This window comes from Candidatus Allofournierella excrementigallinarum, assembly GCF_944388085.1.
In the GTDB taxonomy this organism is placed as follows: Bacteria; Bacillota; Clostridia; order Oscillospirales; family Ruminococcaceae; genus Allofournierella_A; species Allofournierella_A excrementigallinarum.
On sequence record NZ_CALXHK010000009.1, the window covers coordinates 1 to 54271 of the forward strand.

At 61.4% G+C, this 54271-nt stretch carries 56 protein-coding genes, 2 tRNA genes and 1 pseudogene; 12 read left to right on the forward strand and 47 right to left on the reverse strand.

From position 1 onward, the window contains the following. Window position 1: 1 nt before the first annotated feature. The 5 genes from ACH2AT_RS02815 (at window position 2) to ACH2AT_RS02835 (ending at window position 3514) form a co-directional block, all read left to right on the forward strand. Window positions 2-77: transfer RNA gene (locus ACH2AT_RS02815), tRNA-Gly, on the forward strand. Between the two features lie 35 nt (window positions 78-112). Then, a tRNA-Cys gene (locus ACH2AT_RS02820) sits at window positions 113-187 on the forward strand. Between the two features lie 114 nt (window positions 188-301). Then, a complete protein-coding gene (locus ACH2AT_RS02825) occupies window positions 302-790 on the forward strand; it encodes a deoxycytidylate deaminase (RefSeq protein WP_394963426.1) in 489 nt (162 codons plus the stop codon). Between the two features lie 21 nt (window positions 791-811). Continuing rightward, on the forward strand, window positions 812-2200 hold the full coding sequence (gene radA / locus ACH2AT_RS02830) for a DNA repair protein RadA (RefSeq protein ID WP_394963428.1): 1389 nt from the start codon (window positions 812-814) through the stop codon (window positions 2198-2200). A 240-nt stretch (window positions 2201-2440) separates the two neighbouring features. Beyond that, a complete protein-coding gene (locus ACH2AT_RS02835) occupies window positions 2441-3514 on the forward strand; it encodes a tyrosine recombinase XerC (protein WP_394963430.1) in 1074 nt (357 codons plus the stop codon). Here the strand turns inward: ACH2AT_RS02835 and ACH2AT_RS02840 are convergent. The 5 genes from ACH2AT_RS02840 to queA form a co-directional block, all read right to left on the reverse strand. Next, window positions 3476-4096, reverse strand: a complete 621-nt coding sequence (locus tag ACH2AT_RS02840) for a hypothetical protein (RefSeq protein WP_394963432.1) — start codon at window positions 4094-4096, stop codon at window positions 3476-3478. The two genes, ACH2AT_RS02835 and ACH2AT_RS02840, sit on opposite strands and share 39 nt — an antisense overlap. A gap of 325 nt (window positions 4097-4421) precedes the next feature. Beyond that, window positions 4422-4859: a TIGR04086 family membrane protein gene (locus tag ACH2AT_RS02845; protein WP_394963434.1), complete on the reverse strand. Its 438-nt coding sequence runs from the start codon at window positions 4857-4859 to the stop codon at window positions 4422-4424. A 62-nt stretch (window positions 4860-4921) separates the two neighbouring features. After that, on the reverse strand, window positions 4922-5251 hold the full coding sequence (yajC, locus tag ACH2AT_RS02850; protein ID WP_394963436.1) for a preprotein translocase subunit YajC: 330 nt from the start codon (window positions 5249-5251) through the stop codon (window positions 4922-4924). 86 nt (window positions 5252-5337) lie between these two features. Next, window positions 5338-6471 (reverse strand): tRNA guanosine(34) transglycosylase Tgt, encoded by a 1134-nt coding sequence (gene tgt, locus ACH2AT_RS02855; RefSeq protein ID WP_394963438.1) that lies wholly within the window; start codon window positions 6469-6471, stop codon window positions 5338-5340. Window positions 6472-6489: 18 nt separating this feature from the next. Then, a complete protein-coding gene (gene queA / locus ACH2AT_RS02860; protein WP_394963440.1) occupies window positions 6490-7518 on the reverse strand; it encodes a tRNA preQ1(34) S-adenosylmethionine ribosyltransferase-isomerase QueA in 1029 nt (342 codons plus the stop codon). 200 nt (window positions 7519-7718) lie between these two features. Between queA and asd the strand changes: the two genes are divergently transcribed. From asd to ACH2AT_RS02885, 5 genes are all read left to right on the forward strand, one after another. Next, a complete protein-coding gene (gene asd / locus ACH2AT_RS02865; protein ID WP_394963442.1) occupies window positions 7719-8798 on the forward strand; it encodes an aspartate-semialdehyde dehydrogenase in 1080 nt (359 codons plus the stop codon). Window positions 8799-8815: 17 nt separating this feature from the next. Further along, window positions 8816-9703, forward strand: coding sequence for a 4-hydroxy-tetrahydrodipicolinate synthase (gene dapA, locus ACH2AT_RS02870; RefSeq protein WP_394963444.1), 888 nt, complete (start codon window positions 8816-8818; stop codon window positions 9701-9703). A 68-nt stretch (window positions 9704-9771) separates the two neighbouring features. Beyond that, window positions 9772-10530 carry a 4-hydroxy-tetrahydrodipicolinate reductase gene (gene dapB, locus ACH2AT_RS02875; RefSeq protein WP_394963446.1) on the forward strand — a complete coding sequence of 253 codons (759 nt, stop codon included), beginning with the start codon at window positions 9772-9774 and terminating at the stop codon, window positions 10528-10530. 10 nt (window positions 10531-10540) lie between these two features. Continuing rightward, a complete protein-coding gene (locus ACH2AT_RS02880) occupies window positions 10541-11761 on the forward strand; it encodes a CapA family protein (protein WP_394963448.1) in 1221 nt (406 codons plus the stop codon). 18 nt (window positions 11762-11779) lie between these two features. After that, the gene (locus tag ACH2AT_RS02885) at window positions 11780-12244 is read left to right on the forward strand and encodes an ACT domain-containing protein (RefSeq protein ID WP_394963450.1); all 465 of its coding nucleotides are present in this window, start codon (window positions 11780-11782) and stop codon (window positions 12242-12244) included. A 64-nt stretch (window positions 12245-12308) separates the two neighbouring features. On the opposite strand, the gene tyrS is transcribed toward ACH2AT_RS02885, so the two are convergent. The 35 genes from tyrS to ACH2AT_RS03060 form a co-directional block, all read right to left on the reverse strand. Then, complete coding sequence (tyrS, locus tag ACH2AT_RS02890) at window positions 12309-13529, reverse strand: tyrosine--tRNA ligase (RefSeq protein WP_394963452.1); 1221 nt, start codon at window positions 13527-13529, stop codon at window positions 12309-12311. Between the two features lie 350 nt (window positions 13530-13879). Further along, on the reverse strand, window positions 13880-15541 hold the full coding sequence (recN, locus tag ACH2AT_RS02895; protein ID WP_394963454.1) for a DNA repair protein RecN: 1662 nt from the start codon (window positions 15539-15541) through the stop codon (window positions 13880-13882). A gap of 41 nt (window positions 15542-15582) precedes the next feature. Further along, window positions 15583-16047: an arginine repressor gene (locus tag ACH2AT_RS02900; RefSeq protein WP_394963456.1), complete on the reverse strand. Its 465-nt coding sequence runs from the start codon at window positions 16045-16047 to the stop codon at window positions 15583-15585. 5 nt (window positions 16048-16052) lie between these two features. After that, the gene (locus ACH2AT_RS02905) at window positions 16053-16892 is read right to left on the reverse strand and encodes an NAD(+)/NADH kinase (RefSeq protein ID WP_394963458.1); all 840 of its coding nucleotides are present in this window, start codon (window positions 16890-16892) and stop codon (window positions 16053-16055) included. Between the two features lie 22 nt (window positions 16893-16914). After that, window positions 16915-17712: a TlyA family RNA methyltransferase gene (locus ACH2AT_RS02910; protein WP_394963460.1), complete on the reverse strand. Its 798-nt coding sequence runs from the start codon at window positions 17710-17712 to the stop codon at window positions 16915-16917. Beyond that, window positions 17696-19576, reverse strand: coding sequence for a 1-deoxy-D-xylulose-5-phosphate synthase (gene dxs, locus ACH2AT_RS02915; RefSeq protein ID WP_394963462.1), 1881 nt, complete (start codon window positions 19574-19576; stop codon window positions 17696-17698). Before dxs ends, ACH2AT_RS02910 begins: the two co-directional genes overlap by 17 nt. A 16-nt stretch (window positions 19577-19592) precedes the next feature. Then, window positions 19593-20060 (reverse strand): divergent PAP2 family protein, encoded by a 468-nt coding sequence (locus ACH2AT_RS02920; protein ID WP_394963464.1) that lies wholly within the window; start codon window positions 20058-20060, stop codon window positions 19593-19595. 15 nt (window positions 20061-20075) lie between these two features. Next, complete coding sequence (locus ACH2AT_RS02925; protein ID WP_394963466.1) at window positions 20076-20957, reverse strand: polyprenyl synthetase family protein; 882 nt, start codon at window positions 20955-20957, stop codon at window positions 20076-20078. Then, a complete protein-coding gene (xseB, locus tag ACH2AT_RS02930; RefSeq protein WP_394963468.1) occupies window positions 20954-21181 on the reverse strand; it encodes an exodeoxyribonuclease VII small subunit in 228 nt (75 codons plus the stop codon). Before xseB ends, ACH2AT_RS02925 begins: the two co-directional genes overlap by 4 nt. Further along, window positions 21159-22394, reverse strand: a complete 1236-nt coding sequence (xseA, locus tag ACH2AT_RS02935; protein WP_394963470.1) for an exodeoxyribonuclease VII large subunit — start codon at window positions 22392-22394, stop codon at window positions 21159-21161. Before xseA ends, xseB begins: the two co-directional genes overlap by 23 nt. After that, a complete protein-coding gene (locus ACH2AT_RS02940; protein WP_394963472.1) occupies window positions 22387-23319 on the reverse strand; it encodes a glycoprotease in 933 nt (310 codons plus the stop codon). Before ACH2AT_RS02940 ends, xseA begins: the two co-directional genes overlap by 8 nt. 3 nt (window positions 23320-23322) lie before the next feature. Further along, window positions 23323-23754 carry a transcription antitermination factor NusB gene (gene nusB / locus ACH2AT_RS02945; protein WP_394963474.1) on the reverse strand — a complete coding sequence of 144 codons (432 nt, stop codon included), beginning with the start codon at window positions 23752-23754 and terminating at the stop codon, window positions 23323-23325. Between the two features lie 75 nt (window positions 23755-23829). After that, window positions 23830-24189, reverse strand: a complete 360-nt coding sequence (locus ACH2AT_RS02950; protein WP_177521521.1) for an Asp23/Gls24 family envelope stress response protein — start codon at window positions 24187-24189, stop codon at window positions 23830-23832. Window positions 24190-24283: 94 nt separating this feature from the next. Further along, a complete protein-coding gene (locus ACH2AT_RS02955; protein ID WP_394963476.1) occupies window positions 24284-24883 on the reverse strand; it encodes a SpoIIIAH-like family protein in 600 nt (199 codons plus the stop codon). A 15-nt stretch (window positions 24884-24898) separates the two neighbouring features. After that, window positions 24899-25426 carry a stage III sporulation protein AG gene (locus ACH2AT_RS02960; protein ID WP_394963478.1) on the reverse strand — a complete coding sequence of 176 codons (528 nt, stop codon included), beginning with the start codon at window positions 25424-25426 and terminating at the stop codon, window positions 24899-24901. A gap of 11 nt (window positions 25427-25437) precedes the next feature. Next, window positions 25438-25875, reverse strand: a complete 438-nt coding sequence (locus tag ACH2AT_RS02965; protein WP_394963480.1) for a hypothetical protein — start codon at window positions 25873-25875, stop codon at window positions 25438-25440. Further along, window positions 25872-26927 carry a hypothetical protein gene (locus tag ACH2AT_RS02970; RefSeq protein ID WP_394963482.1) on the reverse strand — a complete coding sequence of 352 codons (1056 nt, stop codon included), beginning with the start codon at window positions 26925-26927 and terminating at the stop codon, window positions 25872-25874. Before ACH2AT_RS02970 ends, ACH2AT_RS02965 begins: the two co-directional genes overlap by 4 nt. Next, window positions 26924-27304, reverse strand: a complete 381-nt coding sequence (locus ACH2AT_RS02975; RefSeq protein WP_394963484.1) for a SpoIIIAC/SpoIIIAD family protein — start codon at window positions 27302-27304, stop codon at window positions 26924-26926. The genes ACH2AT_RS02970 and ACH2AT_RS02975 overlap by 4 nt, the downstream gene beginning before the upstream one ends. A 5-nt stretch (window positions 27305-27309) precedes the next feature. Continuing rightward, entirely contained in the window at window positions 27310-27504 is a 195-nt protein-coding gene (gene spoIIIAC / locus ACH2AT_RS02980) for a stage III sporulation protein AC (protein WP_177521527.1), read from the reverse strand. 20 nt (window positions 27505-27524) lie between these two features. Then, window positions 27525-27998: a stage III sporulation protein AB gene (locus ACH2AT_RS02985; RefSeq protein WP_394963486.1), complete on the reverse strand. Its 474-nt coding sequence runs from the start codon at window positions 27996-27998 to the stop codon at window positions 27525-27527. Beyond that, entirely contained in the window at window positions 27995-28894 is a 900-nt protein-coding gene (locus ACH2AT_RS02990) for an ATPase, T2SS/T4P/T4SS family (protein WP_394963488.1), read from the reverse strand. The genes ACH2AT_RS02985 and ACH2AT_RS02990 overlap by 4 nt, the downstream gene beginning before the upstream one ends. Before the next feature lie 123 nt (window positions 28895-29017). Further along, on the reverse strand, window positions 29018-31006 hold the full coding sequence (ligA, locus tag ACH2AT_RS02995; protein WP_394963490.1) for an NAD-dependent DNA ligase LigA: 1989 nt from the start codon (window positions 31004-31006) through the stop codon (window positions 29018-29020). 63 nt (window positions 31007-31069) lie between these two features. Beyond that, window positions 31070-31720: a sporulation protein YunB gene (locus tag ACH2AT_RS03000; RefSeq protein WP_394963492.1), complete on the reverse strand. Its 651-nt coding sequence runs from the start codon at window positions 31718-31720 to the stop codon at window positions 31070-31072. 69 nt (window positions 31721-31789) lie between these two features. Further along, on the reverse strand, window positions 31790-32782 hold the full coding sequence (locus tag ACH2AT_RS03005; protein ID WP_394963494.1) for a helix-turn-helix domain-containing protein: 993 nt from the start codon (window positions 32780-32782) through the stop codon (window positions 31790-31792). Window positions 32783-33003: 221 nt separating this feature from the next. Continuing rightward, window positions 33004-33978, reverse strand: a complete 975-nt coding sequence (pfkA, locus tag ACH2AT_RS03010; RefSeq protein ID WP_394963496.1) for a 6-phosphofructokinase — start codon at window positions 33976-33978, stop codon at window positions 33004-33006. A gap of 205 nt (window positions 33979-34183) precedes the next feature. Continuing rightward, a complete protein-coding gene (locus tag ACH2AT_RS03015) occupies window positions 34184-37639 on the reverse strand; it encodes a DNA polymerase III subunit alpha (RefSeq protein WP_394963498.1) in 3456 nt (1151 codons plus the stop codon). Further along, window positions 37632-38549 (reverse strand): DNA-binding protein WhiA, encoded by a 918-nt coding sequence (whiA, locus tag ACH2AT_RS03020; RefSeq protein ID WP_394963500.1) that lies wholly within the window; start codon window positions 38547-38549, stop codon window positions 37632-37634. The genes ACH2AT_RS03015 and whiA overlap by 8 nt, the downstream gene beginning before the upstream one ends. 36 nt (window positions 38550-38585) lie before the next feature. Then, complete coding sequence (rapZ, locus tag ACH2AT_RS03025; protein WP_394963502.1) at window positions 38586-39449, reverse strand: RNase adapter RapZ; 864 nt, start codon at window positions 39447-39449, stop codon at window positions 38586-38588. Between the two features lie 28 nt (window positions 39450-39477). After that, window positions 39478-40383 (reverse strand): UDP-N-acetylmuramate dehydrogenase, encoded by a 906-nt coding sequence (gene murB, locus ACH2AT_RS03030; protein WP_394963504.1) that lies wholly within the window; start codon window positions 40381-40383, stop codon window positions 39478-39480. A gap of 36 nt (window positions 40384-40419) precedes the next feature. Then, complete coding sequence (locus ACH2AT_RS03035; RefSeq protein ID WP_394963506.1) at window positions 40420-41385, reverse strand: ROK family protein; 966 nt, start codon at window positions 41383-41385, stop codon at window positions 40420-40422. Continuing rightward, window positions 41382-42131, reverse strand: a complete 750-nt coding sequence (locus tag ACH2AT_RS03040) for a phosphatase (protein WP_394963508.1) — start codon at window positions 42129-42131, stop codon at window positions 41382-41384. The genes ACH2AT_RS03035 and ACH2AT_RS03040 overlap by 4 nt, the downstream gene beginning before the upstream one ends. A gap of 21 nt (window positions 42132-42152) precedes the next feature. After that, on the reverse strand, window positions 42153-43085 hold the full coding sequence (gene hprK / locus ACH2AT_RS03045; protein ID WP_177521538.1) for an HPr(Ser) kinase/phosphatase: 933 nt from the start codon (window positions 43083-43085) through the stop codon (window positions 42153-42155). Between the two features lie 225 nt (window positions 43086-43310). Next, a complete protein-coding gene (locus ACH2AT_RS03050; protein WP_394963510.1) occupies window positions 43311-44339 on the reverse strand; it encodes a hypothetical protein in 1029 nt (342 codons plus the stop codon). After that, on the reverse strand, window positions 44336-45343 hold the full coding sequence (locus ACH2AT_RS03055) for a GerAB/ArcD/ProY family transporter (RefSeq protein ID WP_394963512.1): 1008 nt from the start codon (window positions 45341-45343) through the stop codon (window positions 44336-44338). Before ACH2AT_RS03055 ends, ACH2AT_RS03050 begins: the two co-directional genes overlap by 4 nt. After that, window positions 45333-46796 (reverse strand): spore germination protein, encoded by a 1464-nt coding sequence (locus tag ACH2AT_RS03060; protein WP_394963514.1) that lies wholly within the window; start codon window positions 46794-46796, stop codon window positions 45333-45335. The genes ACH2AT_RS03055 and ACH2AT_RS03060 overlap by 11 nt, the downstream gene beginning before the upstream one ends. A 71-nt stretch (window positions 46797-46867) precedes the next feature. On the opposite strand from ACH2AT_RS03060, the gene ACH2AT_RS03065 reads away from it, so the two are divergent. Both ACH2AT_RS03065 and ACH2AT_RS03070 read left to right on the forward strand, forming a co-directional pair. Then, window positions 46868-47545, forward strand: coding sequence for a DUF421 domain-containing protein (locus ACH2AT_RS03065; protein ID WP_394963516.1), 678 nt, complete (start codon window positions 46868-46870; stop codon window positions 47543-47545). Between the two features lie 33 nt (window positions 47546-47578). After that, window positions 47579-47947, forward strand: coding sequence for a DUF4363 family protein (locus tag ACH2AT_RS03070; protein WP_394963518.1), 369 nt, complete (start codon window positions 47579-47581; stop codon window positions 47945-47947). Here ACH2AT_RS03070 and nrdR read toward each other — a convergent pair. The 7 genes and pseudogenes from nrdR to ACH2AT_RS03105 form a co-directional block, all read right to left on the reverse strand. Further along, a complete protein-coding gene (gene nrdR / locus ACH2AT_RS03075) occupies window positions 47927-48403 on the reverse strand; it encodes a transcriptional regulator NrdR (protein ID WP_394963520.1) in 477 nt (158 codons plus the stop codon). The genes ACH2AT_RS03070 and nrdR overlap by 21 nt on opposite strands. Before the next feature lie 97 nt (window positions 48404-48500). Continuing rightward, complete coding sequence (locus ACH2AT_RS03080) at window positions 48501-49550, reverse strand: SdpI family protein (RefSeq protein ID WP_394963522.1); 1050 nt, start codon at window positions 49548-49550, stop codon at window positions 48501-48503. Next, window positions 49534-49818 carry an autorepressor SdpR family transcription factor gene (locus ACH2AT_RS03085; RefSeq protein WP_394963524.1) on the reverse strand — a complete coding sequence of 95 codons (285 nt, stop codon included), beginning with the start codon at window positions 49816-49818 and terminating at the stop codon, window positions 49534-49536. The genes ACH2AT_RS03080 and ACH2AT_RS03085 overlap by 17 nt, the downstream gene beginning before the upstream one ends. Window positions 49819-49945: 127 nt before the next feature. Next, window positions 49946-51223, reverse strand: a complete 1278-nt coding sequence (locus ACH2AT_RS03090; RefSeq protein ID WP_394963526.1) for an aminotransferase class I/II-fold pyridoxal phosphate-dependent enzyme — start codon at window positions 51221-51223, stop codon at window positions 49946-49948. 247 nt (window positions 51224-51470) lie between these two features. Next, a complete protein-coding gene (locus tag ACH2AT_RS03095; RefSeq protein WP_394963528.1) occupies window positions 51471-52790 on the reverse strand; it encodes a uracil-xanthine permease family protein in 1320 nt (439 codons plus the stop codon). Window positions 52791-53169: 379 nt separating this feature from the next. Continuing rightward, on the reverse strand, window positions 53170-53427 hold the full coding sequence (locus ACH2AT_RS03100; RefSeq protein ID WP_394963530.1) for a helix-turn-helix domain-containing protein: 258 nt from the start codon (window positions 53425-53427) through the stop codon (window positions 53170-53172). 667 nt (window positions 53428-54094) lie between these two features. Next, a pseudogene (locus ACH2AT_RS03105) lies at window positions 54095-54271 on the reverse strand (IS256 family transposase); the annotation flags it as partial.

Genomic DNA, 54271 nt, shown 5'->3' on the forward strand with positions numbered 1-54271 from the left:
TGCGGCTTTAGCTCATCTGGTAGAGCGCCACCTTGCCAAGGTGGAGGTAGCGAGTTCGAGCCTCGTAAGCCGCTCCAAAAAACAGAACCGGCTTTCTCCTCGGTTCTCATCTGGTGCCGTGGCCAAGTGGTAAGGCAAAGGTCTGCAAAACCTTCATTCACCGGTTCAAATCCGGTCGGCACCTCCAGCTTCGCCGCAAACGCGTTTCGCGTTTGCGGCGCTTTTTGTTGTCGGGGCAAGGCTTCTGTGTTATACTGAATCTTATGCAAGAACCTTTTTTTGAAAGGGGAGAAGCGTATCAATGGAACGTCGGGACAAAATAAACTATTACCTGGATCTGGCCGAGAGCGTTTCCCAGCGCGGGACCTGCATGCGCAGGCACTATGGCGCGGTGATCGTGAAAAACGACGAGGTCATCTCCACCGGCTATGTGGGCGCGCCCCGCGGCCGCAAAAACTGCGATGACATGAAAGTCTGCATCCGCGAGAAGCTGAAGATCCCCCGCGGCGAGCGGTACGAGCTGTGCCGCAGCGTCCACGCCGAGGCCAACGCCATCATCAGCGCCTCCCGGGACAAGATGCTGGGCAGTTCTCTGTATCTGGTGGGCATCGACATGTCCACCGGCGGCTATGTCAAGGATGCTAGCAGCTGCTCCATGTGCAAACGCATGATCATCAATGCGGGCATTGAAAAGGTGTACGTCCGGGACACCCGGAACGAATACCGAATGGTGCTGGTGCAGGACTGGATCGACAACGACGAATCCCTCGAGGGTGTGTTCGGATACTGATTGTGAAGGCGGTTTAGGGCTTTGAAGGATAACAAACTGAAAACGATTTTTGTGTGCTCCAACTGCGGCGAGAGCAGCCCCCGCTGGATGGGGCGCTGCCCCAGCTGCGGCGCCTGGAACACGATGGTGGAGGACGTGGTGGTTCCGGAACCCAAAGCAGCGGCCCGTAGCGCCTCTGCACGACCTTCCGACGTTACGGGCATCACGGCGCGGCGTTTGTCGGAAGTGAGCACCACCGAGGAGAAAAGCCGCATCGTCACCGGCATCTCCGAACTGGACCGGGTGCTGGGCGGCGGCGTGGTGCTGGGCAGCGTGGTGCTGCTGGGCGGCGAGCCCGGCGCGGGCAAATCCACGCTGCTTCTGCAGCTGTGCGGGGCCATCAGCGGCCGCTGCCAGGTGCTCTACATCACTGGTGAGGAATCGGTGCGCCAGATCAAGCTGCGGGCGGACCGATTGCAGGTGCCTCAGCAGAACATCCACCTTGCCGCCGAGACCGACATCGGCGAAATCTGCGGCCTTATTGAGCAGACGAAGCCAGACCTTGTTGTCATCGACTCCATTCAGACCATGCACTGCAACGATGTGTCCAGTTCCGCCGGCAGTGTGTCCCAGGTGAAGGAGTGCTCCGCGCGCCTTCTGACGGTGGCCAAAAACTGCGAGATACCCACCTTCATCGTGGGCCACGTGAACAAGGACGGCGCCATCGCAGGCCCCAAGGTGATGGAGCACATCGTGGATACGGTGCTCTATTTTGAAGGGGACAAGACCCTGCCATACCGGGTGCTGCGGGCAGCCAAAAACCGGTACGGCTCCACCAATGAGATAGGCATGTTCGACATGACCGGCCACGGCCTGACCGAGATCGAGAATCCATCGCAGGTGCTGCTGGAAGGCCGCCCTCTGGGCACCAGCGGCAACTGCGTGGCCTGCACCATGGAGGGCACGCGGCCTATTCTGAGCGAAGTGCAGGCGCTTGTGACCAAGAGCAGCTTCAACGTGCCGCGGCGCACCGCCAGCGGTTTCGACTTCAACCGCGCCAATCTGCTGGTGGCGGTCCTGGAGAAGCGCGCGGGTTATTTCTTCGGCAGCCTGGACGTTTATCTGAACATCGTGGGCGGCCTGGAGCTGGACGAAACGGCCTGCGACCTGGCTGTCTGCCTTGCGATGGTCTCGTCCATGCTGGACAAGCCCATCGACGATAAAACGGTGGCCATCGGGGAAGTGGGCCTCGGCGGGGAAGTGCGCAATGTGACCTTTTTGGAGCTGCGCCTGCGGGAAGCCCAGCGCATCGGCTTCACCAAAGCCATCGTTCCGCGCCACAGCCTCAAACAGCTGGACCCGAAAGAGTTTTCCGACATTGAACTGGTGGGCGTGAGCTACCTGCGTGACGCCATCCAGGCCGTCAAATAAGATCTGCAAGAGCATCCGCCGCACAGAGAGACCTGCGGGGCCGGTGCTCTTTCTTATAAATATGAAAACTGCCGGAACGGCACATCCGCCGCCCGCGTACGGAAAATGTTTCTGACGGCCCGGCCTTGACAAATTCTGCCGGGGAAGGTATACTGATTTCACTGGATGCAATTTCGCTAAATGAAAATTTAGCGAAATTGAGGGGAGGGCAAATCAGGGGCATCCACCGCAAATCTGCTTATGAGCACCTACATCGACACCATGCACCCGGAGCGCCACGCGCCTTATGAGGACATCCCACGGGACGTGCGCGACTTTTTGAATTACCTGGGCGCCATTCTCAACCGCTCGCCTCGCACGGTCAACGCCTATTACATCGACCTTCGCCTGTTCTTCAAGTTTCTTCTTCGTGAGCGCGGCGCTGTGGCCGCGAACTGCGAATTTGACGATATCGATATCCGAGGCATCGACACCGCCGCCATTGGCAGCGTGACTCAATCGGAAATCTATGAATATCTGTATTTTTTGAAGAACGAGCGTCAGAACGAGCCGGCGGCCCGGGCCCGAAAACTTACCAGCATCAAAAGCTTCTATCGTTTTATGACCGTGAAATCCAATCGCCTTTCAGAGGACCCCGCAAAGGACATCTCCGTTCCCAGCCTCAAAAAGGCCCTGCCCAAGTACCTCTCGCTGGAAGAAAGCATCGACTTGTTAAAAAATATACAAAGCGACTTTTATGAGCGGGACTTCTGCATCCTGACCTTGTTTTTGAACTGCGGCATGCGTCTGAGCGAACTGGTGGCCATTGATTTGAAGGATTTCCAGGAAGACACGGTCCGCATCGTGGGCAAAGGCAATAAAGAGCGGCTGGTCTACCTCAATGCCGCCTGCCTGGACGCGCTGAAGCACTACCGCGCGGCCCGTGCGGCCCTTGGAAACCTGCAGGAGCCGCAGGCGCTGTTTGTGTCCAAAAAGACCGGCCGGCGGCTGAGCGCGCGGCGTGTGCAGCAGATCGTGGACCGCTGCTTGCAGTCTGCCGGGCTTTCCGGCAAAGGCTATTCGCCCCACAAGCTGCGCCATACCGCGGCAACGCTGATGTACCGCCACGGAAACGTGGATATGCTGGAACTGAAAGAAATTCTGGGACACGCGCATGTGTCCACCACCGAGATATACACCCACATCAACACGGAAAAGCTGCGCAAGGCAGCCAAGTCCACTCCCCTGTCCAAGATCTCTTATACGGAGATGGAGCCAGAAAAGCCTTTTCTGGGATCAGAGGAGGCCGCCGAAGACCAGCGTCAGCAGAACTGAAAGACCGCATACCAGCATGGAAGCAAAGCAGATGGTCAGATAGCGGTGGACCAGGCGGCGGGAGGCGGCGCCAAGTCCGCCGCCTCCCTGCCCCAGGCAGCAGCGCAGAAGACCGCAGGAAACATGTAAGGCGGAAGCACTTAACAGGATTACGAACAGGCTGCCAAGTGTTTCCGGAAGCCAAAAGACCAGCGCTTGCAGTACAAGGCCTTTTGCCGCGCCCAACTGTTGGTACAAAAGCGCGGTGAAAATGCCCGCTCCGGCGCCTTTGAGCACCATGGTGATGGGGATGAGCCCGATGCCGAGGACGCAGAAGCCGGCGATAAGCACCAGAGACAGCTGACAAAACAGCGACAAAAAGCCCACGCTGAACACCATCGCGGCGTTTCCGGCGGTCCGCAGGCCCAGGTCGATGGAGGCAAAATAGCGGGCGTAGGTCAGCAGCGGTTCGCTCAGCACCCGGCTGCACAGCGAACCTGCCCCAAGGCCGGCCAGATAGAGACAGCCCATCACGCAGGCGGTGCGCAGTGTCCGGGAGGGTCTTGGCTGGGCGACGATGCGCGCTTTATGCGAGGCTGGCACAGCAGACGTCTCATAGGCTGTTTGGAACATGATTTCAGGCCGTCTGCGGTCCCGCTCCGCACCGGCGCGCTGTTCCTGCTCAAACGTGGGCTGACGATGCTGTGCAGAGCCGCTCTGGGGCTGGAGAGGCGCTGCGGAAGGCTTCGGCTGGGCCGTTGGATAAGGCATGAAACCCCGTGATCCCTTTTCCCGCGGCATGGGGGGATTATCTGCTGGTCGATACGTCCACATAGCTTGTACCTCTTTTTGAACGGTGATAGAACATGATATGCGGCTTGGCCGCCATCTATGAAAAACGCTCCGCATCAATGCGGAGCGTTTTTTGTCAGCAGGCCGGGCGGCGGGCGCGCTTTCGCTCAGCCAGCAGGATGCCCAGATAGCCGCCAAAGCAGCCCGCCAGGATGTAGCACACCAGTTTGATGCCGGCCATGGCGGTAAAGCCGAACTGCCCGTTCAGCAGTGCGGCGGCCAGATAGAGAAGGAAAAAGGCCGTTCCGGTGCACAGCCCGCAGAACAGGCCGTTTTTTTTAAAGCTGCGCGCCAGCATCATCCCACAGACAAAACAGCCCAGGCACACGGCGCAGGTGGCCATGGGAACGGCAGACCAGGCGGGCAGCTGGGTCCTGGTGTAGAGCCAGCTGCACAAGAGCAGAACGAGAAATGTAACGGCCGTTCCGGTGACGCCTGCGGCCAAAATTTTCTTCAAAGGCTCCTTGCCGGCACGCTGCCCGGCTTTGCGGCCCGTTTTTTGCTGTTTCGGCATAAAAAAGCACCTCCCTGCACACTAAACAGTATGCAGGGAGGCGTTGTTTTAGTCCGAAGCGATCACTTCTGGGCGGGAGTTTCCATATCCAGCTTGGTCACGGCCTGCACGGCGGCGCGGCGGAAACGGATCTTGGTGCGGTCGCTGCCGGTCTCCAGCACGAAGGTGTCCTCTTTCAGGGCGATCACGCGGCCCACGATGCCGCCGATGGTGGTCACCTCGTCGCCAATCTCCAGCGAATTGCGCATCTCGGCGTCCTTCTTCTGCTGCTTCTTCTGGGGACGGTACAGCAAAAAGTACATCACCGCGAACATGATGACCAGCATTGCGATCATGCTGACGTTGCTCATGGTGGTGGGGTCCATCGTGCTGCTCAGAAACTGAATGTTCATCGTTTTGTTTAACTCCTCTCGAAATCCGGGATCGTATTGAAACCAATTATAACGGATATGCACGCATTTTGCAAGTGAAACCGGCGTTAAATGCGGGTATCCAGCAGGCTGACATACCGGTCATGGAACGCTCCATAGGTGCCGGCGTCCAGTTCAGCCCGGATGCGCTCCATGAGATGGTTGTAGAAATAGAGGTTGTGCATCACGGCAAGACGCATGCCAAGCATCTCGTCGGCCTTGAACAGGTGCCGCAGATAGGCGCGGCTGAAATTGCGGCAGACGGGGCAATCGCACTCCGGGTCGATGGGGCGCTCGTCCTTCTCGTACTTGAGGTTCTTGATATTGATGATGCCGCTCCAGGTGTTGAGATGGCCGTGGCGGGCGTTGCGGCTGGGCATGACGCAGTCGAACAGGTCCACGCCGCGCCACACGCCCTCAATGATGTTGCCGGGCGTGCCCACGCCCATCAGGTAGCGTATCTTGTCTTTGGGCGCAAAGGGCTCCACGGCGGTGATGATGCGGTACATCTCCTCCGCGGGCTCCCCCACTGCCAGGCCGCCGATGGCGTAGCCATCCAGGTCCATGTCCGCAATGGTTTTCATGTGCTCCACACGCAAATCGTCAAAGGTGCAGCCCTGGTTGATTCCGAACAGCAGCTGATGCGGGTTTGTGGCGAGCCCTTCATTTTTCAGCCGGGCCATCTCCGCTTTGCAGCGGGCCAGCCAGCGCACGGTGCGCTGGCAGCTGGCTTTTGCATAGTCGTACTGGGCAGGGTTCTCCACGCACTCGTCAAAGGCCATGGCGATGGTGGAACCGAGATTTGCCTGGATCTGCATGCTTTCCTCGGGCCCCATGAAAATTTTATGGCCGTCCAGATGGGAGTGGAAGGTCACGCCCTCTTCGGTGATGTTGCGCAGCTTGGCCAGGCTGAACACCTGAAAACCGCCGCTGTCGGTGAGGATGGGGCCGTCCCAGCGGGTGAACTTGTGCAGGCCGCCCAGTTCGGCCACCAGCTTGTCCCCCGGACGCAGGTGCAGGTGATAGGTGTTGCACAGCATCACCTGGCAGCCGATGTCTTTCAGGTCAAAGGCGGACAGGCCGCCCTTGATGGCGGCGGCGGTGGCTACGTTCATAAAGGCCGGCGTCTGCACCGTGCCGTGCACTGTCTCAAACTGCCCGCGGCGTGCGGCGTGCTCGGTTTTGATCAAGCGGTAAGACATGTGTAAAGTCCCTTTCTTTTACAGGATAAGCATGGCGTCGCCAAAGCTGAAAAAGCGGTATTTCTTGGCCACAGCCTCTTTGTAGGCGGCCATGGTGCGCTCATAGCCGTAAAAGGCGCTGACCAGCATGATGAGCGTGCTTTCGGGAAGATGAAAGTTGGTGATGAGGCCGTCCATACAGCGGAACTCGCAGCCGGGATACAGAAAAATATCGGTGTCGCCGCTGCAGGCGCGGATCTCTCCGTATTTGGCCGCCACAGATTCCAGCGTGCGGCAGCTGGTGGTGCCCACGCAGATCACCCGGCCGCCCCGGGCCTTGGTCTCGTTGATCTTGTGGGCGGCATCTTCGCTGACGCAGTACCACTCGGAGTGCATCTGGTGGTCGGCGATGTCGTCCTCCTTCACCGGGCGGAAGGTGCCGAGGCCTACGTGCAGGGTCACTTCGGCAAAATCCACGCCTTTCTGGCGCAGGCGGTCCATCAGTTCCGGCGTGAAGTGCAGTCCGGCGGTGGGAGCGGCGGCACTGCCCAGCTCCTTGGCGTAGACAGTCTGGTACTGGCTCTGGTCCTCCAGTTGGCGGGTGATGTAGGGCGGCAGGGGCATTTTGCCGAACTCGTCCAGCTTTTCATAGAGTGTCTGGGTGTCGTAGAAAAACTCCACCAGCTTGTTGCCGTCTTCCATCGTTTCCCGAATGACCGCCCGCAGGCTGCCATCGCCAAAGATGACCTCGGCGCCGGCCTTCAGGCGCTTACCGGGTTTTGCCAGGCACTCCCAGACATCGCCCTTCGCCTGCCGCAGAAGCAGAATTTCGCTCACCGCGCCGGTCCCGGCCTTTTCGCCCACCAAACGGGCGGGCAGAACCTTGGAATCGTTCACAACAAGAAGATCGCCGGCATTTAATAGGTCAGGCAGATCGTGAAACACCTGATGGCAGATCTCATCGCTGCCGCGCTTCACGCACAGCAGGCGGGCGGAGTCCCGCGGATCGGCGGGTTCCTGCGCAATCAGTTCATGGGGCAGGTCAAACCAAAAATCTTTTTTCAGCATGAAGTATTGCCTTCCTTGATAATTGACATTGCTTCACGGCAATGCTATAGTAAAGACATGTTTTAAGGCGTTGGTGCGCTGTGCACGCTATGCAATCTAATTTATTATATTGCATGCATTGCCGGTTTTCAAGCCGGTTTTTTTTATACGCCCGGCACCGGCGGACACAAGAGGCCTTTGCGGAAAGGAACGAGTGAACAATGAAACAGTATCAAGTGGGCGTTGTGGGCGCCACCGGCATGGTCGGCCAGCGTTTCGTGTCTCTGCTGGCGCAGCATCCCTGGTTCCATCTGGCCGTTGTGGCGGCCTCTCCCCGTTCGGCGGGCAAGACCTACCAAGAGGCCGTTGGCAGCCGCTGGGCCATGCCTGCCCCCATGCCGGAGCAGGTCAAAAACATGGTGGTGCTGGATGCCTCCCATGTGGAAGAAGTGGCCTCCAAAGTCGATTTCGTGTTCTGCGCGGTGGATATGAAGAAAGAGGAGATCCGCACGCTGGAAGAGAGCTACGCCAAGGCGGAATGCCCGGTGGTCTCCAACAACAGCGCCCACCGCTTCACTCCCGACGTGCCTATGGTGGTGCCGGAGATCAACCCCGAGCATCTGGACGTCATTGCAGCCCAGCGCGCGCGCCTGGGCACCAAAAAGGGGTTTGTGGCGGTGAAGTCCAACTGCTCCCTGCAGAGCTATGTGCCCGCCCTGCACCCGCTGAAAGACGAATTCGGCCTTTCCAAAGTGCTGGTGTGCACCTATCAGGCGATTTCCGGCGCCGGCAAGACCTTTGCCACCTGGCCGGAGATGGTGGATAACTGCATCCCCTACATCGGCGGCGAAGAGGAAAAGAGCGAACAGGAGCCGCTGAAACTGTGGGGCAAGGTGGAGAACGGCGCCATCGTGCCGGCTGTCTCCCCTTCCATCACCGCCCAGTGCCTGCGCATCCCCGTGACCGACGGGCACATGGCCGCCGTGTTCATGAGCTTTGACAAAAAGCCCACCAAGGAAGAGATTCTGGGCCGCTGGGCAAGCTTTGAGGGCGAAGCACAGCGCCTGGCGCTGCCCAGCGCCCCCAAGCGCTTCCTGCATTACTTTGAAGAGGACGACCGGCCGCAGACCAGGCTGGACCGCAACCTGGAGAACGGCATGGCTGTTTCCATTGGCCGCCTGCGCCCGGACACCCAGTATGACTACAAATTCGTCTGCCTGTCCCACAACACCCTGCGGGGCGCTGCGGGCGGCGGCGTGCTGCTGGCGGAACTGCTTGCCGCCAAGGGCTATTTTGACTGACAAAGGAGCTGAACGCAATGAAAACGCCGATTTTCACCGGGGCCGCTGTGGCCATCATCACCCCTATGCTGACGGACGGCAGCGTGGACTATAAAGGCCTGGCTGATCTGGTCGAGTTCCAGATCAAAGGCGGCACCGACGCCATCGTGATCTGCGGCACCACCGGCGAGTCCGCCACCCTGAAGGATGACGAGCATCTGGAGTGCATCCGTGTGGCGGTGGAGACCGCTGCCGGGCGCGTTCCCGTCATTGCGGGCACCGGCTCCAACTACACGGAGCATGCGGTAGAGATGTCCAAGGAGGCCAAGGCCCGGGGCGCGGATGCGCTGCTGCTGGTGACTCCTTATTATAACAAAACCACCCAGCGGGGCCTCGTGGCCAGCTTCAACACCATCGTGGACGCCGCCGGCCTGCCGGCCATCCTCTACAATGTTCCCTCCCGCACCGGCGTGAACATCGAGTCTGCCACTGCGAGGGAACTGGCCAAGAATCCGCTGATCTGCGGCATCAAGGAAGCCAGTGGAAATATCAGCCAGATCGCCATGACCGCCGCACTGTGCGGCGATGAACTGCCCCTCTATTCCGGCAACGACGATCAGGTGGTGCCCATTCTGGCTCTGGGCGGAAAGGGCGTCATCTCGGTGGTCTCCAACGTGGCGCCGGAACCGATGCATCGTATGTGCCAGCTTTGGTTCGAGGGCAAGACGAAGGAAAGCCTGGACCTGCAGCTGCAGCTGATGGGTCTTTGCAAGGCCATGTTCTGTGAGGTGAACCCCATCCCCGTGAAGGCTGCCCTGGGCATGATGGGCCTTCCGGCCGGGCCCTGCCGCCTGCCGCTGGTGCCCCTGAGCGATGACCACGTCGAACAGGTGCGTCGGGAGCTGCAGAACGCCGGCCTGCTTTAAAAGGAACACCTGAAGGCCTGCGCGTTTTTTGCGCGGGCCTTTTGTAAAAAGAACAGGAGAAAGATACCATGACCCGCATTATCATTCAGGGCATCAACGGCCGCATGGGCAAGGTCCTGTGCGAGCTGATCGAACAGCGTGAGGACTGCCGCGTGGTGGGCGGCGTGGATGTCACCCCACAGAGCGGCGCCATCCCCGTTGCGGCGAGCCTGGAGGAACTGAACGTGGAGGCTGACGTGCTGATCGATTTTTCCAGCCCTGCAGCCACCAGGAACGCCCTGCGCTTCTGCGCAAAGAACGCCCTGCCCTGCGTCATCTGCACCACCGGCCTGGACGAGGACACCGAGAAGCTGCTGGCCGAGGCCAGCGCCCGCTGTGCCGTGTTCAAGAGCGCCAACATGTCCATGGGCATCAACCTGCTGGCCCAGCTGGCACAGCAAGCCGCCACGGCCCTGGGGCTGGACTACGACATCGAGATCATCGAGAAGCACCATCACAACAAGCTGGACGCCCCCAGCGGCACCGCGCTGCTGCTGGCGGACGAGATCAACAAGGTGGCCAGCGAGCCCTACGAGTATGTCTACGACCGCCACAGTGTGCGGCAGAAGCGTTCCCCCCGGGAGATCGGCCTGCACTCGGTGCGGGGCGGCAGCATCGTGGGTGAGCATGAGATTTTGTTTTGCGGGCCGGACGAGGTCATCACCCTGAGCCACAGCGCCGGTTCCCGCCGTGTGTTTGCCAACGGCGCGGTGAATGCCGCGGTGTTCCTTGCGGATAAAGGCCCTGGGCTTTACACCATGAAAGACCTGATGAAGGAACTTCTGTGAGGAAGGCACAATGAAAAAACGACTGCTCGTTCTGGCGCTTTCCGTTCTGGCGCTGCTGATGGTCGTGCCGCTGCTGGGCAGCGCGGTCGATTCGGTGCGGGATGCGGCCTCCCAGGCGCAGCCTACCGCCACGCCTGCACCCTCCCCTTCCCCCACGCCGGAGCCGACGCCGACGGTCTCAACGGTGCGTTTTTCCGCCACAGGCGATAACCTCATCCATACCGGCATCTACAACCAGGCGGCCCGCAGGGCCCAGGCAGAGGGCAAAGAGGGATATGACTTTTCCTTCTGCTACGACGCGGTGCGGGATTTTTACGCCGGCTTCGATGTGAACTGGATCAACCAGGAAACGCTGGTGAACGATGAACTGGAGCCCAGCAGCTATCCCTGCTTTTCCACGCCGGGCGATATGGGGCGCGAGCTGTATGACACGGGGTTCAGGGTGTTCAGCCTGGCGAACAACCACACCTACGATAAAGGCGCCGAGGGCATCGCCGCCACCAGACGGTTCTGGTCCAGCCTGCCGGAAGATGCAGTCACCTGCGGGCTGTACGCGGGCGAAGAGGACTACGACAACATCGTGATCCGGGAGACGGGCGGCATCCGCATCGCCTACCTGTCCTATACCGAGTTCACCAACGGCATCCCCACTCCCTCCGGAGCGGAAGCGAACCTCATCTACACCAGCCAGACCGACGTGATGCAGCGCCAGATCGAACTGGCCCGCCAGCAGGCGGACTTTGTGGTGGTGGGTGTTCACTGGGGCGTGGAGGGCAGCCACAAAGCCACCGACGCCCAGCGGGCGCTGGCCCAGCAGATGGCGGACTGGGGCGCGGGCGTAGTCATTGGCACCCACCCCCATGTGGTGCAGGACGCGCAGTGGCTCACCGCGGCGGACGGCCGCCAGGTGTTCGTGGCGTATTCCCTGGGCAATTTCCTGAACGCCCAGTCCACGGCGGACACGATGATCGGCGCGGTGCTGAGCTTTACCCTGGAAAAGACCACCCGGCCGGATGGAAGCAGTGAGACGGTTCTGAAGGATCCGACGCTGCATCCCACGGTGAACCATTACGGCCGGAACTATTCCCAGATACGCATTTATCTCTTTAAAGATTACACCGACGAGCTGGCCCAAAGCCACGGTGTGCGGGAAAACTTCCCGGATTTCAGCCGCAGCTACATAGAATCGGTCCTGCGGAACAACATTGACAACCAATTCCTTGATCTATAAAAATGGAGGCAGAGCAATATGTACGGCATCTCCCAGCTTTCCAGCGAGCAGAACATCATGGTGGTGGCCTTCCCCGCCGTGCGCCAGAGCGAAGGCGGCCCTGCGGGGTATCTCTCCCCCTTCGCGGCGGCTGGGGTCAATATGGACATGATCTGCCAGGGCCTGCCTCAGGGCGATGTGGCTGCTATGAGCTTCACCACCTCCTACGACAACTGGTCCATCGTGATGCGCACTCTGCCCCGGGTCACGGCAGGCAAAAGCGGCCCGGCCCCGCTCATCAGCGGCGGCTACACCAAGCTGACCCTCTTTGGGCAGGATATGCCGAACCTGTGCGGTGTGGCTTCCCGGGTGATGGAGGTCATGGCGGAGGCCCGGGTGCCCATCCACCTCATCACCACCAGCTCTGTGGACATTTCCCTGCTGGTGGCCGCCGAGGACGAGGATATGGCTTTGGACGCGCTGCGGCAGGCATTCGCGCTGTGACCGGGCTTGAAATCAGAAAAGGTGCACTGTCAGAATGACAGTGCACCTTTTGATTTTTATCGCATCACAGCTGGACCTTATGGTAGACCTTCTTGCCCTTCTTGATGACCACGCCGGCTGCAAGCGCCTCGGCGCTGACGGTCATGGTGGGGTCGGTCACCTTCTCGCCGTCCAGCAGAACGCCGCCCTGCTGGATGAGCTGACGGGCCTCCCGCTTGCTGGGCACCAGCTTCGCGGCCAACATCATGTCGAGGATGCCGATCCTGCCGTCGGTGAGCTGGCCGGCGGTGAGGGTGGTGGAGGGCATGTTGGCCGCGTCCGCAGAGCCGCCGAACAGGCCGCGGGCAGTCTCCTGGGCCTTGCGGGCCTCCTCCTCGCTGTGGACCAGCTTGGTGAGCTCAAAGGCCAGGATCTCTTTGGCTTTGTTCAGCTCGCCGCCCTGCCAGTGGTCCATCTCGTCGATCTGCTCCAGGGGCAGGTCGGTGAGCATACGCAGGCATTTCAGCACGTCGGCGTCGTCCACATTGCGCCAGTACTGGTAGAACTCGTAGGGGGAAGTTTTTTCCGGGTCGAGCCAGACGGCGCCCTTCTGGGTCTTGCCCATCTTCTTGCCCTCGCTGGTGAGCAGCAGGGTGATGGTCATGGCGTAGGCGTCCTTGCCCAGCTTGCGGCGGATGAGCTCGGTGCCGCCCAGCATGTTGGACCACTGGTCGTCGCCGCCGCACTGCAGGTTGCAGCCTACGGTCTGGAACATGTGATAGAAGTCGTAGGACTGCATGATCATGTAGTTGAATTCCAGGAAGGACAGGCCCTTCTCCATCCGCTGCTTGTAGCACTCGGCCCGGAGCATGTTGTTCACCGAGAAGCAGGCGCCCACCTCGCGCAGCAGCTCGATGTAGTTCAGCTTCAACAGCCAGTCGGCGTTGTTCAGCATCAGAGCCTTGCCCTCGGAAAAGTCGATGAACTTGCTCATCTGCTTTTTGAAGCACTCGCAGTTGTGCTGGATGGTCTCCACGGTCATCATGGTGCGCATGTCGGTGCGGCCGCTGGGGTCGCCCACCATGCCGGTGCCGCCGCCGATCAGGGCGATGGGGCGGTTGCCTGCCTTCTGCAGCCGGCGCATGAGCATCAGGGCCATGAAGTGGCCCACATGCAGCGAATCCGCCGTGGGGTCAAAGCCGATGTAGAAGGTGGCTTTGCCATTGTTGATGAGGTCCTTGATCTCTTCCTCATCGGTCACCTGGGCAATGAGGCCGCGGGCGGCCAGCTCGTCGTAAAGGGTCATGTTTTCTGTTTCCTCCTTTGGCTTACGGGCAAAGGGCATGAAAAAAACCCCCTGCCAAAATGAATTGGCAGAGGGCGAAGCTTCGCGGTACCACCTCTGTTCGCTGCCCTCCTCACGGAAGACAGCCTCAGCGGGTGCACACAGACACCCTTGCGCTGTAACGTGCGCACCACGGCGGGGCCTACCGGGCGCGAAACGCGCTGTTCAGCCTGCTGCTCCGGGATGTATTCGCCCTTGCGTACGCTTCCCTTTTCACCAAACCAGGGCTTCTCTGTGCCGCGCTTTCAAGGGGTACTGGTTCCCTTCTTCGCATTTGATACTGTACAGTATACCCGTGCCTTTCCCCTTTGTCAAGGGTCAAGGCCCAGCATTTCCCGTGCGTTGGCCAGGGCGATGGGCGTGATCTGGTCGCCGGAGATGATGCGAGCCAGTTCCCGCACGCGGCCGTCGCCGTCCAGCGGATAGAGCTTGGTAAAAGTGCGCTCGCTTTCCACGTTTTTCTGGATCAGCAGGTGCCGGTCCGCCAGTGCTGCGATCTGAGCGGTGTGGGTGATGCAGATGACCTGCCGGCCCGCGGAGGTCTGCTTGAGCATCTGGCCGATGCGTCCCGCCGCCGAGCCGGACACGCCGGTGTCGATCTCGTCATAAATGACGGTGTGGATGGCGTCCTTTTCCGCAAGGGCGCTCTTGAGCGCCAGCATGATGCGGCTCAGTTCGCCGCCGCTGGCGATTTTAGCCAAAGGTTTCGGCGCTTCGCCGGGGTTCGGGGAGATGTAGAATTCCAGCGTGTCCTGCCCGGCCCCGGCCAGCGGCCCGCGGCTGTGCTGCAGAGCAAAACGCACGCCGGGCATGTTCAGGAAGGTGCAGGCCTCCACCAGCTTCTTTTCCAAATCGCTGAAAGCCTTCAAACGGGTCTGGGTGAGGGCCTCCGCCTTTTCCTTTGCCTGGCGGTAGAGCGCCTGCTTTTCGGCGTTCAGCCTGGCCAGGGCCTCGTCCGACTGCTCGATGTTTTCCAGTTCCTCCCGAGCCGCCTTTCCGTGCTCCAGGACTTTCTCCACCGAGCCGCCGTATTTCTGCTTGAGGCGGTAAATCTCGTCCAGCCGGGTCTCCACCCGGTCCAGCTCGGCAGGGTCCATGCCGTAGCTTTCCAACCGTTCGGCCAGGTCGGTGGCCAGCTCCCGGGCGGTATAGTAAAGGTCGTTCAGCCGTTCGCAGGCGTTTTGCAGCGAGTCGTCCAGCCGGGCGGCGTTTTCCAGCTGGCCGGCCGCGTCCCCCAGAAGATCGGCGGCTCCGCCAAAGTCATCGCTCCCTGCAAGGGCGTTGTGGGCGGCGCTCACCTGCTCCAGAATGGTCTGGGCGTGGCTGAGCACCTGCCGGCGGGCCGTCAGCTGCTCTTCTTCCTCCGGCTGCAGCGCTGCAGACTCGATCTCGTCTACCTGAAAGCGCAGCAATTCCAGCCGGCGCTGCTTCTCATCTTCGTCCATCTGCAGGGCGTCCGCCTGCCGCTTGACAGCGATCAGCCGGCGGTAGACCTGCCGGTATTCGGCGTACTCCTTTTCGTTCTGCGCATACAGGTCCAGCAGCGCCAGATGACGGGAGGGGTTGGTCAGGTTCTGGTTGTCGTGCTGGCCGTGGATGTTGATGAGGCCGGCACAAAGGTCTCGCAGCATGGCCGCGGTGGAAGGCATGCCGTTGACCCGGCAGTTGCTCTTGCCCTCGGCGCTTATCTCGCGATAAAGCAGCAGCTCGTCCCCTGCTTCATAGCCGGCTTGTTCCAACTGGCTGTGCACTGCATCGGGCAGATCGGTGAAGGTGGCCCAAATGCAGGCCTTGCCCGCTCCGGTGCGTACCAGGTCGCGGCTGGTGCGGTTGCCCAGGATGGCGTTGATGGAGTCGATCAGGATGCTTTTGCCTGCGCCCGTCTCGCCGGTCAGAACATTCAGACCGGGTGAAAACTCCGCTTCGGCCTTTTCGATGACCGCAACGTTTTCAATTTTCAGATTTTTCAGCAAAGCCCTTCGGCCCCCTTTTCCGTTCTGCGCGGCCGGGCCGGTCAGTGACGGGTGATGTATTGCTGCAGTTCAGCGCAAATGGCCTGCGCCGCCTCGGGCGTGCGCATCAGCGCCAGGAAGGTGTCGTCGCCCGAAAGGGTGCCGATGACATCGCAGTCCCACTGCATGGAGTCGAACAGTTCGCAGGCGGCGCTGGCCATGCCGGGATAGCAGCGCACCATGACGGTGCACCCCGCCCAGTCCGCCTTGAGAACAGATTCCCGGAAAATGGTTTCGAACCGCCCCTGGGAATGCCGGGCCCCCTTGGCGGAAGCGCTGGACACATAGCGGTATTTTCCGCCGCCCACCGCCGCCTTCACCAGATGAAGCTGCCGGATGTCCCGGGAGACGGTGGCCTGCGTCACAGAAAAACCTGCATCATTCAGGTGCTCCAGCAGATCTTCCTGCCGGTCGATGGGATACTGCTCGATCAGTTCCAGGATCTTTGCATGTCGGTCATTTTTCATTTGAATCACCTGCCGCGAAGTTTTTTGTCAATGGCGTCGAACTGGTCCGTGCCATTAAAGGTTATCAGCTTTACAGATTTTCCGGAAAGCTCTGCCCGCAGTTCTCCGCCCGCAGGAAGGGTTATCTCCCGCTCGCCATCAGAACTGATGAGGATGGGGCCGCGCTGGTCCGCGCCCGGGCGCACGGTAATGCGCCGGTCGGCCGCAAAAACGATGGCCGGGCGCTGCAGGCTGTGGGCACAGATGCTGGTGACCACAAGGCCGCGGATGCGGGCGTCCAGGATGGGCCCTCCGGCGGAAAGCGAATAGGCCGTGGAGCCGGTGGGGGTGGCAAGGATCACCCCGTCGCCCCGGCAGTTGCTCACCGGCAGGCCGTCGCACAGGATGTCCAGATCGACGGTCTGCCGCCGGTGTCCGCTGTACACGACCAAGTCGTTGAGGGCGATCAGCGGCCCGTCGGCGCCGGTGCATTCCGCCTGCAAAAGCGCCCGGTGCTCCACCGAAAACTCCCCTGCCGCCAGCCTGTGCAGCTTTTGCTCCATCTCGTCCAGTTCGCAGGTGGCCAGAAAACCGGTACGCCCCAGGTTGATGCCCAGCACGGGCAGCCCGTGGCGGGCGCATTCCTTTGCCGCGTGGAGCATGGTGCCGTCGCCGCCCACTGTCACCACCGCGTCGGCCTGTGCCAGCGCCTGCGCGCCGGCCAGGCAGACTGCGCCGCCGGGCGGCGCAAAGCCGTCCTCGGCGGCAAGGACCACCCGCGCACCTTCTGCCAGCAGCAGCCGGGCGGCCCGCAGAAGGACACTGGCGGCCTCGGGTTTGTTATAGCCGGTCAGGCAGATCGTCATGGACGGCACTCCCCTTTTTGCGTCACAGCGCGGCGTGGGCAGCCGCGACCACCGCGTCGGCCAGCACCGGGTCCAGCGGTGCTGGCTCGCCGCTCTTCTCCACGAACATCAGAAATTCGATGTTTCCCTCCGGGCCCTTGATGGGCGAATATTCCAGCCCCCTGACGGAAAAGCCGCTTTGCACCGCATATTCCGCGGCCTGCAGGATGACCTCCCGATGGGTCTCTGGCTCCCGCACGACGCCCTTTTTGCCCACCTTTTCCCGCCCTGCTTCAAACTGAGGCTTCACAAGGCAGACCCCGGCGGCGCCGGGCGCGGTGACGGCCCGGGCCACGGGAAAGATGTGTTTGAGAGAAATGAAAGAGACGTCCACGCTGAAAAATTCCACCGGCTCAGCCAGCATATCCGGCGTGACATTGCGGATATTGGTGCGCTCCATGTTCACCACGCGCTTGTCGGTGCGCAGCTTCCAGGCCAGCTGGCCGTAGCCCACATCCACCGCGTAGACCTTGACCGCCCCGTTTTGCAGCATGCAGTCGGTGAAGCCGCCGGTGGAGGCACCGATGTCCATGCACACCTTTCCTTCGGGGGTGAGCGGAAACGTCTCCATCGCCTTTTCCAGCTTGAGGCCGCCGCGGCTCACATAGCCGATGTCATGGCCGCGCACTTCCACCTGGGCGGTCTCGGCGATCATCATGCCGGCCTTGTCCGCTTTTTGCTGGTCCACAAACACGACGCCGGCCATGATGAGAGCCTTGGCGCGCTCCCGGCTGGGCACAAGGCCGTTTTGGCAAAGATATTGATCAAGACGGATCTTCAATGTGTTGCTCCTCGCATACGAGCGCCGCCAGACTGGCGCCATCCAGACCCAGAACCTTCCGGATCTGAGGCACCGTGGCGTGCGGAAGTGATTGACGGGGCGAAATGCCCTTGTGGATGTAGCGGCCCGGGTAGTTCTTGGCAGCCAGACGGCGGGCAAGGTGCTCGCCGATGCCGCCGGCCGCAATGCTGTCCTCGGCAAAGAGGACGGTGGGATAGCGCAGCAGCGCCTCGCACAGGCCTTCGGGCAGCGGATAAAGCTGCACCAGCTTGTACACGTCGGCGTTCACGCCCTGCTCGCGCAGCAGCTTTGCCGCCGCCAGCGCCTCCTCGGTCATGCTGCCGTAGCTTACAAGGGCGACGGAAGCCTCCGGGGCAGAAAGGCAGCAGTCAAAAGCGCTGCCGGTGCAGCCCAGCGCTTCCAGCGTGGGGCTCTGGCCGCCCCGGGGATAGCGGATGGCCCGGGGGCCGCTGAGCCTGTCCACCACAGCGGTGAGCCAGTGGTCCAGCTCCGCGTAGTTGCAGGGGGCATACACCGGGATGCCGATCTGGCTCAAAAACGCGGTGTCGTAGATGCCCTGATGGGTCTCGCCGTCGCCGGGAACAAGCCCCGCCCGGTCGATGGCCAGCACCACGTTGTTGTTCATCAGCTTCACATCATGGATGAGCTGGTCGTAGGAGCGCTGCAGGAAGGTGGAATAGATGGCCACCACCGGCAGCATGCCCTGGCTGGCCAGCCCCGCCGCGAAAGTGACCGCGTGCTGTTCCGCCATGCCCACGTCAAAGAAGCGCTCGGGGAAGCGCCGGTAGAAGAACTGGAGCCCGGTGCCGTACTTCATGGCCGCGGTGATGGCGCAGATGTTCGGCCGCGTTTTGGCAAGCCCCACCAGGTCGTTGCCGAACTGGGTGGAGAAGGAAGCGTCCGGCGCCACGTCCGGGTCGGTGATGTGAGCCGGGTCAAAGGAGGAAACGCCATGGAACTCGCCGGGGTTCTCTTCCGCAGGTTTAAAGCCTTTCCCCTTTACAGTGATGGCGTGGATGAACACAGGGGCGTACTGGGTCTGCAGGTTTGTGAACAGCTCGCTCAGCCGCAGCACGTCATGCCCATCCACCGGGCCGAGATACTGAAAGCCCATCTCCTCAAACATGGTGGAGTGGTAGATGCCCCGGCGCAGCAGCGCCTTGCCGGCCTGCAGCACCCGCACCACCGGCGCACCCACGCCTGGGATAGCGCCGAGGACGCTTTCCAGGCTGGCCTTCGCCTTGGAGTATTCGGGGTTGGTGCGCAGCTGGGTGAGATAGCGCGCCAGCGAGCCCACGTTTTTGGAAATGGACATCTTATTGTCATTTAAAATGACGATCAGGTTGTTGAGGGTGTCGATGTTGTTCATGCCCTCATACACCATGCCGCCGGTGAAAGCGCCGTCGCCCACCAGGGCGATGACCTTGCCCGGCTCGCCCCTGATCTTTTTGGCCTGGGCCATGCCGATGGCCGCCGAGATGGCAGTGTTCCCATGGCCGGCCACAAAAGCGTCGTGGACGCTTTCCCTCGGGTTCGGGAAGCCGGAGATGCCCCCCAGCTGCCGAAGCCCATCGAACTGCTCCCGCCGCCCGGTAAGGATCTTGTGGGTATAGCACTGGTGGCCCACGTCAAAGACGAACTTGTCCTGCGGGGTGCTGAACGCCCGGTGCAGGGCTACGGTGAGCTCGATGGTGCCCAGATTGGAAGACAAATGCCCTCCCGTTTTTGAGACGTTTTCGATCAGGAACTGCCGTATTTCTTCGCACAACGGCTTTAAGCGGTCGGCCGGCAGCGCTTTGAGCTGCTGCGGGTCATTGACCTGCTGCAACAAAGGGTAACCCATGTCACCCGCCCTTTCTTCAAATGATGGGGATGAGCCAGCCAACGCCCACGCCCACAGCGGCGCCTCCCAGCACCTCGAAGGGGGTGTGGCCCACCATCTCCTTGAGCTTCTTGTCGCCCAGGAAGGGGCTGTTGGCGCTTTCGGCCTCCATCCAGTCGGTGAGCATCCGGTTCAGGATCTTCGCCTGCTCGCCGGTCTCCCGCCGCACGCCCATGGCGTCGTACATGACGATGATGGCCATGATGAACGCCAGGGCGAAAATGGCTGAATCCGGCCCGTAGAGGCGGGCCGCCGCCACCACCAGAGAACAGACGGTGGCGGAATGGGAGCTGGGCATGCCGCCGGAGCCCCACATCCGCTCCAGCGAGAATTTGCCCAGAAGAAGGCCGTTGATCAGGGTCTTGAGGACCTGCGCCACCAGCCAGCCGGTCAGCGAGATCGACAGAAGATAGTTGAACCCGTAAACTTGTCTGAACAGTTCCAAAAGTGATACTCCCTTTCAGGTGCGCCGGCAAAGAAGGTTCTCGGCCAGTGCGGTCAAAAACTCCGATCGTTCCCCATACGCCCGGCTCAGCCGGCCGCAGGCCTCCGCATTGATCTTTTGCGCCAGCTCCATGGCCCCTTCGGGACCGTAAAGCGTGGCAAAGGTGGTCTTGTTGTTTTCGGCGTCGCTGCCGACGGGTTTGCCCAGTTCCTCGCTGGTGCTGGTCACATCCAGCACGTCGTCCACGATCTGGAACACGAGCCCCAGGTCATAGGCGAACTGTTCCAGCCGGCGGCAGTCCTCTTCGCTGCCCTCGGCGGCTGCGGCGCCCATCTGCATAGCCGCGTTGATGAGCGCGCCGGTCTTGTTGCGGTGCACCAGCCGGAGGGTCTCCTCCCCCACCGGCTGGCTCTCATACCGCAGGTCCAGCTCCTGCCCCAGCACCATCCCCGCGCTGCCGGCGCCGTGGGCCAACGCCGCGCTGGCCCGGACACGGGCGGTTTCGCCGGCGGGAGCGGCCGCGATGGCTTCAAAGGCCTCGGTGAGCAGCAGGTCGCCCGCCAGCAGAGCCGTCGCCTCGCCGAAGGCCTTGTGGCAGGAAGGCCTGCCCCGGCGGAAATCGCCGTTGTCCATGCAGGGCAGGTCGTCGTGGATGAGAGAATAGCAGTGCAGCATCTCCACCGCGCAGGCAAACTGCACCGCCTGCTGCGGCTCGCCGCCCAGAAGTTCGCAGGCGGCCATGCACAGCACCGCCCGCACGCGCTTGCCGCCGGCGAGAAAGCTGTAACGGGCGGCCTCGTTCACCTGGCTGCCCAAGGGCAGATACGCATCACAGCAGGCTGCCAGCCGGTCGTTGAACATCTGGAGATAGGCATCGTAATGCTGACGGTAATTCATCCTTCGCTGCCCTCCTGCGGCTTTGTGAGCTGCGCGATGCGCTCGTCGATGGTCTGCATCTTCAATTGAGCCTTGTCCAGCGCGGCGGTGCAGTACTCCGCCAGCGCGGCAGTTTCTGTGTAAAGGGAAATGGCTTCCTCCAGTGGGGTGTCCGGGCTGGCCAGACGGTCCAGCAGGTCCTGCAGGCGGGCCATTCCCTCCTCAAAGCTCTTTGGATTTTTCATCGATGTCCTCCTGTGTCTGGATGACCTGTTCCACACGGCAGCGGGCGCTTGCGCCGCGCCCCTGCAGCAGAATGGGCTGCCCCGGGCGCATCGACGCCACCGGGATGCACTCCCCCGCTTCGCTGCGCGGGATGGCGTAGCCCCGGCTCAGCACCGCGTAGGGGCTCAGGGAATGGCTCAGCGCGCAGGCCGACGTCAGTTCCCGCCTCTTTTCCGCCATTCGGGCGGCTTTGGCGGCGCTGAGCTGGCCGCAGAGCGTCAGAAGCTTGTCCCGCCTGGGGCGGCACAGCGTCTCGCCGGTGATCTGGCCGGCGGTCTGCCGGGCGGCAGCAAGTTCATTATAGCACAAATTCAGCCTGGAATGCATATATTCATGAATATTTGACAAAATCGTGCATATCTTCTGCCGCTCGGCCGTCCGGTCCGGGGCGGCCAGTTCCGCCGCAGCGCTGGGCGTGGGGGCGCGCAGGTCCGCCACATAATCCAGGATGGAGACGTCGATCTCGTGCCCCACCGCGCTGATGAGGGGCGTTTTGCAGGCGTAGGCCGCGCGGGCGATGCGCTCGTCGTTGAAGACCCACAGGTCCTCGCGGGAGCCGCCGCCCCGGGCCACGATGATGACGTCGGCAAGGCCGCTGGCGTCCAGTTCCGTGATGGCCCGGCTTATCTCCTCCGCGGCGGCAAGCCCCTGAACGTTCACCCCTGCCAGCAGCAGCGTGGCCAGCGGCCAGCGGCGGCTGAGCACGTTGCGGATGTCCTGCAAAGCAGCGCCGGTGGCGCTGGTGACAACGCCGATGCATGCGGGGTATGCGGGCAGCGGTTTTTTGTGTTCGGGACAAAAGAGACCTTCCGCTTCCAGACGTGCCTTCAGCTGGTCAAAGGCCAGCTGCGCCGCGCCCAGCCCGTCGGGGAAAAGGTCCTGCACGTAGACCTGAAAGGAGCCGGTGGCTTCGTAAAGGCTGACCCGGCAGCGCACCACGACCCGCATGCCGTCCTGAGGGACGAAGCCCAAACGCCGCGCCTCCTGGCGGAACATCACCGCCTTGACGCTGGCCTTTTCGTCTTTCAGGGTGAAGTACCAGTGGCCGCTCTTTACATGGTTTACAAAGCCGCTCACCTCGCCCCGCAGGGCAAGGTCCGAGAGAAAACCGTCGCTGTCCAGCGCGGACTTTACATAGTGGTTCAGGGCAAAAACGCCGATCACCTCAGTCATGGGCCACCTCCCGCGCCGCCAGCAGGGCGATGCCGATGGCGTTGTCGCTGGAAAAGCGGCCGGGCACAAAGTGAGCGCCGGGCAGGCGCGCCGCCAGTTCTTTCTGGATGACGCCGCTGCTCATAACGCCGCCCGCGAACACCACCGGCAGGCCCGGGTGGTCTTCCAGCGCGGCGATGACCATCTTGTAAGCTGTTTCGGCAATGCACAAAAGGCAATACCGGCACACACAGGCAGGGCTTTTGCCTGCAGCCAGCAGCTGGTTGCACTGATTCTCCAGCCCGGACAGGCTGCACTGGGTGCCCTTCACGCTGGCCTTGGGGCGGATGCGCTCAGTGCACTGCGCCGCCAGCTCGCTGACCTGCACACCGGCGGGAAAAGCAAAGCCCAGGCGCACGCCCACCCGGTCCACCGCCTGGCCGGCGTAGAGGTCGGTGCTGGTGCCGATGCACTCCATCTTGTCCGCGCCGCGGCAGAGCAAAAGGTCGGTGGTGCCGCCGGAGACGTGAAAGACCAGCGCCTGCCGCTCAAACAGGCTCTCGTCCCTGCTGGCATACAGTGCCGCCGCGATGTGCCCCTGCTGGTGAGTGGTCTGGACGAGGGGGATGCCCTTCGCCTGGCTGAACGCCGCGGCGGCGGAGACGCCCGCGAGGAAACAGGGCATGTAGGAGCCCTCCACCGGCCGGGGCCTGGCGGAGACGCCCACGGCGCCTACCTTTGTTAAATCCGCTTCGGCGGCAAGTTCCTCCAAAAGGCCCGGAAGCGCCGCCGTGTGGTGGAACAGCGCATCGCTCTGGCGCAGGCCAAGCTGGCCGGGGCGCACCGGCAAAAACTTCTTTTTATCACAAACAACCTCTTTGGAGCAGGTGTCGTACACCGCCAAAGAGGTTGCATAGTTGCTCGTATCGAAACCCAGCGCCAGCATGGCTCACACCTGGGCGGGCTCGCCGCGCTCGAGGCCCAGCTGGCGCACCACACTGCCCAGCAGCCCGTTGACGAACTGATAGTCGGTCTCGTCGGCATATTTTTTGGTCAGTTCCACCGCTTCGTTGATGGCAACGCCGGGCAGCTTTTCCGGGCCGTAGGCCGCTTCGGCGATGGCAAGGCGAAGCACGGTCAGGTTGACCCGGGGGATGCGCTCCAGGGTCCAGCCTTTCAGATTCGCACGGATGAGGTCGTTGATCTCGGCGCTGTGGTCGTAGTAGGCGGTCAGCAGGGCCTGGGCAAACTCGTCCAGAGGGTAGTCTCCGGCCTCGTTGGCCTGCTCGATCACCTGGCCCAGCGGCATGTCGTCAAATGTGGCGGCAAAGGCGGCCAGGAAGGCGTTTTCGCGCGACGCGCGTCGGGATAATTTCTCCATCGTTGTTCCTTTCACAGCGAGCGGCCCCCCTGCATGGCGCGGGAGGGCCCTGGCTCTTTGTTGGTCAGCGGGGTTTTATTCGGCGGCGGCCTCGGGGCGGACCTGAACGCCGGCCACGATCACGTTCACGCGGGAAACGGTGATGCTGGTCATGCTCTGCACGGCGGCCTTCACATTCTTCTGCACCTTTTCGCACACCGAAGGGATCTTCGCGCCGTAGAACACCACGACCTGCAGCGTGAGTTCGGCCACGTCGTCGTTCAGGCTCACGGCCACGCTTTTGGATTTGGAGAGCAGGCCCTTCACACCGGCGGTGGCGGGGCTGACTTCCTTGACGCCCTCGATCTCCAGCGCAGCCATGCGGGCGATCTTGGCGATCACTTCGGTAGAGATCTGCAGGCTGCCATTCACAACGCAGGTATTTGAAACGTCCATACCCGGTCCTCCCAAAACAAGCAATTTTGCGTCCATGCCGCAGCATGGTAACTTTCTTTGTTATTATACCATCTTCCGCCCCATTCTACAACTGTTATTTTACCTCCACAATGGTGATGTTCTGGGCGGTCACCTGACACTTGCTGAGCACGATGTCCCGGATCTGGGCCACCTCCTCTTTGGTGAGGCCGTCGCTGGTGGTCATCACCGTCACATCCACTGCATCCCCGTTGATGAAGGCCACGCAGTCCACGAAGCCTTTGGCCTTCACAAGGGTCTCGATGTCGCTTTCCGCGGTGATGCTGTCGATGGCGGCGGTGAGCTGCGCGGTGAGCGCGTCCTTCTCCTCATCTGAAAGCTTGGCGCTTTTCAGGCTCTTCTGCAAGGTGTCCAGCGCCTCGTCCCGGGTCTTGGTGCGGTCAAGGCGCGCCTGCTCAAAGAACTCTTTGCCGGTGGGCTCCCCCACGCTGACCAGCTGAGCCTCGCCGTAGTTCTTGTCGCCGGTATCCACATCGCCGTCCACCGCCAGCGCATCGGTCACCACGCCGGTGGTGGTCACCGGGGCGTTGGCCTCGGCGGCATCCAGGGCAAGGTCGGTGCTCTTGGCGTATTCCCAGTTCAGGTACACCGCCACGCCCAGGGCGACCACAAGGGTGAGCAGGGTCATCTTCTGGTTCAATTTTTTGCTGCGCATCATGATACCTCCAACTTAACTCATTTTAGATATGCTGATCCGGTTTGTGGACACCCCGGTGAGCACCGAGACTGCCTGGGTGATCTGAGCGTTCACCGTCACGTCTCCCGCTCCCTCGCACACCACGGCAATGCCGCGGATGACAGGCTCCCAGGTCATCTCCACCAGCGCGTCCTGGCCATCGCGGGTGTCCACCAGAATATGCTCCAGCTGCCGCTGGCCGTTTTCACCGCCGTCGGTCTCGTCAAGGGCGTAGACCGTTTCGGCGCTGGCGTCCAGCGTGACCGCTACCTTCGTGCGGCCCGCGCCCTCGATGGAACCGATCAATTCGGCGAGGGTCTCTTCCAGCTGCCGGACATAGGTTTCGCTCCACTGACGGGTGGCGCCGGAGGCCGCGGAGGCGTCCGCCGCGTTCTCTTTGCCGGAAAAGGGCAGGCCGCCCGCGATGAGGAGAAAGACCCCCAGCACCCCTGCGAAAAACACCAGGCTGCCGCGCCCGGCAAGCTGCTTGGGAAGCAGAGATCCGATCCGTTCCAATTTCATTTTTCCTTCCCTCATGCCTGCGGCTCCGTCGTTTGCCAGGAATACCCCGTCTCGCCCAAAAGCTCCTTCGCCAGCTCCAGCGCTTCCTCCGGCTGGCCGGTGCACAGCGTCACTTCGGGAAGCGTCTGGCTGCTGCCGGGCGCTATCTCCACCTGCGCCTGGATGCCGGCGGCGGAAAGGCGTTCTTCCAGCTGCCGGGCAAGGCTCTGGCAGGCATAGCCGGATACAAAGTCCGAGTAATCGGCGGGCTGGACGCCCGATTCAAAGGAGAGGCTTGCCAGCCCCGTCCAGTCCGCACCTGCCGCCGGGGTAACCACCGACACTAAAATATACAGCGCCAGTACGGTTTTTATGCTTTTGAAACTGCCCTGCCGGGGCAAAAACAGATCCAGCGCCCCGACCAGGATGCAGGCTATGCAGACGTTCAGCGCCCAGAGCTTCATGGTCATCCCCCTCCCCCCATCGTGATCATCAGCGCGGTGGACAGCACCACCAGCATGAAAAAGAACACCAGAAACGACACACAGATGCCCACCGCCTGCCCCATGCCCTCCAGCACGCGGCCGGCCCGGTTCAGGCCGAAAGCCTTGGAGACAGCGCCGCCCAGCTGATAGGCCAGATAATAAAAGGCGCTGTGCACCAGAATGGGCAGAAAGTCGATGGCCAGCACGGCGATGGCGGCAAACCCCAGCGAGCCCTTGAGCACCCGCAGGCCGCTGAGCACGCTGCCCATGGCGTCGGAGGCCACGCTGCCCACCACCGGGATGCTGCTGCTTATGAGGAACTTGCCGGTCTTCATGGCCAGGGTGTCGGCGTTCTGGGCCAGCACGCTCTGCAGCCCCAGCACCGCCCCGAACAGCACCGATACCAGCCCCAGCAGCCATTTGACCGCCTTGGCCAGCAGTTCACAGCCGTCGGCCACGCCGCCGATGCCGCACAGGCCCCCGGCGGTGTTGAGCGCCAGATAGACCTGCAAAACCGGAAGCGCCGCCGCGCAGATGACCTGTGCGCTGAAGTTGGCCATGGTCAGGAACATGCCGCTGTAGACCATGGCCTGGGTGGGCTGGCCGCAGCTGGCGACGACGCCGGAAAACACCGGCACGAAGCTGACGAGATACACCTGCCACTGGGCGATGCTCTCGCTCACCGTGCTCACCAGTTCCAGCGCCGGAGCAAGGCTTACGGTGAACATGCCCAGCACACAGACGCTTTCCAGCGGCCCGGACCAGTCTCCCCGGGGCGCAAGGGCCAGCGCCGCCGCGCCCAGCAGCGCCGCGCCCAGCAACTGCACCAGCAGACGCACCGGCTTTTCAAACTGCTGCCTGGCGGTTTTGAACAGCGCGCCGAGCATCTCGCCCAGCGACGCCTGCTGGAACTCTTCGGCGGTGATGCCCGGCTCGTCCAGAGCCTGCTGCACCTCCGGCGGCAGGGTTTCGCCCTCGGCAAAAACCACGGCGGGCAGCACCAGCAGCAGAAGAAGGATACAAAGGATTCGTTTCATTGCAAAAACGCGATCAGCGCCCCCATGATGTTTTCAAACAGCGGCAGTGCGCAAATCAGGATCAGGCAGCGCCCCGCCAGCTCCACCTTGCCCGCCAGGGTGGAAAGGCCCGCGTCCTTGCACACGTCCTGCATGTTCTGGGCCACCAGCGCGATGCCGGCGGCCTTGAGCACCACCAGAAAGCTGTCGCCGTCCAGATAGCCGGCGGCGGCGGAAAACCACTCGACCAGCGGCTGTGCCAGCTGCAGGATGCGCCCCAGCAGCAGCACCGCGCACAAAGTCAGGCACACCGCCCCATAGGCGGGCAGATACTGGCGCAGCAGCGCGGTGAGCATGGCCGCAACCAGCACGAAGGCCGCTATCCCGAAAATCTCCATGGCCTTCAGAGATTGAACAGTGATTTGATGCTGATGAACAGGTCGCTTATCTGCTGCACCAGCATGGAGAGCACCACGATCAGGCCGGCAAGGGTGGTCATCATGGCCTGATCCTCCCGGCCGGAGCGGATCAGAAGTTGATTGAGCACCGCCACGATGATGCCGATGGCGGCGATCTTGAACACAAGGTCGATATCCATTTGCAGCTCCTTTTCCCGGCTCAAAACAGCATCAGCGCCGCCAAAGCGCCGCAGCACAGCCCTGCCTTTGCATACAGCTGTTTGGCCTGTTCGTACTCCTGCCGCGCGCCTTCCCGCAGGTGCGCGCAGCGCTTGAGATAATAGGCGCAGTGCCGCGCCTCCTCCTGCCCTGCCGCGCTGCCCAGCCGGGTGAAAAAACCTTCCAGCTGGTCCCAGGCGGGCCTGTCCAGGCCGGGCGGGCAGGAAAACGCCTCCAGATGCCCGCACATCTCAAGGCAGAGGCCGGGCATGTCCCGCCGCGCTTTGAGCAGCGCGAGGATCTCGCTCAACGGGGCGGCACGGTAGACGATCTCGTCCTGCACCAGTGAGATGAGGCGTTCCAGCTGTTCCAGCGCCGCCAGCCGCCGCCGCTTTTTTTCGGCCAGCCACCACCCGGCGGCCCAGCCGGAAAAAACCACCAGCGCAGCGCCCAGAAGACGGACCGCCGCGCTCACAGCCAGCACACCTGCTGCACCGCGCCGGGGCGGTTCGCGCCCTCCAGCAGCCCGATGCAGGAAAAGCTTTTTGCCAGCTGCTCCCGCGTGGCGCAAAAGCGCTGTTCCACCGCTTCCGCCGCGTCGCCGTGGACGGTGCAGACAAAGCTCACGCCTCCCTTTGAACCGGCGCACACCGCGGCGAAATCCCCTTCGTCCCCCAGCTCGTCGCAGAGGATGACCTGCGGGCCGAGGCTGCGCAGGGCGCTGATGATGCCCTCCCGCTTGTCGCAGCCGCTGAGCACATCGCAGTGCATCGGCACCGGCACGGCAAAGCCGCCCGGACCGCAGGGCCATATCTCCATGCGCTCGTCCACCACCGCCACCTTTTTGCCAGCGCGGCTCAGCAGCGCCGACACGCCGCGCAGCAAGGTGGTCTTACCGCTGCCCGGTGGCCCCACCAGCACAAGGCCCCGGAAAGGCCCCAGCAGATGGTCCCGCAGCGGGGCGGGCAGTTCCCCCGCCACCGTGCGGGCAATGCGGATGTTCAGGGAGGTGACGGTGCAAAGCCCCTTCATCGCCTGCCCCTGCATATGAAACAGGCCTGCTACCCCAACCCGGTGTCCGCCCGGAAGCGTGAAAAAGCCCCGGGCAAGCTGCTGCTCATAGCTGTGGACCGAATGTTCGCACAAGGAATAAAAGCACTCCTGCAGCTGGGCGTGGGTCAGCGTCGGCCCGCCCTGCCCCGCGCCCTGGCCCGGCAGACAGAACTGCCCGCCGGCGCAGGTCAGCACCACCGGCCTGCCGCTGCGCAGGTGTATCTCATGGATGGTTTGCGCCTGCCGGGGAGACAAGTCCTCCAGCGGGCGGCGCAGAAAGCCGGGCAGCCGGCGTATCGCGGCGTAATACTCGTCCATTTTGTTTCACCGTCCCTTTGTTTTCTATGGTATGTGGCCCTGGGCAGGGATAGAACAAAAAGAGCGTCCGCTTCCCCGATGGGAAACGGACGCTCTGCGTCATGTTCTATTATGTGAAGGGGTTCAGCTTTGCAGCATTGCCAGGAATTCCTGTTCGGTGAGCACAGGCACGCCCAGCTGCCGGGCCTTGGTGAGTTTGGAGCCCGCGGCCTCGCCTGCCACCACATAGGCGGTCTTTTTGGAGACCGAGCCGCTGGCCTTGCCTCCGTTCTTGACGATGAGGGCCTCGGCCTCGGCGCGGGACATGGTCTCCAGCGTGCCGGTGACCACGACGGTCTTGCCCGCCAGCTTGTCGGTCTTTTCCTCGCCGTGCCAGATCATGTTCACCCCGGCGCGGCGCAGCCGGTCCACCAGGTCGGCGGTGCCCTCACGGGCAAAGAACTCCACCACGCTCTGGGCCATCACGCCGCCGAACCCGTCGATGGCGCTGATGGCCTCGGCGTCGGCGGCCTGCACCGCTTCCATCGAGCCGAAATGCTCTGCCAGCAGGGCGGCGGCTTTGTCGCCGATATTGCGGATGCCAAGGCCGAAGAGCAGTTTGTCCAGATTGTTCTCCTTGCTGGCCTCGATGGCGCCCAAAAGATTATCCACACTCTTCTGCTTGAATTTGTCCAGCGCCAGCAGCTGCCCGGCAGACAGGTCGTAGAGGTCGGCGGCACAGTGCACATAGCCTTTGTCCACCAGCTGGGCCGCCACCGCCTTGCCCAGACCGTCGATGTCCATGGCCGCCCGGGAGGCAAAGTGGATGAGGTTGCGCAGCGTCTGGGCCGGGCACTCGGGGTTGATGCAGCGCAGGGCGGCCTCGTCCTCCAGATGCACCACCTTTGCGCCGCAGCTGGGGCAGGTGTCCGGCAGGCGGAAGGGCGCGGCGCCCTCGCGGGCGTGGGCGGTGACCGCCACCACCTCGGGGATGATGTCTCCTGCCTTGCGCACCAGGATGGTGTCGCCGATGCACACGCCCAGCTGGTCGATAAAGTCCTGGTTATGCAGGATGGCCCGGCTGACGGTGGTGCCCGCCAGCTGCACCGGTTCAAACACCGCCGTGGGGGTGAGCACGCCGGTGCGGCCCACGGTCACGTCCACCTGCAGCAGCGTGGTGGGCTTTTCCTCCGGCGGATATTTGAAGGCGATGGCCCAGCGGGGGAACTTGTTGGTGCTTCCCAGCACCTCCCGCTGGCCGAAGTCGTCCACCTTGATGACTGCGCCGTCCATATCGAAGGAAAGCTGCCCACGGCTGCGGCCGATGGCCTCGATCTCGCCGATAGCGTCCTCGATGTCGGTGAAGCTGTTGTAGCGGGGCGACACGGGAAAGCCCAGAGATCTGACATAATCCAGGCTCTGACGGTGGCTGGTGATGGCGGGGCCTCCCCGCATCTGCTGGATGTTGAACACAAAAATGGAGAGCCCGCGGCCCGCGGTGATGCGGCTGTCCTTTTGGCGCAGCGAGCCGGCGGCGGCGTTGCGGGGGTTCTTGAAGGGCTGTTTGTCGCTGAGCTCCTGCTCCTCCACCAGCTTTTCAAAGGCGGCGTGGGGCATGTAGACCTCGCCCCGCACTTCCAGATATTCCGGCGCGTTTTCCAGCTGTTTTGGGATGTCCGCGATGGTGGCAAGGTTCGCGGTCACGTCCTCGCCCACCACGCCGTCGCCCCGGGTGGAACCGCGCACAAAGCGCCCGTTCTCGTATTCCAGGCTCACCGATAGGCCGTCGATCTTGACCTCCACCACATACAGCGGCTCCAGGCCTTCTCCCCGCACCCGGCGGTCAAACTCCCGCAGCTCATCAAAACTGAAGGCGTCCTGCAGGCTTTCCATTTTGACCTGATGGGTCACCTTGGCAAACCGCCCGGAAGGCGCGCCGCTCACCTTCTGGGTGGGCGAATCCGGCGTGATCAGCTGGGGGAACTCGGCTTCCAGCGCTTTGAGCTCCCGGGTCAGCGAGTCGTATTCATAGTCTTCCAGCTCGGGGGCGTCCTGCTCATAATAAAGGCGGTTGTTGCGTTCGATCACCTGGCGGAGATACGCGGCCCGCTCTTTTGCCTGTTCCAGTTCCACGTTTTTCACCTCTGCAAAAGCCGCCCGCGGGCGGCTTGATCGTCTCGAGTCATTATACCACAATCAGCCGGACCCTTCCATATAAAATTCCGGCGTGCGGCCCACGATCAGCACCTGGGCCACACAGATGGTGCTCCGGGCCGTCGTCTCCACCTGCATGCCTGCCAGCACGGCGCACATCTGCACCGAAAACTCAAGGTCGGTCTGCAGCTTGGTCTGGTTCACACCTGCGGCAGAAAAGCCGGTCTCCACCCGGCTTTCCACATGCGACAGGGGGAGCACCTTTACCGTGATGTCCGGCCCGCGCCCGGAAAAAAGCTGCAGGCCCAGCAGGGTGCCCAGCGGGATGGTGAAATCCGCCGTGCCCTTTTCCATTGCCTGGGTGAGGTCGCTCTCCAGCATGTACTGCAGGCGGGTCAGCTTGGCAGTGTCCGCTTCGGCGCTCTGCACCAGGCCGGTCCCGTCATAGCGGAGGATATACAGGTCCTCCAGCAGTTCGGGCGACCGGCGCAGGCAGTCGCTCACCGCAGACTGCATCCAGCGCACCGCCCGTTCGCGGCATTCATACTCTGCCATCGTTCGGGCAACAGGCCGCATCTTCTGCTCCAGTCTCACAAGGCTGAACAGCAGCAGTGCGGACAGAAGCAGCGCACACAGGGCGAACCGATTCACCTTGCTCTTTTTTCGACTCGCTGCGCTGTTCTGACGCCGCATGGAAAACTCCCCCTTTTCGCCTGCTGTTCTTTAAAAAGGATATTCATGTGGGGGGGAATATGTGAAAATTCAAAAACCGCGTCCTTCTTTGTTCCAGACGGTGAGCTGGAGGATGGTGCTCAGCGCCGCGTACAGCACACCGGCCACCGGCCAGACCAGCCAGGTGAGCTCCCAGCGCCCGCTGGCAAAGCTCCAGCCCAGATACAGCGCCACCGCCAGCAGCCAGTATGCGGTGTCCACCGCCTCTTGGGCGCTGCTTCTTTTCTTCCGGGCGGGGGCGTAGTCCGCCTCCTGGAGCAGCTTTTCCATGCTGGCCCAGCGCACCCCGCACAGGATGAACAGCACCACGCCAACGCCTGCCAACAGTATGGTCAGGCACAGCAGCAAAACAGTCGGGAAAAGTTCGCCCTTGAGCAGGATGCTCAAAAACAGCGGAATGATCGACAGGATGCAGATGCAGGTGGCCGCGATGTTGCAGGCGGCATAGGCGCCGCGGAACGCATTCTTTTTTTCACTCACCATGCCGTGCACGCCGTATTCCGGCTCGAAAGGCTCGCTGTCGATGAATTCATAGGGGGCGTTCTTGAAGCCGCACCAGACAAAGAGTGAAACGCCCGCGGCGACCAGCACCGCCAGCAGGCACAGGCCTGCCGCCGCGGCAAATTCTTCGGTGACGCCGGCAAGGCCGGCCTGGGCCATGGCGCCCAGCAAAAGCAGCGGCATAAAGGAGACGATGCACAAAAAGGTGCCGGTGGCAATGAGCACGGAGGCGGTCTTACGCCATTTCAGGTAGGCCTGCGCATCTGCAAGGCTGATGCGCTTTACAGGACTATCCTCTCTGCTGCCGGTGCATTCCTCCGCTTCCAATTCGTCTTTCAAAAGATAGTCGGTGGTCACGCCGAACAGCACGCTCAGCTGCAGCAGCTTTTCCAGTTCCGGCACGGTCTGCGCGCCCTCCCATTTGGACACAGCCTGCCGGGAGACATTGAGCTTTTCAGCCAGCTCTTCCTGGGACCAGCCGTTTTTCTTCCGAAGGCGGATCAGTTTTTCGGCAAAGATCATTGCTCGTTCCTCCATTTTTTCGAGTGCGGCGGGCATATCGTGCCCTTCGCCTGGCTCCAGCATACAGGAAAACCCGGTTGCGCGCCACCAAACGGCGGCTTGAAATTTGTCAACCCGGGGTTGCGGCCCGCGAAAAACATACGAAACGCCAAAAGAGTATGGCACAAACAGGGAAAAGAAAACAGGCCCGCCGCACAGCGGCGAGCCCGTGAGGACAGGGTTCAGATGGAGATGGTCTCGGCCACATCCAGCAGGGTGGTGTCGATGCTCTTGTGCATGGACAGGGCCACGTTGATGTCATAGTCCACGATCTTGTCGGCGGACTCGGCGACGACCCGGTTGAAGATGCCCTTTTCCAGCAGGATGACCGCCTGATAGCCCATGCGGGAAGCGGTGACGCGATCCCGCAGGGTGGGCGAACCGCCGCGCTGTACATGACCCAGAACGGTGGCGCGGGAGTCGATGCCGGTGCGGGCCTGGATCTCGTTGGCCAGGTCCTGCGCATGGCCGGCGCCCTCGGCAACGATCACGATGAAGTGCTTCTTGCCGGTCTTCTGGGTGAACTGCATCCGCTCCAGGATGTCGCGCTCCAGATCATAGGGACGCTCGGGGATGAGAGTGGCGATGGCGCCGGTGGCGATGCCCACGTTCAAGGCAATGTAGCCGGCGTTGCGGCCCATGACCTCCACCACACTGCAGCGGTCGTGGCTCTGGGTGGTGTCGCGCAGCTTATCCACCATCTCCACCGCGGTGTTCATGGCGGTATCATAGCCGATGGTGTACTCGCTGCAGGCGATGTCGTTGTCGATGGTGCCGGGGATGCCGATGCAGGGGATCCCCAGGTTGGCAAGCGCCTTGGCGCCGCGGAAGGAGCCGTCGCCGCCGATGACCACCAGCGCGTCGATGCCCAGCTTCTGGCACATGTCAGCGCCCTTGCGCTGGCCTTCCTCGGTCTTGAACTCAAGGCAGCGCGCGGTATACAGAACAGTGCCGCCGCGATGAATGATCTCGGAAACACTGCGCAGGTTCATTTCATAGGTCTCGCCGTTCAGCAGCCCGTTGAAGCCGCGCTGAATGCCGATCACCCGCATGCCGTGGCCAAGGGCGGTACGCACAACGGCACGCACCGCAGCGTTCATGCCAGGCGCGTCGCCGCCGCTGGTAAGTACGCCAATCGTCTTGACTTCCTTTGCCATAAAAAAGCCCCCCTAAACGATTCATTACAAAAAAGCCGACAGGCTTTTCGCGGAAATACACCGCGGCCTCACAGCTGTGGAATACCACATGGCTATTATACCATCGGTGCAACAAAAACGCAAAAGAAAGATGGGGCCAAATGTTCACAAATTTTGCTAAACCGGCACGCTTCAAATTGTGCGAATGGCTTTATCAGGCGCTTTTTCATTTGAACGCCACATTTCCATCCCCCAAAATGCGTTTCAGCTCACACGTCAAAAGTTCATGTTCCATGCTCCACAGGTCACGGGGTGCGAGCGTGAGCTGCTTTTTGTCCTCAAAATAGATATACACCGGCAGCGGGCCCTCAAAGATAGAGAGCAGATTCTCCACCTTTGCAAACTGCGGGCAGCTGCGGCTGGGTACCTTGAGGTACATCCCCTTGCGGGCCGGTCTTTCCTGCGCAGGGCGCGGCGCGGCTCCGTTTACGGAATACTCCTCGATGGGCGTGATCTTCTCCGCCACCAGTTTGGCGTTTTCCTCTTCCTTCACCGACACCCGCCCGTTGATGACCACCACGGCGTTGTCCTGCAGCGCGCTGCGGCAGTCTGCCAGCACCTTGGGGAACACGATGATCTCCATGGTGCCGCTCAGGTCCTCCACGCTGGTGAAGGCCATCATGGTGTTGGAACGGGTGGTCATGACCTTGCTCTTGATGACCGCGCACACGATGTTCACGCGCTTGCCGTCGTAGCGGCGGGCCTCCTCCCCCATCAGGTCGGCGATGCGGCAGGCCCCGATCTTCTGGATCTGCTGGCGGTAGCCGTCCAGCGGGTGGCCGGACAGATACAGCCCGCTGACCTCTTTCTCCATTTTCAGCAGTTCGGGCAGGGGGAATTCGCCGTGGTCCTCGATGTGGAAGTCCTCCCCTGCTGTGCCGGCGCTTTCACCTGAAAGCTGGCTGAACAGGTCCAGCTGGCCTTCCACGTTGCGTCCCACATCGGTCTCCACACTCTTGAAGATGGCGTCCACGTTTTCCAGCATGGCCTTGCGGCTGACGCCGGTCTCGTCAAAGGCGCCGCACTTCACAAGGCTTTCCGCCGCGCGGCGGTTCAATTCCTGCCCATGCAGGCGGCGGCAGAAGTCATAGAGTGAGGTGAAGGGCTTTTCCTTCCGCTCGCGCACCACGGCGGCGATGAGGTTGCGGCCCACATTTTTGGTAGCGTTCAGCCCGAAGCGGATGCTTTTGCCGTCCACGGTGAAACCGCCGTCGCTGACGTTGATGCTGGGCGGCAGCACCTTGATGCCAAGCCGCTGGCACTCGCCGGTGTACTCGATGACCTTGTCGGTGTTGTCCAGCACACTGGTGAGCAGGGCGGCCATGAACTCGCTGGGATAGTGGCATTTGAGGTAGGCGGTCTGGAACGCCACGTAGGCATAGCAGGCCGCGTGGGATTTGTTGAAGGCGTAGGACGCAAAGCTGCTCATGTCGTCGAAGATGTCGTTGGCAGCCTGCTCGCTGATGCCGTTGGCGGTGCAGCCGGTGACGAAATGCTGGCGCTCCTTTTCCATGACGTCATGCTTTTTCTTGCTCATGGCGCGGCGCACCAGGTCCGCCTGGCCCAGCGTGAAGCCCGCCAGCTCCCGGCAGATCTGCATGACCTGCTCCTGATAAACGATGCATCCGTTGGTCACATCCAGAATGTGAGCCAGCTGGGGCGTCTTGTAACGCACCTTGTCCGGCTCGTGGCGGTTGCGCAGATAGGTGGGGATGGAGTCCATGGGCCCCGGGCGGTAGAGGCTGATGAGGGCGATGATGTCCTCAAGGTTCTTCGGCTGCAGCCCGGTGAGCACCTGCTTCATGCCGGTGCTTTCCAGCTGGAACACGCCCTCGGTCTCGCTGCGGCCCAGCATGTCGTAGGTAGCGGCGTCGTCATAGGAGATATTGTCCATGGAAAAGCCCGGCTCGCGGCGGCGCACCATCTCCTCGGCGTTTTTGATGACCGTGAGGGTGCGCAGACCCAGAAAGTCCATCTTCAAAAGGCCCAGCTCCTCGATGGTGGTCATGGTGAACTGGGTCACAGGCACGCCGTCGTTGGAGGCCAGCGGCACATACTCGTTGGCGGCCTCCCGGGTGATGACCACGCCCGCCGCATGGGTGGAGGCGTGACGGGGCATGCCCTCGATCTTGATGGCGGTGTCGATGAGTTCCTTCACCTGGGGATCGGCTTCGTACTGGGCTTTCAGTTCCGGCGAGACTTCCAGCGCCCGGTTCAGGGTCATTTTCAATTCCATGGGCACCATCTTGGAGATGGAGTCCACCTGGGCGTAGGGCATGCCCAGCACACGGCCCACGTCACGGATGGCGGCGCGGGCGGCCATGGTCCCGAAGGTGATGATCTGGGCCACATGGTCGTGGCCGTATTTTTCGTTCACATAGTCGATGACCTCCTGCCGGCGCTCATAGCAGAAATCCACGTCAAAGTCGGGCATGCTCACCCGCTCGGGGTTCAGAAAGCGCTCGAACAGAAGGTTGTAGCGGATGGGGTCGATGTTGGTGATGCCCACGCAGTAAGCTGCAAGGCTGCCCGCGCCGCTGCCGCGGCCGGGCCCCACAGGGATGCCCTGCTGTTTTGCGTAGTTGATAAAATCGAAAACGATGAGGTAATAGTTGGTGTAGCCCATGCGGCGGATGACGCCGATCTCGTATTCCAGACGCTCGCGCATCTCGTCGGTCACGCCGTCGCCGTAGCGGCGGGCAAGGCCCTCGCGGCAGAGCGTTTCAAAATAGACCTGGTTGTCCATGCCGCCGGGCGCTTCGAAATACGGCAGCTTGGTGACGCCGAACTCAAAGTCAAAGTTGCACATCTCGGCGATCTTGACGGTGTTCTCGCAGGCGTCCGGCGCGATGGAGAACAGGTCGTACATCTCCTCGGTGCTCTTGAGGTAGAATTCGTCGGTCTCAAATTCCAGCTTGTCCGCGTCCTGCACGGTCTTTCCGGTCTGGATGCAGATGAGGATGCTCTGCATCTTGCTGTCCTCCTTGCGGAGGTAGTGGGCGTCGTTGGTGGCCACCAGCGGGATGCCCGTCTCCCGGGCAAGGCGGATGAGCAGCGGCAGGATCTGCTGCTGGGCGTCAATTCCGTGATCCTGAATCTCGATATAGAAATCGCCCTGGCCGAACAGGCCGTTGAAGTAGAGTGCGGCGGCCTTTGCCTTTTCGTAGTCCCCCGCCAGCAGCGCCTGGGGTATCTCGCCCGCGAGGCAGGCAGAAAGGCACACAAGACCCTCGTGGTGCTGTTCCAGCAGTTCCTTGTCCACCCGGGGTTTGGAATAAAAGCCCTCGATGAAGCCGGCGGAGACCAGCTTGATGAGATTTTTGTAGCCTGTTTCGTTTTTGCAAAGCAGCACCAGATGGTTGGAGCCGTCAATGCGGTTCACCTTGTCAAAGCGCGAGCGGGTGGCCACATAGACTTCGCAGCCGATGATGGGCTTTACGCCGGCCTTTTTCGCGGCCTTGTAAAAGTCTACACAGCCGTACATCACGCCGTGGTCGGTGATGGCGATGGCGGTCTGGCCCAGTTCTTTGAGGCGGTCGAACATCCTGTCGATGCGGCAGGCGCCGTCGAGAAGGCTGTATTCCGTGTGCACATGCAGGTGCGCAAATTGTTTTTCAGACATCATTTCTCCTTTGCCGCAGTTCATCGGCCAACTGCTCCAGCTTTTTCAGCCTGTGGGAAAGGCCCGACTTGCTGATGGGCTCCGGGCTTTTTTGCACCAGCTGTGCCAGCGACAGGTCTGGCCAGTCCAGGCGCAGCTGCGCCGCCTGCCGCAGGGGGGCGGGCAGCGCGTCGAAATCCCCTTTTTCCTGTAAGTACTCGATGGCCTTTCTCGCCGCCACGTTGGCGGTGACCACCTTGTCGATGTTGGCCATTTCGCAATTGTTCAGGCGGTTGGTCTTGTTGCGCAGTTCCTTGAACATCTTGTGGTCCATGATCTGCATGGCGGCGCCGCCCGCGCCCATGAAGGTGAGCAGGTCCGCCACCTGCTCGCTGGCCTTGACGTAGATGACGTTCACGCCTTTGCGCACGGTGCGCCGGGGGGTGAACTCGTGCTCTGCCAAAATGCCCTCCAGGTCCTTTGCCAGGTTATAGCGGGGGCACAGGAATTCCAGATTGTACTCTTTGCTGGGATCGGTCATGGTGCCGCAGCACAGGAATGCCGACGCAACAAAAGTGGAAAAGCAGTGCCCGCAGCGGATAAGCCGGGGGTCGATGTGGCGGCTGACCTGTTCCTCTTCGCAGTGGAACAGCTTCAGCATCTTGTCCACTTCCTGCGGGTCGTCCACCTTGAATTCATAAAGGGGGCCGCTGGGCCGCTCCTTTGTGGTGATGGCGCCATGGATCCCGCAGATGCCGAACAGGCGCTTTGCATACTGTGCGACCCCCCAAAGCTCTGTGTGAAGCACAAGACCTTTACTGTCGAAATAGCGGCCAAAGCAGGCGATGCCGTAGCTTGCAGCCAGGGCGCAGCACTCGCGGGTGATCTTTTTCTGCACGATCTCATTCTTTACATCCTGGGAAAAGCTCAAGGTTTCCGCCTCCTTTCAAGGCAAGATACGGGTCTTTCAAGCAGTACGGCCCGCATCCCGATGATGAAGCGCGGGATGATAGCCAAGGCCCGTGCAGAACTGGCCGATGAGCCGGGCAAAGGTGATGGAGCGGTGCTTGCCGCCGGTGCAGCCCACCGCGATGGTCAGCTGGCTTTTGCCCTCCTTGACATAGAGAGGCAGCGAGTATTCCAGCAGAGACTGGATGCGGCGCAAAAGCTCTTTTGACTCCTCGAAGCTCATCACATAGTCCACCACTGCCTGGTCCAGGCCGGTGAGGGGCTTGAGTTCCGGGATATAAAAGGGATTGGGCAGGCAGCGCACGTCAAAAACGATGTCCGCTTCCTTGGGCAGGCCATATTTGAAGCCGAAGGAGACGACGTTCAGCACCATCCCCTCTGTTTCTTCCTGCAAGAACAGGCTGCAGATGCGCTCTTTATTCTGCGCGGGCGACAAAAGCGAAGTGTCCAGCACAAAATCCGCCCGCTCGAAAAGGGGGCGCAGCACTTCCCGCTCCATTGCGATGGCGCGGGTGGTGGGCACCCCTTCGTAGCTGGTCAGAGGGTGGATGCGGCGGGTCTCCTTGTAGCGGCGTTGAAGCACTTCCTCGGAGCAGTCCAGAAACAGGATGCGGTAGTTCACGCCGCACCTGTCCAGCCCATCCAGCGCTGCCTCCACATCGGCGGCACTGCGGCAGCCGCGCACGTCCAGCACAACGGCCACCTTTTGCAGCATATTCTCGCCCTGCTGGGCAAAATCCACAAGCCGGGGCATCAGCCCCGCCGGGATGTTGTCGATGCAGAAATAGCCGATGTCTTCCAGCACATTCATCGTCAGCGATTTGCCGGCGCCGGAAAGACCCGTCACGATCAGAAGTTCCATTTTGCTCTTCCCTTTTTCTTTCCGGGGCTCACTCCACCACCCGGATCTCCTTTTCCAGCGTGTAGCCGGTCTGTTCTTTCACTGTGTTGCAGACAAGGTCCGCCAGCGCCAGAACATCGGCGCAGGTCGCCCCGCCCAGATTCACGATAAAGCCGCAGTGCTTTTCGCTGATGGCGGCGCCGCCCACCCGTGCGCCCCGCAGGCCGCACTGCTGGATGAGCGCGCCGGCAAAGGCGCCCTGCGGGCGTTTGAAGGCGCTGCCCGCGCTGGGGTAGTCCAGCGGCTGCTTTTCCACACGGCGGGCCATCAGCTCCTGCATGGCCGCCTCGATCTGCGCCGGGTCACCTGGAACAAGGCGCAGCTGCGCGCTGAGGACATGCCAGCCGGTGCGCTCGAAAATGCTGGTGCGGTAGCCCAGCTCCAACTCCCCGGCGGGCAGCGTGCGAACTGTGCCCGTTTCGTCCAGAAAGGTCACGGCGGTGAGCACATCCCGCATCTCGCCGCCGTAAGCGCCGGCGTTCATGTACACCGCGCCGCCCACGCTGCCGGGGATGCCGAAGGCAAACTCCAGCCCCGAAAGGCCCCGGGCGGCCGCGGCCTTGCACAGAGTGTTCAGCCCGAGGCCGGCGTCGGCATAAACGTCCGTTCCCTCAAAGCGGGGCGCGCCGGCCATGGCCGCGGTGTTCAGCACGGCGCCGTCGAATCCGGCATCGGAAAACAGGACGTTGGAGCCTTTGCCGAGGAGATAATGGCGTATGCCGTGCTGACGGCACAGCCCGACCGCCCCGGCCATCTGTTCGCTGTCTTTGGGGGTGCAGAACACCCTGGCCGGGCCGCCGATGCGAAAGCTGGTGTGCTTTGACAGCGGCTCATCCCGAAGAAAATCGATGTTCCTTTTTTTCAGTTCCCGACACAGGGCTTCTATCTGCTCCACTGCGCTCAGCCTCCGAACGATTGATTTTTGCGAGGCTCAGGTCTTGACCTGATCGCCCAGGCGGGCGGCGCCCACCACGCCGGCGTCGTTGAACAGCTCGGCGGATTTGATCTTCACGCGGCGTTTGCCGTCGCGGGCGTAGTCCTCCCAGTCCACCTGGCGGCGCACCGGGTCCAGCAGGGTCTCGCCCTCGCGGGAGACGCCGCCCCCAATGCAGACGATCTCCGGCTGGAAAATGTTGATGACGTTGGTCAGGCCGCAGGCGACGTACTCCACGTACTTGTCGATGAGGCGCTTGGCCAGCTCGTCGCCGGCGCGCATGCCCTCAAAAGCGGTCTTGGCGTTGGTGTTGTTGATGTCGCCGTCCACCAGCTTCCACATCATGTTGTCCGGGTGAGAGAGCAGGGCGGCCCTGGTGTCCTCGGTGAGGGCCCGGGCGGAAGCGTACTTCTCCCAGCAGCCGTTGCGCCCGCACATGCAGGGACGGCCGTCCTTCTGGATGACCATGTGGCCCAGTTCCGCGCCGGCATAGTTGAAGCCGGCGAAGATCTTGCCGTCGATGATGATGCCGCCGCCGATGCCGGTGCCCAGGGTGATGACCACCGCATAGCGCGCGCCCTTCGCGCCGCCGGCTATGTATTCGCCGTAGGCCGCCGCGTTGGCGTCGTTTTCGATGAACACCTGGCAGGGCAGCAGCTCCTCCATGTGGCGCTGCAGCTCCCAATCGCGGTAGCCGAAGTTCGCGTTGAAGTCCACCACGCCCAGCTGGCTGTTCACGCTGCCGGGGGTGCCGATGCCCACCCACTGGATGTCGTCGAAGGAGAGCTGATTCTCGGCGAGCACCCGCTTGCAGAGGTCGGCGATCTTCTGCTCGATGGCTTCCTGAGGCTGAGGCAGGTCGGTGGCGCAGGTGGACTTGGCAATGATGTGGCAGTCCTCGTCCACGATGCCCGCGGTGATGGTGGTGCCGCCCAGATCGACGCCGATGGTGTACTTTTTCATAATATTCCTCCTATACGTTCCACAACAGGTTTATTGTGCAGTTTCAGTTCCTCCAAAAGCCGCCGGGGCGAAGAGTTGACCACCAGCTCCTCGGGGAAGTCTATCTCCTCCAGCAGCCGGACCAGGCGCCCTACCCCCGCCTGCATCTGATAGATGGAATGGGCGTCGGAATTCAGCGCCACCGGGCAGCCGGCCTTTTTGCAGGCCAGCGCCAGCGCCTTCATATTGCCCGCTCCTTCCGGGCGCACCGCCCAGGAGTTGCCGTTGAGCTCCACCACCTTGCGACGCTCGGCAAACACTTTTGCCACCCGCTCGTAATCGTAGACATGCCTGGCCTGCTCGGAATGGCCGATCATGTCCACTGCCGGGTTTTCGGCAACTTTGAGCCAGAGGTCCGTGGCCTGTTCCACCGTGAGCGTGCCGGGCAGGCAGTCGGTGTGTATGGAGGCGATGACCCAGTCCAGCCCGTTCAGCACTTCCGATGGAAGGTCCAGCGTGCCGTTCACATCCATCACGTTGGCCTCCGCGCCTTTCAGCACCGGGATGCCTTCCAGCACGTCCGGCAGGCGGCGGATATTGTAGAAATACCAGATATGGGGCGAGTCCGGCATGGCCGTCCCGTGGTCGGTGACCGCAAGGGCGCAGTAACCCATCTCCTTCGCCGCCCGCGCCATCTCGGTGATGGTGTTGAAGGCATGGTTGGACACAAGGGTGTGCGTGTGCAGGTCCGCAGCGATACGATACAAAATTCTATGCTTCCTTTCCCGTTAAATGCCCACGTCGTCCTCAAGGCCGAGGCGGGCCAGCAGCTCCTTGGCCGCGTTGTAGCCCATCTTTTTCTGGCGGTTGTTGATGGCCGCCGTTTCCAGAATGACCGCCAGGTTGCGCCCGGGCATGACAGGGATCACCGTGCAGGGGATCTGCACGCCCAGGATGTCGTAGGTGTCGTTTTCCAGACCGGTGCGGTCGTAATTCTTGGTCTTGTCCCAGGGCTCCAGCTGGACCACCAGGTCCACCCGCTCGCTGACCTTGACCGCGCCGATGCCGAACACGCGGGCTACGTTCACGATGCCGATGCCCCGCAGTTCGATGAAGTGGCGGATATTCTCCGGCGCGGTGCCCACGATGGTGCGGTTGGAAGTTTTGCGCAGTTCCACCGCGTCGTCCGCCACCAGACGGTGGCCGCGCTTCACCAGCTCCACGGCGGTCTCGCTCTTGCCCACCCCGCTGTCGCCCAAAATCAGGATGCCTTCGCCGTAGACCTCCACGAACACGCCGTGACGGGTCACGCGGGGGGCCAGTTCCACGTTCAGGATGTTGATGAGGGAGCTGAGCAGCGTGGAGGTGCTCTCGGTGGAGACCAGCAGCGGCACCTCATACTGGCGGGCAAACTCCAGGAATTCCGGCAGGACTTCCAGCCCGCGGCTGATGATGACCGCGGGCGGCTTCAGCGAGAGCATCTTTTCCAGATGGCGGCGGCGGTCCGCCTCGGGCAGCTCCTTCAGATAGGAGATCTCCACCATGCCGCAGATCTGGATGCGGCTGGCGTCAAAATACTGGTAGTATCCCGCCAGCATGATGCCCGGACGGTTCACATCCGCGGTGTAGATGGGAATGTCGGACAGTTCCTTGGGCGCATAGATGGTATCCATTTTCAAGGTGGCTGCAAGTTCGCTCAGTGGTACGGAAAACGCTGGCATTCAGAACACCCTTTCTTTTTTTGGCAGGGCCCGGACGGGCGCCGCAAAGCCCGTCTTTGCCGGTCCGCGCAGGCGGAACGGCCCACGCCTGCCTGCATATAAACTCATTATATAATATACATCCGGGAATGGCAATTCTCAATCGGTGCGGGATGGATTTTTGTATCCCATCACAGAGAACGAGCCGGCCGCTCCTTGGGGCAGCCGGCTCGCACCGCGCTGTTTTCACACCATCCGCAGCAGGCAGTAAAAGCTCACCGCGCCGGGCCGGAACATGCGCCCGTCTTCTTCCGTTGCCCGGCAGAGCGCCTCGTCCAGATTTGCGAAGCGGCTGCGCAGGAGAAACACGTCGTTCCGGCGGCCCAGTGTGTCGGCCACCAGTTCCTCCAGCAGGCCTTTCACCTCTTCGTCGATGGCCTGCTCCAGCTGCCGGTCCTGCCCGGGCAGCGCGGCGCCTTCCGGGCTCACCAGCCTCTGGATATCGCCGCTGAAATGCACCGAGAGCTCCATGCCCCCTTCGGCAAACGAGGGCTCAAAGCGCAGTTTGGGCGAGCGCACCTGGAAGCTCACCGAGAGCGGTTCCAGCGTAAGTTCCAGCGCTTTTGCCTGGCCAGCCAGCAGCCGGGCCAGCTGTGCCTCTGCACCCTTCCAGACGGCGTCGGGCTTTCCCTCACGGTAAAGGGTCAGCTTTTCAAAGACGGCGTTTCCCTCCTGCACCGAAAGGCCCGGGATGACGCCGCTGCCGCTCTGCACGCTGAACTGGTAGAGAAAGGTCCTGAAAAGGCCGCGCTTTTCCAGCTGCTGCACGCTGGAGAGAAAATCGGCCCCCTTTTCCTGCAGCTTTTCAAAGGCGGCGGGGCCCGCGTCCAGCCCGTAGACCGCCATGTTCGGCCTGCCGCTGGTGTTGCTGGCAAGGTAGCGGCAGGCATCGAACACGCCCTCACTCATCAGCTTCGGCCCAATAAAGAGCAGTTCGCTCTGGCCGTAAAAAAGGCGGCGGCTCTCGCTCTGCTCGGCGTCCAGCAGCGCCTCATACACCGTTTCCCCGCGCCCGGAAAGGCAGCGGGCCTGCTCGCTCACCTGGCCGGTGTCGGCGTTGGGGGTGGCCTCCAGCACCAGCAGCCGCGCCTCATACTGCCGCTCCTTCTCCACATACACCGCTTTCACCGAAACACGGTCGCCCAGTCCGCTGCTCGTGCATCCGGCCAAAAGCGCCGTCCCCAGCAGGGCGAGGCAAACCAGCCAGCGTTTCATGCGTTCCTCCCCCTCTCATTCCAAAGACGGTTCAGCGGCGCCGCCAGCAGCGCGAGCGCCAGCAGGATCTGCTGAACGGCCATTGCCGCCGATTCGTTCTGGTTCCAGGCTGCCAGAAACACCACCATCACAGCCGCCAGCGCCACCCAGTAAGGGCAATGGCCTTTACACGGCTTAACGTTCTGCCAGAGTTTGATGAATCCGGCAAAATACAGGCTTATCTTGATGAGGAACAACAGCAGCCACACCCCCACATGCAGTGCGTCCAGCCGGCGGAACACCGACAGGCCGCCCAGCCGCGCAATGGTGTAGACTGGCTGGCTTTCGCTGGTATATGCCGCGCCCAGGGTCATCTCCCCCAGCAGGGCCAAGAGACCATTTGCCAAAAATACAGCTCCGATGATTTTTGCGGCGCCCCGGCTGCTTCCGCCTTTGGGGCATAAAAAGGGAAAAAGCAGCAGTTCCGGCGGCAGGTAAAAGCGCGTCAGCGCCAACTGTGCCAGCGTTCCCGCGCTGGCCGTCGGCGTTTGAAGGCGGCTGAACTGCATCTGCCCGGCCACCGACCAGCCCAGCACCAGCACCGACGCCGCCGCCAGCGCAAGCACGGGCCAGGCCGCCCGCCCCAGTGCCTGCACTCCGGCAAAGGCGCCGTAATAGGCCGCGCCGAACACCAGGATCAAGAACAGAAGCGCCGTCAGCTGCTGCTGCATCACATAGTTATAGAACCGTTCTCCCTGGATGACCTCCAGCGCGATGGAGAGCACCAGCGCACCGCACAAAAGCAGCGAGCGGACGGGCCCTGGCTTTCCGCCACCGCACCACCGCAGGTAGGCCGCCATCACCGCGCACAGAAAGGCAAACTGCAGCGCCCCCGACAGAATAGCCGTGCGTGCGGGCAGCACTTCCATCTGCCGGCCGAAAGGCTGGATGAAGCTGTCGGTCAAAAAAGCAGCCAGGACCAGCGTTCCCGCCTGCTTTCGCTCAAAAACGAACTCACGATCCATAGTTTTCCTCACCACCGGGCAGGTCGTTCACATCGAAGGGATGGCTCGCCAGCCGCTGCCAGGGCATGCGCAAAAGGCCGTCCCGCAGGGCGCTGCGGCCAAAGGGCACCAGCGGCGATGTGTAGGGCACGCCGAAGGAGTGCATGCCGCAGATGCTCACCAGCATCAGGAAAAACATGGTCACCAGGCCAAAGGGCCCGAACAGGCCGCCCGCCAGCACGAACAGCACCCGCAGGACCGTGGCGGGCTCATACAGCGACGGGATGACGAAGATGGAGATGGTGGTCAGGGCCGCTACGATGAGCACCGGCGTGCTCATGATGCCCGCCTTGGTGGCCGCGTCTCCCACGATGAGCGCCGCCACGAGGCTCACCGAGTGTCCGATGGGCTTGGGCAGGCGCAGGCCGGCCTCCCGGATGATCTCCAAAAGGACGATGACCAGCATCATCTCCATAAACAGCGGCAGAGGGGTGGCTGTCTCGGCGGCAGCCACCTTGTAAAGAAGCTGGGGCGGGAACAGCTCCGGGGTGTACTCCGCGATGGAGACGAACAGGCCCGGCAGCAGCACCGACAAAAAGAACGCCGTATACTTGAGCAGCCGTACGGCGCTGGCGAAGTAGGCCTTGCCGGCATAATCATCCAGGCTTTGGAAGTTTTCATTGAAAAAATACGGCACGATCATCGCGAAGGGGCTTGCGTTCACAAGAACTACGATTTTCCCCTCGCATATTTTGGCGGCGGCGGTCACGGGGCGCTCGGTATAGCCCACCTCCTGAAAGAAGCTGAAGCTGCCCCGCTGGAGATAGGGCGCAAGATACCCGCTGTCAAACAGCACGGGCAGGTCCACCGCCTGGAGTTTTTGCTCGATGGCTTCGACGAATCCCGGCTTTGCAAGCGTTCGGTCGTACAGCATGGCCACCTCGGTGCCGGTGCGCCTGCCCGCGGGAAAGATTTTGATGGTGAGCGATCCGGTGCGCACCAGCCGCCGCACAAGGCTGACATTGATGCGCAAAAGGTCGCAGAAACCTTCCCGTGAGCCGCGGATGTCCCCTTCGCCGGAGGGCTCCTGCACCGAGCGGAACTGCATGTTCTGGGTGGAAAGCACAACAGCTTTACGGCATCCGTCGATGAGCATCACGGTGGTGCCCGCTGTCAGCTGGGTGCGCAGCGCGTCGAAGTCCTCCACAGGCGCATTTTCTACCGGCAGGTCGGTCTGGTGCTGGATGTAGTTGAACAATTCCCTGCCGTTTGAGGGCTCAAAATGGCTCTCGTTCAGCATCGAGAGCATCACCACCCACAGCCGTTCCAGGGTGGAAAGCCCCTCAAAAAAACACAGGCAGCAGGGCACGCCCCGCACGTTGACAGGTTTTGCATACAGGTCGGCGGAATTGCCAAACATCTCTTTCAGGCGGGCAACATTCGCATCCAGCGAATCAGTCAGGGGTCGCGGCATCGTTCTTCACCTCGCTGCTTAGTATGCCCCGCGTCCGCCGTGTCAAAACCATTTGCCGGGAGGAGTTTTGTATGCTGGTGCTCGTGCTGCGCACATTGATGATCTATCTGCTCATCGTGGCCGCCATGCGGCTGATGGGCAAACGTCAGCTGGGGGAACTGCAGCCCTCGGAGCTGGTGTCCACCATTCTCATCTCCAACCTCGCTTCCATTTCCATTGAATCCCCCGAGGTGCCGCTGGCGGCAAGCCTTGCGCCCGTCTGCCTGATCGTGGTGCTGGAACTGTTTTCCTCTGCGCTTTGCTATATGAGCCCCACGGCGGCAAAGCTATTGTCCGGCACGCCGGTGGCGGTGATACGGGGCGGCAAGATCGACCAGAAGACCCTGCGGGAGCTTCGGTTCAGCGCCAGTGACCTGCTGGAAGCGCTGCGAGGCAAGGATATTTTCGACCCATCGGAAGTAAACTACGCCCTGGTGGAGACCAACGGCACCCTGAGCGTGAGCCGGATGCCGCAGAAGGACACCCCCACCCGGGAGGATATGCAGGTGCCGCCGTCTGAAGCGCGAACGCCCATGGTGCCGCTCGTGATCGACGGGCGGGTGCTGGCGGACAATCTGGCCTGGTGCGGCAGAAACGAAAAGTGGCTTGACAAGGTGCTGCGGCAGAACAAATGCAGCCTGCGGCAGGTGCTTTTGCTGCTGGGGGACGACTCCGGCCAGGTGCAGCTGGTCAAAAAAGAGAGCCGCTGAAACCAGCGGCTCTCGGTCAGAAAGGATGATTCGATGAAACGGGTGCGCGCAGCCTTCGGGCTGCTGGCTTTTCTCGCGGTGCTCATCGTGGCCAGCAGCATCCTGGTGCAGACCACCAACGACGCGCTTTTAAATGACCTGGACAGGATAGGGGCCTTCAACGCCGCCGGAGACTATGAGGCGGCGCTGGAGGTAATAGAGGGGATGAACAGCTTTTTCTCCCGGCGGGAGCACTGGATGGCGCTGTTCATCAAGCGGGACTATCTCAGCGGCATCGCCATGTGCCTGGGCGGGCTGTCGGCTTATGTGGGCCCGGATAACCAACAGGACCTGCAGAGCGAACTTGGAAAAGCCCGCACGCAGATCCTGATGACCGGGCATTTATTTTTCAGCATGCTTTGAGGAATGGCCGTTGAGCATGTCTTTCAGTTCGTCCATGAAGGTGTTGATGTCGCTGAACTGCCGGTAGACCGAGGCAAAGCGCACATAGGCCACTTCGTCGATCTTTTTCAGTTCATCCATGGCCAGCTCGCCGATGTGCATGGAGGTGACCTCCCGCTCATAGCTGTTCAGCAGCGTCTGCTCGATGCGGTCCACCGCCGATTCCAGCGTCTGGTAGCTGACCTCCCGCTTCTCACTGGCGCGCAGCATGCCGCCCAGCAGCTTCTGGCGGTCAAAGGCCTCGCGGGAGCGGTCCCGCTTGACCACCATCAGGGGCACGGTCTCCACGATCTCGTAGGTCGTGAAGCGCTTGGCGCAGCTCAGGCACTCCCGGCGGCGGCGGATCTTCTCTCCGTCCTCGGTGGGGCGGGAATCGATCACCTTGGAATCCAGTTCGCCGCAGTACGGACATTTCATGGCAGTTTCCTCCTTGGCTGGTGAGTGGGCGGGCGGAGCGCCGCCGTTGAATCAATATGCAAACAGTATAGCATATTTTCCCGCAAAGAAAAGATTTTCAGCCAAAAATTCTGCTGTTCAGTTCTTCGTACAGCGCCTTTGTGGCCGCTTCGTCCGCGCCGCTGAGCACCACGGTCTTCCCCTGTGCCTGCATCACGATGCAGGCGTCACAGCCGGTGTAGGCATAACGGGTGTAGGAGCCGAAAGCGTCGTTGCGAAAAGAGCCCAAGGAAAGGCGGGGCGAGCCGAACCCGTTGACGCGGTTCCCGGCAGGGATGCCTTCGGCATATTCGATGCTCTCCACGTCGGCGTAGTTTATCTCAGTGTCGGGCCAGTAGCTTGCTTCGATGCTCAGAGCATTCTCTCCCACGGTATAGCGGATGTCTCCCGTGAAAAGGAGCACCGGCGTGCCCACCACGGCGACGGCCAGGATCACAAGGACGACGCCCGTTACGGCACGGTCCGCTTTGGAGCGGAACAGGCTGCCGTTCCAGCTGCCATCCCGGACCTGTTTGCGGTAAAGCCAGTAGGAATAAACACAGGGCACCGCCGCCAGAACGAGAATGGCAGCCAGCATCCCCGCGGCCATGGCGGCCCCTGGCAAAAGGCAGACAAGCAGCAGCACAAGGCCGCCCGCCACCCACACTTTGCCGCCTATGCGGTGGGTCCGGTTCCAGTTTTCTTCGTTGGCCAGCGTCCAGGGCAGGCGGATGCCCAGCGTGGGGTTCTGCTTCATTTTGGGCATGTAGTTGCCGATGACGAGGAACATCAGGCCGAGGCTTGCGGGCACAAGGCGCTCCCAGCCCAATTTTACGTCCCGCGCCACAGCCCAGGCGCCGGCGCAGTAAAAAAGCGAAATGCAGGGCAGCAGCCAGTAGACCAGTTCCAGTGCCTTTTTGCTCTGGCCGTTGTGCCGGTTGGTGTGAAAGGTAAGAAGCAGGCACAGCCAGTGAGCCGCCAGCATGGCGGCAGGCGTCCCCAGGCAGAACGCGAGCTTTGCGGGGCCGCTCCAGCCGGGCAGCCGCTCCCACATCCCAATGCCAGCCAGCGCAGGCAGCAGGATGAGCGCGGAGCCGGCCAGCGCCTTGCGTTTATTCAATCGTTTCATCCTTTTCCTCCCCTTTCAGTGTGGTGAGCCAGAGAAGGATCTCCTCCAGCACCGACGCGTTCAGTTCATAATAGATATATTTCCCTTCCCGCTGGTCCCGCACAAGGTCAGCCTCTTTCAGCACCGAAAGGTGGCGGGAGATGGCCGCCGCCGACACCGGGAACTTTTCAGCGATCTGCCCCGCCGTCAGCGGGCCGGCCCGCAGGAGCGCCAATATCTCCCGCCGGGTGGGGTCGGCAAGGGCCCGCAGTGTGTCTTGCATCGCCATGGCGTCACCTCATTTAATATTTAACTTAACTGTTAATTATAATATAGCACCGCCCTTTCGCCTTGTCAATGGAAATGAACAACAAGAGCCGCCCTCCTTCCGGAGAGCGGCCCTTTGAGGCGCGGATCTATTTGGCCAGCAGTTTTTCCAGCGTTGCGATGCGCACACAGATGCACAGCAGCGTCGCGGCCTGCTCCAGCTCTGCGAAGCTGGGATAGGTGGGCGCAATGCGCAGGTGATGGTCGTGGGGGTCGATGCCGTAGGGGTAAGCAGCGCCCGCGGGGGTCAGCACGACGCCCGCCTGCTTGCACAGCTCCACCGTGCGCTTGGCGCAGCCGTCCATCACGTAAAGGCTCAGGAAGTAGCCGCCCTTGGGGTCGGTCCAGTGGGCGATGCCGGGGCAGCTGCCAAGGTCGCGGGCGAAGATCTCCCGCACAAGTTCAAACTTCGGCGCGATGATGGCCCGGTGCTTTGCCATGTGCTCCAGAACGCCCTTGCGGTCCTTCAAAAAGCGCACGTGGCGCAGCTGGTTCATCTTGTCGTAGCTGATGATCATGGAGCTCATGTTGTTCAGGATGTGCTCCACGCTTCTGCGGCTGGTGGCCACGGCGGCAACGCCCGCGCCGGGGAAGGTCATCTTGCTGGTGGAGCAGAACATCATCGCCCGGTCGGGATAACCGGCTTTGGCGCATTCATCCAGAATGGGCAGCACCTCATATACCTCGTCGGTGAGGGTGTGCACACAGTAGGCGTCGTCCCAGAAAATCTTGAAGTCCGGCGCGGCGGTCTCCATGGCGGCCAGGCGGCGCACGGTGTCGTCGCTGTAGGAATATCCGTCCGGGTTGGAATACACAGGAACGCACCAGATGCCCTTGACGCTGTCGTCATCCTTCACAAGACGCTCCACCACGTCCATGTCAGGGCCGGTCTCCAGCATGGGCACCGGGATCAGCTGGAAGCCGAAGTACTCGGTGACCTTGAAGTGGCGGTCATAGCCGGGGGTCGGGCAGAGGAACTTGATGTTGGTGCAGAAGCGCCAGGGGCGGATGGAGTCCACAAAGCCCGCACGCCAGCCCAGGTCGATGAGATAATACATGATGGACAGCGCGGAGTTGCCGCACACCAGCACCTGCTCGGGGCTGGGCACGCGCATCACGTCGGCGAAGAAGCGCCGCGCCTCGGGAATGCCCTCCAGATAACCGTAGTTCCGGGTGTCCACACCATTTTCGCCGATGTAGTTCTCCAGCCTCATCATGTCGGCGGAAAGGTCCAGCTGCTCCGGGCAGGGCTTGCCGCGGGACATATCCAGCTTCAGGCCTTTCTGCTTGAACGCTTCATACTTGCTCTGCTGGAAGCCGAGTTCTGCCTCCAGCGCGGCCCGGTCCATGGAACCGTACTCCTTCATTGCATCCATTCCCCTCTTGAATTATATTCCACTTTATGCGTCTGCCGGGCTGTCTGCTCACACCGCACCGCGGCCTTTCCCCTGCCGCGCAGCCCGGCTGCCAAAGCGTATGCGGATATTATAGTACAATTTCAGTTGGGAAACAAGCATTTTGCGCCCCTTTTGCAGGTACGAAAGCGCCAAACGAACATGAAACAGCCCCGCCGGACGGCGGGGCTGGCTTGCTTTTGGGAAGTGAGGCTCGGGCTCACACCTGCATGTTCATGGGGTTCTCGGCAGTCTCGGTGTCCACCTTGTCGAACTGATAGTCGTTGCCAGGCAGGATGGCGTTCAGCAGGATGCCCAGGATGGCTGCGATGGCCAGGCCGGACAGGGTGATGCTCACACCGGCCACCTGGAAGGTCAGGCCGCCCAGGCTGTTGAAGCCCAGAGCGCTCACCAGGATGACTGCGGCGATGATGAGGTTGCGGCTGTTGGTGAAGTCGACCTGGTTCTCCACCACGTTGCGCACACCGATGGCGCTGATCATGCCGTAGAGGATGAAGGAGACGCCGCCGATGATGGCGGTGGGTACGGTGTTGATGACCGCGTCAAACTTGGGGCTGAAGCTCATCAGAATGGCGAACAGAGCGGCGATACGCATCACGCGGGGATCGTAGATCTTGGTCAGGGCCAGCACGCCGGTGTTCTCGCCGTAGGTGGTGTTGGCAGGGCCGCCCAGTAAGCCGGCCATGCTGGTGGCCAGGCCGTCGCCCAGCAGGGTCTTGTTCAGGCCGGGCTCGCGGATGTAGTTCTTACCGGTGGTGGCGCTGATGGCGGCGATGTCGCCGATGTGCTCCATCATGGTGGCCAGAGCGATGGGCATGATGGTCAGGGTGGAGGAGATGTCAAACTTGGCCAGGGCGCTGGTGTGGATGGGGATGCCGAACCAGTCGGCCTGGGCGATGGGCGTGAAGTCCACCGCGCCGGTGACCAGAGCCACAACGTAGGAAACCAGCACGCCCAGCAGGATAGGCAGGATCTTGACCATGCCCTTGCCCCAGATGTTGCAGACTACAACGGAGCCCAGGGCCACGAAGGCCAGCAGCCAGTTGGTGGCGCAGTTGGTGATGGCGCTGGGGGCCAGGATCAGGCCGATGGCGATGATGATGGGGCCGGTGACCACAGGCGGGAAGAAGCGCATGATGCGGCCGATGCCGAACACGGTGATGAGCAGGCTCATCACCAGATAGACAAGACCCGCGAACACAACGCCGCCGCAGGCGTAGGGCAGCATCTCGGTGTTGGGGGTGCCGTCGGCGGCCATGGGCGCCACGATGGCAAAACCGCCCAGGAAGGCGAAGGACGAACCCAGGAAAGCGGGAACCTTGCCCTTGGTGATCAGATGGAACAGCAGGGTGCCCAGGCCTGCGCACAGCAGCGTGGTGGACACATTCAGGCCGGTCAGCAGCGGCACCAGAACGGTCGCGCCGAACATGGCGAAGGTGTGCTGCACGCCCAGGATGATCATCTTGGGCACGCCCAGCTGGCGGGCGTCAAAAATGCCCTCGTTCACTTTCTCATTCATTCACATTTTCCTCCTCTTGCTCTTTGCTGCTCTATTCTAAAAAGCCTGCGGAAAGCCGCCGGCGTTATAGAAAGCTCAAAAAAAGAGGCATTGGTGTTAAAGCACCAATGCCTCTTGGGGAAGTAGAAATACCACCGGCGAAAAAGCCAGCGAAACGTTCAGCAGGGCCAACTTTTTGACACGCATGCTCGCCGCCTCCTTCGCAAATTTTTTACATTATATCAATTCTTTTTACAAAATGCAAGCCTTTTCTTTCACAAATTTTCGGCGTTCAGGATCGACCGATCCTTGACGGCAGACAGCCGATAGATACGAAAAGCTACCGCTATGGTATTCCCCATGCGGCGGCATACATAAGTTAAGTAAGGTTTGAAAGAACTTACAATTTTAAGATCGTTTTAATTTCGAGTATAGATTTCCCCTCTTGTCGCAAATCCTTAATTCTCTGAATCTGCACTACACTCTGCTCTCGCTTATAGCGTCGTGTTAAATTTTCCTCTGCTTGTTCAAAGGGCAGCATTCCTTCTTCTGTATAATATTTTAATGTGCTGTATCGCACATTTGTAAGTCTAACTAATTCGCCAATTGTTACATATTCAGAATTTTCAATGACCTCCATGCTTCTTTGTCTTGACATATCAATCAACCTCGTTAAATATTAGAGAACATTGTAGGAATAATTGCAGCCATCTCCAAAGCTTCAATATGTTGAATCATTTCTTTTGCAAGCGTTCCTGCTTCACTCTTTTTGATTATAACTTGACATGGTGCCTTTTCCGTTTACTGTGCAAATCATGTACTCCTGTGTAATTGATAAATCTTTCATTTTGTCGCCCTCCTTATTACTTATCAGTTATCACTGACTACTTACTACTTACGAAATAATGGTAACACGATTTAGAAATTTGTCAATACCTTTTTCAGATATAAGTTATTCAGTCGAAAAAACGGTATTCTTTCAAATGCTTCAAGTGCCGCTGTCCCCACAAACCGGCAGACTGCCCTTTTTCGGCTGGTAAGGTAAGATTAGGAAATGGGATTTCTCATACCGATCGAAGAAAACAAATAATCCGAACCCATCTCCTGTCGGAAACAAGTTCGGATTATATTGGCTTGTGTCAAGACGTCAGCGATGATAAAAAATCACCGTGGTGCATTGCTCTCCACACTATATACACGATTATACGGAGAAATCTGTGGGCTTTGTCTAGTGTGCTCGCCGCGCACACTAGACAAGGAGGAACCCCCTGGGTAGTGTCAAGTATTTTTCGCAAAATGGTTTGCAGGCTCTGGCATGAGTGAAGTCAGCCAGCGATGGAGGCGTCCTCAAAAGCAGCCTCCAGGTGCTTCATGTTCATGTACTTCTTGTTGCCCCACTGGGTGCCGGCCACATGGCGCAGTCGGGCGCAGACCAGCATGAGGGCGGAGTTGCCGTCCGGGAAACTGCCCACCACACGGGTGCGGCGGCGGATCTCCCGGTT

Bases quoted from the DNA above. Each gene is read 5' to 3' on its own strand.
- ACH2AT_RS02825 (WP_394963426.1), top strand. From the start codon at position 302: ATGGAACGTCGGGACAAAATAAACTATTACCTGGATCTGGCCGAGAGC.
- ACH2AT_RS02835 (WP_394963430.1), top strand. From the start codon at position 2,441: ATGAGCACCTACATCGACACCATGCACCCGGAGCGCCACGCGCCTTAT.
- ACH2AT_RS02845 (WP_394963434.1), bottom strand. From the start codon at position 4,859: ATGCCGAAACAGCAAAAAACGGGCCGCAAAGCCGGGCAGCGTGCCGGC.
- yajC (WP_394963436.1), bottom strand. From the start codon at position 5,251: ATGAACATTCAGTTTCTGAGCAGCACGATGGACCCCACCACCATGAGC.
- tgt (WP_394963438.1), bottom strand. From the start codon at position 6,471: ATGTCTTACCGCTTGATCAAAACCGAGCACGCCGCACGCCGCGGGCAG.
- queA (WP_394963440.1), bottom strand. From the start codon at position 7,518: ATGCTGAAAAAAGATTTTTGGTTTGACCTGCCCCATGAACTGATTGCG.
- asd (WP_394963442.1), top strand. From the start codon at position 7,719: ATGAAACAGTATCAAGTGGGCGTTGTGGGCGCCACCGGCATGGTCGGC.
- dapA (WP_394963444.1), top strand. From the start codon at position 8,816: ATGAAAACGCCGATTTTCACCGGGGCCGCTGTGGCCATCATCACCCCT.
- dapB (WP_394963446.1), top strand. From the start codon at position 9,772: ATGACCCGCATTATCATTCAGGGCATCAACGGCCGCATGGGCAAGGTC.
- ACH2AT_RS02880 (WP_394963448.1), top strand. From the start codon at position 10,541: ATGAAAAAACGACTGCTCGTTCTGGCGCTTTCCGTTCTGGCGCTGCTG.
- ACH2AT_RS02885 (WP_394963450.1), top strand. From the start codon at position 11,780: ATGTACGGCATCTCCCAGCTTTCCAGCGAGCAGAACATCATGGTGGTG.
- tyrS (WP_394963452.1), bottom strand. From the start codon at position 13,529: ATGACCCTTTACGACGAGCTGGCCGCCCGCGGCCTCATTGCCCAGGTG.
- ACH2AT_RS02900 (WP_394963456.1), bottom strand. From the start codon at position 16,047: ATGAAAAATGACCGACATGCAAAGATCCTGGAACTGATCGAGCAGTAT.
- ACH2AT_RS02905 (WP_394963458.1), bottom strand. From the start codon at position 16,892: ATGACGATCTGCCTGACCGGCTATAACAAACCCGAGGCCGCCAGTGTC.
- dxs (WP_394963462.1), bottom strand. From the start codon at position 19,576: ATGGGTTACCCTTTGTTGCAGCAGGTCAATGACCCGCAGCAGCTCAAA.
- ACH2AT_RS02925 (WP_394963466.1), bottom strand. From the start codon at position 20,957: ATGAATTACCGTCAGCATTACGATGCCTATCTCCAGATGTTCAACGAC.
- xseB (WP_394963468.1), bottom strand. From the start codon at position 21,181: ATGAAAAATCCAAAGAGCTTTGAGGAGGGAATGGCCCGCCTGCAGGAC.
- xseA (WP_394963470.1), bottom strand. From the start codon at position 22,394: ATGACTGAGGTGATCGGCGTTTTTGCCCTGAACCACTATGTAAAGTCC.
- ACH2AT_RS02940 (WP_394963472.1), bottom strand. From the start codon at position 23,319: ATGCTGGCGCTGGGTTTCGATACGAGCAACTATGCAACCTCTTTGGCG.
- nusB (WP_394963474.1), bottom strand. From the start codon at position 23,754: ATGGAGAAATTATCCCGACGCGCGTCGCGCGAAAACGCCTTCCTGGCC.
- ACH2AT_RS02950 (WP_177521521.1), bottom strand. From the start codon at position 24,189: ATGGACGTTTCAAATACCTGCGTTGTGAATGGCAGCCTGCAGATCTCT.
- ACH2AT_RS02955 (WP_394963476.1), bottom strand. From the start codon at position 24,883: ATGCGCAGCAAAAAATTGAACCAGAAGATGACCCTGCTCACCCTTGTG.
- ACH2AT_RS02960 (WP_394963478.1), bottom strand. From the start codon at position 25,426: ATGAAATTGGAACGGATCGGATCTCTGCTTCCCAAGCAGCTTGCCGGG.
- ACH2AT_RS02965 (WP_394963480.1), bottom strand. From the start codon at position 25,875: ATGACCATGAAGCTCTGGGCGCTGAACGTCTGCATAGCCTGCATCCTG.
- ACH2AT_RS02970 (WP_394963482.1), bottom strand. From the start codon at position 26,927: ATGAAACGAATCCTTTGTATCCTTCTTCTGCTGCTGGTGCTGCCCGCC.
- ACH2AT_RS02975 (WP_394963484.1), bottom strand. From the start codon at position 27,304: ATGGAGATTTTCGGGATAGCGGCCTTCGTGCTGGTTGCGGCCATGCTC.
- spoIIIAC (WP_177521527.1), bottom strand. From the start codon at position 27,504: ATGGATATCGACCTTGTGTTCAAGATCGCCGCCATCGGCATCATCGTG.
- ACH2AT_RS02990 (WP_394963488.1), bottom strand. From the start codon at position 28,894: ATGGACGAGTATTACGCCGCGATACGCCGGCTGCCCGGCTTTCTGCGC.
- ACH2AT_RS03000 (WP_394963492.1), bottom strand. From the start codon at position 31,720: ATGCGGCGTCAGAACAGCGCAGCGAGTCGAAAAAAGAGCAAGGTGAAT.
- ACH2AT_RS03005 (WP_394963494.1), bottom strand. From the start codon at position 32,782: ATGATCTTTGCCGAAAAACTGATCCGCCTTCGGAAGAAAAACGGCTGG.
- pfkA (WP_394963496.1), bottom strand. From the start codon at position 33,978: ATGGCAAAGGAAGTCAAGACGATTGGCGTACTTACCAGCGGCGGCGAC.
- ACH2AT_RS03015 (WP_394963498.1), bottom strand. From the start codon at position 37,639: ATGTCTGAAAAACAATTTGCGCACCTGCATGTGCACACGGAATACAGC.
- rapZ (WP_394963502.1), bottom strand. From the start codon at position 39,449: ATGGAACTTCTGATCGTGACGGGTCTTTCCGGCGCCGGCAAATCGCTG.
- ACH2AT_RS03035 (WP_394963506.1), bottom strand. From the start codon at position 41,385: ATGAAAAAGTACACCATCGGCGTCGATCTGGGCGGCACCACCATCACC.
- hprK (WP_177521538.1), bottom strand. From the start codon at position 43,085: ATGCCAGCGTTTTCCGTACCACTGAGCGAACTTGCAGCCACCTTGAAA.
- ACH2AT_RS03050 (WP_394963510.1), bottom strand. From the start codon at position 44,339: ATGAAACGCTGGCTGGTTTGCCTCGCCCTGCTGGGGACGGCGCTTTTG.
- ACH2AT_RS03055 (WP_394963512.1), bottom strand. From the start codon at position 45,343: ATGGATCGTGAGTTCGTTTTTGAGCGAAAGCAGGCGGGAACGCTGGTC.
- ACH2AT_RS03060 (WP_394963514.1), bottom strand. From the start codon at position 46,796: ATGCCGCGACCCCTGACTGATTCGCTGGATGCGAATGTTGCCCGCCTG.
- ACH2AT_RS03065 (WP_394963516.1), top strand. From the start codon at position 46,868: ATGCTGGTGCTCGTGCTGCGCACATTGATGATCTATCTGCTCATCGTG.
- ACH2AT_RS03070 (WP_394963518.1), top strand. From the start codon at position 47,579: ATGAAACGGGTGCGCGCAGCCTTCGGGCTGCTGGCTTTTCTCGCGGTG.
- nrdR (WP_394963520.1), bottom strand. From the start codon at position 48,403: ATGAAATGTCCGTACTGCGGCGAACTGGATTCCAAGGTGATCGATTCC.
- ACH2AT_RS03080 (WP_394963522.1), bottom strand. From the start codon at position 49,550: ATGAAACGATTGAATAAACGCAAGGCGCTGGCCGGCTCCGCGCTCATC.
- ACH2AT_RS03085 (WP_394963524.1), bottom strand. From the start codon at position 49,818: ATGGCGATGCAAGACACACTGCGGGCCCTTGCCGACCCCACCCGGCGG.
- ACH2AT_RS03090 (WP_394963526.1), bottom strand. From the start codon at position 51,223: ATGAAGGAGTACGGTTCCATGGACCGGGCCGCGCTGGAGGCAGAACTC.
- ACH2AT_RS03095 (WP_394963528.1), bottom strand. From the start codon at position 52,790: ATGAATGAGAAAGTGAACGAGGGCATTTTTGACGCCCGCCAGCTGGGC.
- ACH2AT_RS03100 (WP_394963530.1), bottom strand. From the start codon at position 53,427: ATGTCAAGACAAAGAAGCATGGAGGTCATTGAAAATTCTGAATATGTA.